The sequence below is a fragment of the Leifsonia sp. NPDC058230 genome, assembly GCF_042882245.1.
Classification (GTDB): domain Bacteria; phylum Actinomycetota; class Actinomycetes; order Actinomycetales; family Microbacteriaceae; genus Leifsonia.
The window spans coordinates 1-57,671 of the sequence record NZ_JBHVWM010000002.1; the positions used below are offsets into that span (position 1 = coordinate 1).

The following is a 57,671-nucleotide window of genomic DNA, read 5'->3' on the forward strand; positions in this document are numbered from 1 at the left end:
GAGGGGGCGCAACACGCCGTCGCGTGCACGGGCGAGACGGCGTGTTGCGACCCCTCACCGCGTCAACGCCGATCCTGGGGCCGCGGATGCGGCGCTCTACCAACAAATGGTCGCAACACGCCGTCACGCGTACGGGCGAGACGGCGTGTTGCGACCCCTCAAGGCCTGATACGGCGCCCGCCGCCGGGCGCGTGCCACTAGCGCCCGAGGCGTGTGGTGCGCTCGGCGAGCCCAGCGCGCGAGGCCTGGGCGTACGCGCCCGGCAGCGCGGCGACGAGGGCGTCCACGTCGGACTCCGTCGTCGTGCGGCCGAGGGTCATCCGGAGGGCGCTGCGGGCATCCGGCTCGTCGCGGCCCATGGCCAGCAGCACGTGCGACGGCTCCGGGATGCCCGCCTGGCACGCCGATCCGGTCGAGACCGAGATCCCTGCCAGGTCGAGCAGGAAGAGCAGCGAATCGCCTTGCGCTCCGGGGAAGGTGAAGTGCGCGTTCGAGGCCACGCGCTCGGCCGAGGCTTCGGGCGGGCCGCTGAGCACCGCATCCGGAACCACCTCGTGCACACCCCGGATCAGCCGGTCGCGCAGCCCGGCGAGCCGCGCGCTCTCAGCCGCCAGCTCGTCGGCGGCCGCCCGTGCCGCGACGGCGAACGAGACGGCGGCGGCCACGTCCTGCGTGCCGCTGCGCACCTGCCGCTGCTGTCCGCCGCCGTGCACGAGCGGAACGACGCTCGCCGAACGGCTGAGCACGAGCGCCCCGATCCCGACGGGCCCGCCGATCTTGTGCGCCGAGACGCTGAGCGCCCCTACCCCGACCGCACGCAGCGCAGCGAAGTCGATCGGGACGTGCCCGTACGCCGCCACGGCATCGACATGGACCGGCACGCCGGCAGCCGCCGCGAGAGCGGCGAGTCCGGCGACGGGCTGGATGGTGCCGACCTCGTTGTTCACCCAGAGGTAGGTCATTAGGGCGGTGTGCTGCGGGTCGAGCGCGAGTGCGTCCTGCGCGGCGTCCAGAGGGATACGCCCCTCCCTGTCGAGAGGAAGCCACCCGACCTCCGCGCCCTCGTGCCGTGCGAGCCATTCGAGCGTGTCGACGGTCGCGTGGTGCTCGCCGCCGGGGGCGAGGATGCGCGGCCTCGGCCGTTCGGCGCCGACGCCGTTGCGAGCCCAGTACAGTCCTTTGAGCGCAAGGTTGATCGCCTCGGTGCCGCCCGAGGTGAAGACGACCTCGATGGGGTCGCAGCCGAGCGTGGCGGCGACGGTCTCGCGTGCCTCTTCGAGCATCCGCTTGGCCTGCTGGCCCTGGCTGTGGATCGACGACGGGTTGCCGACGACACCCATGGCTTCCGCGTACGCCGTGATTGCATCGGGCCGCATCGGTGTCGTGGCGGCATGATCCAGGTAGACCGGCACTTCACCCTCCTCGCGACTGAAAGCGCTTGCGCATTCACTACTCTAGAACGCATGACTTCCGGCGATCCTTTACGCAATCTGGGCGTTCGCGTGACCCAGCACGGCGGGGAGCTCCGGGTCTACTCCGCGAACGCGGACGGCGTCGAGCTGTGCATCTTCGACGACAAAGACCCGAACTGGCTGGTCAAGACCGTCCCGATGACCAAGGACGCGAACAACGTCTGGGTGGGCCGCTCGCGCACGCTCGCGGTCGGTACGCGCTACGCGATCCGGGTCTCGGGACCGGCGAGCCCCCGGAACATGTTCAACCCCGAGACGCTGCTGCTCGACCCGTACGCACGCGGACTCGTCCGGGTGGGCGCGAACGAGTGGCGCGGCACCGTCGTCGCGGACGGCTTCGACTGGGGCGACGCACGCAAGCCCAGCATCCCGCTCGACCACACGGTGATCTACGAGGCGCACGTCAAAGGCATCAGCAAGCTGAATCCCGACGTGCCCGAAGATCTGCGCGGAACCTATGCCGGCCTCGCCCACGAGTCGACGATCGGCTATCTGAAAGACCTCGGAGTCACTGCCGTCGAGCTCCTGCCGGTCCACGCCTTCATCTCCGAGCAACGGCTCATCCAGCAGGGCCTCACCAACTACTGGGGCTACAACACACTCAACTTCTTCTCGCCGCACACCCCGTACGCCTCCCGGGCGGCGCAGGCAGCGGGGCCGGATGCGGTGCTCGACGAGTTCAAGGGCATGGTCAAGCTGCTGCATCTGGCCGGCATCGAAGTCATCCTCGACGTGGTCTACAACCACACCGCCGAGGAGGGCATCGGCGGGCCGCGCACGAGCTTTCGTGGCATCGACAACTCCACGTACTATCGGCAAGACGATCACGGCGCGTACATCGACGTCACCGGATGCGGCAACACCCTCGACTTCTCGCAGGACGTTCCCGTGCGCCTGGTGCTCGACTCGCTCCGCTACTGGGCGAACGAGGTACAGATCGACGGGTTCCGGTTCGATCTGGCCGCGACGCTCGGCCGTGACGCGAACGTCGAGTACACACCCGAGCATCCGCTGCTCCAGGCGATCCTCCATGACCCGCAGCTCGCCGACACGAAGATGATCGCCGAGCCGTGGGATGTGGGGATGGGCGGCTGGCAGACCGGGAACTTCCCGGACGGCTTCTCGGAGTGGAACGACCGCTACCGCGATCGTGTGCGCAATTTCTGGCTGGCCGACATCAAGGAGGCGCGCCAGCACGGCCAGGCGCCGATCGGCATCGGCGGCTTCGCGACCCGGCTCGCCGGCTCCTCGAACACGTTCTCGCCCGAGCGCGGCCCGCTCGCCTCGATCGACTTCGTCACCGCGCACGACGGGTTCACGATGGCCGACCTCACGGCGTACGACGTGAAGCACAACCTCGGAAACGGCGAGAACAACCGCGACGGCACCGACAACAACCGCTCCTTCAATCACGGTGTCGAGGGCGCGACGACCGACGAGGCGATCCTGCTGCAGCGCCACAAGGCCATCCGCAACCTGATGGGCACGCTCCTGCTCTCCGCCGGCGTCCCGATGATCACAGCGGGCGACGAGTACGGGCGCAGCCAGCGAGGCAACAACAACGCGTACTGTCAGGACAGCGAGCTCACCTGGCTCAGCTGGCTGCGCACCCGCGAACAGCGCGAGCTCATGGCGACCACCAAGCGCCTCCTCGAGTTGCGCCGCATGAATCCGGCGTTGCGCCCGAGCAAGTACGCGGTGTTCGGCGAGACGACGAAGAACGCCAGCCATATGGACTGGTACGACGCCACCGGCGCGCTGATGGACGACGAGGACTGGAACTCCCCAGAGAACCGCACCCTGCAGTACCTCGCCGCGAGCACGCCCGACCGCGAGGAGTTCAACCGCATCCTGCTGATCGTCCACGGCGTCGAGGACGACGTCGAGGTCTCCCTGCCGGCCGCTCCGGGGGTCACCTCGTACAACCTGCTCTGGGACAGCTCCACCGAGGTTCCGATCGACGAGGACAGCACAGACCTCGCCCCGGGCAGCAAGCGTCTCGTCGGCGGAACGTCCATGCAGCTCTTTCGCGCCAACGGCCCTCGTGTCGTCCGCACGCCGGTCGCCGCGGCACCAGACGTCGGCTAGCGACGATGGCGAAACAGAGGCCCGCCGCAGGAACGCCGGCCACGGTCGCCCTGACGGGCGCGGGCATCCCGTTCGCCGTGCACGCCTACCATCACGATCCCGCGGCGATGTCGTTCGGGCTGGAGGCCGCCGAAGCGCTCGGCGTCGAGCCGGACCGCGTCTTCAAGACCCTGCTCGCCGACACGGATGCGGGCATCGTCGTCGGCGTCGTTCCGGTCACCGGGATGCTCGACCTCAAAGCGCTCGCCGCGGCTGTCGGAGCGAAACGCGCGACCATGGCCGACCCCGCGGTTGCGGAACGTCGCACCGGATACGTGGTCGGGGGCATCAGTCCCATCGGACAGAAGACCGCGCACCCGACGGTCGTGGACGAGACGGCGCAGCTGTTCGACACCGTCTACGTCTCGGGCGGAAAGCGCGGACTGGACATCGAGCTCTCCCCCGCCGACCTGGTGCGCGCGACCGAAGGCTCCTTCGCGCCGATCGCCAAGGCCTGAACGACGCGACGAGCTACGACGCGACCGCGACCAGCCCGAGCTCGGCGGCACCGAGGAGCAGATCGTTCAACGGCACCACGCGAACCGTGTAGCCGAAGGCACCCGCCCACGCGAGCTGGACGGTGCCGCGGTACTCCCGCGCCACCGACGGGTCTTCTGTGCCGGGAGCGCTGCGGTCCACCTCGAGCGGCACGTAACGCACCTCGGTGAGCTGGTCGCCGTCGTGGCTGCGCCCGTAGACGACCTGCACCTCGACCTCGTCGGGAGAGAGTCCGTTGAGGTGCACGAGCGCGCGAACGTGCAGCTCGTCGCCGACCTGGGGCACCGCATCCACACCGCCCGACTCCACGTGCCCGACGCTCACGCCGGGCCAGGCGGCCCGCACACGCTGCTTCCAGGCTGCAAGGCTGCGCGCCGCCGTGTAGCCGTCGGCCGAGAGCCGTCGCTCGTAGCCCGTAGCGGGGATGTAGAGCCTCTCGACGTACTCACGCACCATACGGCCCGCACTGAGCTCCGGTGAGAGCGTCGACAGGGTGTGCCGGATCTGCCTGACCCAGTGCTCGGGGACGCCGTCGCTGTTGCGGTCGTAGAAGCGCGGAGCGATCTGGTTCTCGATGAGGTCGTAGAGCGCCTCCGCCTCGAGCGCGTCGCGTTCGGCGCCGTCGCCGGCGGCATCGGCCGACGGGATCGCCCAGCCGTTCTCGCCGTCGTAGTACTCGTTCCACCAGCCGTCGAGGATCGACAGGTTCAGCGCGCCGTTGAGGGCTGCCTTCATGCCCGAGGTGCCGCAGGCCTCCAGCGGGCGCAACGGGTTGTTGAGCCAGATGTCGGTGCCCGGGTACAGGAGCTGCGCCATCCCGATGTCGTAGTCGGGGAGGAAGACGAGCCTGGTGCGGATGTCGGGCTCGGAGGCGAACTGCACCAGCTTCTGAATCAGCCGCTTGCCTTCGTCGTCGGCCGGATGCGACTTGCCCGCGATCACGATCTGCACCGGTCGCTCGGCGTTCAGCAGGATGCCTCGCAGTCGCTCGGGGTTATGCAGCATCAGCGTCAGCCGCTTGTAGGTCGGAACGCGTCGTGCGAATCCGATCGTGAGCACCGAGGGGTCGAGCAGGTCGCTCATCCACGACGGGGCGATGCCGCCCGGGTTCTGGCTCTCCCAGGCCGCCTGCAGGCGACGGCGCGCGTCCTCGACGAGCTGGTCGCGCATCCGGGCACGCAGTGACCAGAGGTCGAGATCGCTGACAGCGCCGCTGTTCGCCCAGTCGGCCGTGGTGGTGTCGTCGGTGCCCAGCCGGTCCTGCGCCAGGGCGAGCAGCATCGGATCGGTCCACGTCGGAGCGTGCACGCCGTTCGTGACGGAGTCGATCGGCACCTCTTCGGCGTCGAACCCCGGGAAGAGCCCGTTGAACATGTGCCGGCTGACCTCGCCGTGCAGCTGAGAGACGCCATTGGCGTGCTGGCCGAGGCGCAGGCCCATCACCGCCATGTTGAACACGTCGGGCGATCCGCCCGGGTAGTCCTCGGCGCCGAGCGCGAGCACATCCGGAACCGCGACACCCGGAAGCAGGTCGGTGGAGAAGTACTGCTCCACGAGCGGACGGTCGAACCGGTCGATGCCGGCAGGGACGGGCGTGTGGGTCGTGAAGACCGTTCCGGCCCGCACCACCTGCAGCGCCTCGTCGAAGGAGAGCCCCTCGCCGATCAGGTCGGAGATCCGCTCGAGGCCGAGGAAGCCCGCGTGTCCCTCATTGGTGTGGAACACTTCGGGCTCGGGCGTGCCGCTGAGCTCCGTGTACGCCTTGATCGCGCGCACGCCGCCGATGCCGAGCAGCAGTTCCTGCAGCAGGCGGTGCTCACCACCGCCGCCGTAGAGGCGGTCGGTCACCGATCGCAGGCGCTCTTCGTTCTCGGGGATGTCCGTGTCGAGCAGGAGAAGCGTCACCCGGCCCACCGCTGCCTGCCAGACCCGCGCGTGCAGGACGCCGTCGGGGAGTGCGAGGGTGATCTGAACGGCCGAGCCGTCCGGATTGCGGAGCACCGACAACGGCAGCCCGTCGGGGTCGAGCACCGGATAGCTCTCCAGCTGCCAGCCGTCCGGAGTGATCGCCTGCGAGAAGTACCCCGCCCGGTAGAAGAGGCCGACTCCGATCAGCGGCACCCCGAGATCGCTCGCGGCCTTCAAATGGTCGCCGGCGAGGATCCCGAGACCGCCCGAGTACTGAGGGAGCGCTGCGGCGATGCCGAATTCCGGCGAGAAGTAGCCGATCGAGCGGGGCGCCGAGTCGTCGAGCGACTGATACCAGCGCGGTTCGGTGAGGTAGGCGTGCAGGTTGTCGCGGAGCTGGTTCGCCCACTCGACATAGCCGGAATCGGCGGCGAGTTCGGCCAATCGCGCCGGGTCGACGGCGCCGAGGAGCGCGATCGGATCGTGCCCCACCCGCTGCCACAGCTCGGGCGCGATGCGCGCGAAGAGCTGCCTGGTGGGCTCGTGCCACGACCAGCGCAGATTGCCTGCTAGCTCTTCCAGAGCCCCGAGGTTCTCGGGGAGTACAGCACGGACGGTGAATCTACGGATGGCCTTCACGGGGTTCAGCCTAAGGGAGCCGAACGGCTCGTATATCCCCCAATCCCTTAACAACCGGTGGGAGTGTACGGTCGGGATGTGGCAAAGAGCGCAACGAGCATCCAAGCACCCGTCGAGCAGCCGGCGGCAGAGCCCGACTACGCACCGCTGCTGGGCCGCATCCCCATCCTGGAGCTGTCCCCCCAAGTCGACGAGGGACTCTGGCCGGCCACCGCGTTCAGCGGCGAGGTCATCCCGTTTCAGGCCACCGCCTTCCGCGAAGGTCACGATCTGATCGGCGTCGACCTCCTCCTCCTCGACCCGGCCGGCGTGCAGACCGAGCACCGGATGCGCCCCATCGCCCCGGGGACCGACCGCTGGGAGGCGCTGGTCCAGTTGCAGGCCGAAGGGCTCTGGCGCTACCGCATCCAGGCCTACGCCGACGAGTTCGCCACCTGGAAGCACAACGCCGAGGTCAAGATCCCCGCGGGCATCGATGTCGAGCTCATGTTCACCATCGGGCACGACATCCTCGCGCGCGCGGCGGCCGACAAACGCCGCAGCACCGCCGAGCGACGTCACCTCAGCGAGTCCGTGAAGGCCGTCTCCGACACGGCCCGAACCGCCGACGACCGTCTCGCCGCCGCACTCGACAGTCGCATCGTCAGCATCCTCGACGCACGGCCGGTGGTGAGCCTGCCGACGCTGTCCCCCACCCGCAGCGTGATGGTCGAGCGCACCCGCGCCGGTGTCGGCAGCTGGTATGAATTCTTCCCGAGGTCGGAGGGTGCGAAGAAGCTGCCCGACGGCTCATGGAAGTCGGGAACCTTCCGCACTGCCGCGAAAAGGCTCCCCGAGGTGGCCGCGATGGGCTTCGACGTGGTCTACCTGCCGCCGATCCACCCGATCGGCCGCAGCTTCCGCAAGGGCCCGAACAACACCCTCGACGCCGGTCCGAACGACCCGGGCTCGCCGTGGGCGATCGGAGGGCCGGAGGGCGGCCACGACGCCATCCACCCCGACCTCGGCACCGAGAAGGACTTCGCGTACTTTCTCGGCAAGGCCAAGCAGTCCGGACTCGAGGTGGCCCTCGACCTCGCCCTGCAGGCATCGCCCGACCATCCGTGGGTGGCCCAGCATCCGGAGTGGTTCACCACACTCCCGGACGGATCGATCGCGTACGCGGAGAACCCGCCGAAGAAGTACCAGGACATCTACCCGATCAACTTCGACAACGACCCGATCGGCCTGCGCGACGAGGTCCTCCGAATCGTGCGCCACTGGATGTCACTCGGCGTGCGGATCTTCCGCGTCGACAATCCGCACACCAAGCCGCTCGACTTCTGGGAGTGGCTCATCCACACCGTGAACACCACCGACCCGGATGTCGTCTTCCTCGCCGAAGCGTTCACCCGTCCGGCCATCCTGAAGACCCTGGCCAAGGCGGGATTCCAGCAGTCGTACACCTACTTCACCTGGCGGAACACGAAGGAGGAGCTCGAAGAGTTCCTCGACGGGCTCGCACACGAGACGGCCGACTTCCTGCGACCGAACCTCTTCGTGAATACCCCGGACATCCTGACCGAGTATCTGCAGTTCGGCGGACCGGCCGCGTTCAAGGTGCGGGCCGCGATCGCTGCGACGGCCGCACCTAGCTGGGGTGTGTACTCGGGCTTCGAACTGTTCGAGAACGTCGCGCGCGCCGGGGCCGAGGAGAACATCGACAACGAGAAGTACGAGTACCGCCCACGCGACTACGCGAAGGCCCAGACACTCGGCCGCTCCCTCGCGCCCTACCTCACCATGCTCAACCGCGCGCGCAGTGAGCACTCCGCGTTGAGGCAGTTGCGCAACCTGCACGTCCACGCCAGCGACGACGATTCGATCCTCGTCTACTCCAAATACCTCGCCGGCGCGTTCACCCGCAGCGGCAAGCCGGATGCGATCATCGTCGTGGCGAACGTCGATCCGCATTCCGTGCGCGAGACGATCGTGCATCTGGAGGTCGCGCAGTTCGGCATCCAGCCCGGCGCAGAGTTCGAAGTGAAAGACATCGTGACCGGCGCCCGCTGGACCTGGGGAGCCGACAACTACGTGCGGCTCGACGCGTTCACCGAGCCCGTGCACATCCTGAGCGTGAAGGTGGGTTCCTGATGGCTCCGATCCCCGAAGGCGCTGCCGCCATCTCGGTGCCCGCGCTCGACGACGGTCTGCTGTTCGCCGTCGCCACCGGCAGCTATCACGACCCGCACGCCGTGCTCGGACAGCACCACGTCGGGACGGCAGGCGTCGCCGACCCGGTGACCGTCATCCGCACCCTGCGACCGCTGGCCAGCGAGGTCTCGGCCGTGCTGCCGACCGGCGCGCACGTCGAGCTCGCGCACCTCGCCCACGGGATCTGGCAGGGCATCGACATCGTCGGAGCCGACTCGTACCGGATCGAGGCGCGCTACCCCGACGGCAGTGTCTGGACGTCGGACGACCCGTACCGCTTCGCACCCAGCATCGGCGAACTCGATCTGCACCTCATCGGCGAGGGGCGCCACGAACAGCTCTGGTCGGCGCTCGGAGCGCACGTGCGGGAGCTCGACGGAGTGCGCGGGACGGCGTTCACCGTCTGGGCGCCGCACGCCCGTGCGGCCCGCGTGGTCGGCGACTTCAACGACTGGGACGGCACACGCCACGCCATGCGCAACATGGGGCCGACAGGGGTGTGGGAGCTCTTCGTCCCTGACATCGAGGCCGGCGCCATCTACAAGTTCGACCTCCTCGGGCAGAACGGCGCCTGGGTGCGCAAGGCCGACCCGATGGCACGCGCCGCCGAGGTGTCACCGGCCACCGCATCCGTCGTGGCAGAGAGCACCCACGGCTGGAACGACGGCGAGTGGATGAGCGACCGCGGCCGCACCGACCCGCACGCCGGTCCCATGAGCGTCTACGAACTGCACCTCGGCAGCTGGCGACCGGGTCTCGGCTACCGCGAGGCCGCCGACCAGCTCATCGACTACATCGGCGCGCTCGGATATACGCATGTGGAGTTCCTCCCGCTCGCTGAGCACCCGTTCGGCGGGTCGTGGGGCTACCAGGTCACCGGGTACTACGCGCCGACGAGCCGCTTCGGCTCCCCCGACGACCTGCGCTACCTCATCGACCGACTGCACCAGGCCCGCATCGGCGTGATCCTGGACTGGGTGCCCGGCCACTTCCCCAAAGACGAGTGGGCGCTCGCGAACTTCGACGGACAGCCGCTCTACGAGCACGGCGATCCCCGCCGCGGTGAGCAGAAGGACTGGGGAACCCTGGTCTTCGATTTCGGCAACTCGCAGGTCCGCAACTTCCTGGTCGCGAATGCGCTCTACTGGCTCGAAGAGTTCCACATCGACGGTTTGCGGGTCGACGCGGTCGCCTCGATGCTCTATCTCGACTACTCGCGCGAAGACGGCGAGTGGCTGCCGAACATCCACGGCGGCCGCGAGAACCTCGAAGCGATCAGCTTTCTGCAGGAGGTCACTGCCACCGCGTACAAGCGCAACCCCGGAACGGTCATGATCGCCGAGGAATCGACGAGCTGGCCGGGCGTCACCGCCCCCACCTCGAGCGGAGGCCTCGGCTTCGGGCTCAAGTGGAACATGGGATGGATGCATGACTCCCTGCAGTACATGCACGAAGACCCGATGTACCGCAGCTACCACCACAGCGAGATCACCTTCTCGTTCGTCTACGCGTTCAGCGAGAACTTCATGCTGCCGATCAGCCACGACGAGGTCGTGCACGGCAAGGGTTCGCTGCTCAGCAAGATGCCTGGCGACCACTGGCAGCAGCTCGCGAACGTGCGGGCCTACCTGGCGTTCATGTGGTCCCACCCCGGCAAGCAGTTGCTGTTCATGGGCCAGGAGTTCGGGCAGCCGTCCGAGTGGAGCGAGGAGCGCGGCCTCGACTGGTGGATCCTCGACCAGCCGACGCATCGCGGCCTCTGGGACCTCGTCGCCCAGCTCAACTCGCTGTACCGAGCGAATCCCGCGCTCTGGGCGCTCGACAACGACCCTGCCGGGTTCGAGTGGCTCGACGGTTCCGACGCCGCCGGGAACGTCGTCGCCTTCCTCCGCTGGGACCGCGAGGGCAACCCCATCGCCGTGCTGCTGAACTTCTCGGGAAACCCGCACGCCGACTATCGCATCGGCCTGCCGTTCGCGGGCGAATGGGAGGAGCTCCTGAACACGGACGCAACCCTCTTCGGCGGTTCGGGCGTCGGCAATCTCGGGACGGTCACCGCGCACGACGAGCCGTGGGCGGCCCAGCCCGCCTCCGCGATCCTGACGCTCCCGCCGCTCGGCGGGCTCTGGCTCAGACCTCGATCGACCTGAGCCAGTCCGCGTAGCGGAGTCCGTCGATCGCTTGCTCCGGCGCGAGGTTCTGCCCTGCACGCCAGGTGGAGCCGAGCGCGCCGCTGATGCGGGTGGCGACGATCGCTCCGCGCGCGCCGGTCGCTGTCTTCCACTGCTCGGCGAGCTCGCGCGATGACTCGACTCTCGGCCCGCCGAACGTGCGGGTGGAGTTGGGCGCGCCCTGTCCTTCGGCGGCGTCGACGAGGATGCGCGCGACGTCGCTCACGGCGATCGGCTGGAACCGGACCTTCGCGGGGGCGGGAACGAATCCGACGCGGGCGCCGCGCTGGAAGATCGACGTCACGAAGTCGTGGAACTGAGTCGTGCGCACGATTCGCGTCTCGAGGGCCGAATCCTGATAGCTGCGCTCCTGGGCCGCCTTCGCCCGGTAGTACGTGTATGCCGAGCGGTCGACGTTCACGATCGAGAGCAGCACCGCACGGTGCACACCGAAGCGTGCCGCGGTGTGCAGCAGGTTCTGCGAGCCGGCCGCGAAGACGTGACTCGCCGCCCGGCCGCTCGCGTTCGACGCATCGACGAGCACATCCACACTGTCGAGCACCTCTTCGAGACCGTCTCCCGTGACGATGTCCGCAGTGCGGTAGTCGGCGCCCGGAACGAAGGCGTCGGCGTCGTCATCGGGCACCCGCCGGCTCGCCACGACGACATCGTGTCCACGGTGCACAGCTTCGGCCGTGATGGCGCGGCCGGCCAGGCCGGTGCCACCGACCACGAGGACACGCGGCATTCAAGCCTCCTGGCAGGTCTGGTCGAGTGCTGGAGCCGCCGACGAGCCGTGAGACCGGCTCAGTACAACAGCGACGTCAGCCTAGCCCTGGCCTTGGCGACGCGCGCATCATCCACACCGACAATCTCGAAATAGTCGAGCAGGCGCGTGCGCACCGCGTTCTTGCCTTCCGCGTCGAGGTTCGGGAACAGGCTCAGCAGCCGGTCGAAGGCGTCCTCGACATGGCCGCCGGAGAGATCGAGGTCGGCGACGAGCAGCTGCGCGTCGACGTCTTCCGGTGCCTGTGCGGCCGCCGAACGGACCTCGTCCATCGACGCTCCGTCGAGACGGTCGAGCAGGCTGACCTGTGCCAGACCGGCGACGGCCATGGCGTCTCGCGGATCCTGAGCGATCGCCGTCTTGTACTCGGCGATCGCCGCTTTGTAGTCTCCACGGTCGATCGCTTCGTACGCCTCGGCGTGGTGCGGAGGCAGCGGTTCGGGTGCCGGCTCGGCCTCGTCGGCCGCGTCGGGCGCGCCCTCGGTGGCGGCGACGGATGCGCGACCCGTCACGCCGTTCTCCGCGGCGAGCTGCAGCAGCTGCTCGAACACCTCGCGCACCTGCTGCTCCGGGATGGCACCGGCGAACAGCTGAACGGGACGTCCGCCGATCACCGCAGCGACGGCTGGGATCGACTGCGCCTGGAACGCCTGGGTGAGCTGAGGATTCGCATCCACATCCACCTTGACGAGCACGACCCTGCCTTCGTAGTCCTTGACGACCCGGTCGAGGATGGGCGAGAGCTGCTTGCACGGCTCGCACCAGTCAGCCCACAGGTCGACCACCACGGGAACCGTCATCGACAGGTCGAGGAAGTCGTTGAAGTTGGCGTCAGTGCCCTCGAAGTAGAGACTCGGCAGCTCGACGACGCCGGCGTTTCCGTTCCCGGGGCCGCCGGCAGCGCCGGCGGGTGGGGTCTGACCCGCCGTCATCGCCCGGTTCACAAGGGAACTGAGGTCGACGGCGCCACGCAGGCTCGTGGGGTTGGGCGGGAGATCGCTCATTGCACTTCCTTTGCGCCGATGAGTCCCTGGGCGAAGCCCAGGAGCATGATCTTCTGGTCGGAACCGGCCGGCGGTACGAAGAACGCGAGCTGATATCCGTAGGTGATCTGGATGCCGGTCTTGCTGGCGTTCGCGCCCAGCAGCGCCTCAGCGGCGCCACCGGCCGTCAAAGTGATCTCGGCACCGGCCTCGACCACCTTCGTGGTCTCGAACTCGTTCAAGTTCGTCCAGACGATGGCACCGGAGTCGTTCGTCGCCATGGCGATCGTCCTGTCCTTCGGCACCTCGTTCGTGTACGCGAGGGATGCCGTGGCCGACAGGTTCGCCTTGGTCTTGGCCTTGTACTCGGCTCCGACGGCCGGCCGCAGGGTGTCGCCCTTCGCTTCGAACATCGATGCGTACTTGCTCGCATCCCCGTTCAACAGGACGTCACCGTAGGCCGCGGCGACATCTTCGGGAGCCATCTTGAGCAGCTTGGAATCCGGCGGCACCACCGAGGCGCCGATGCTCGCCGGCGCCAGGCCGGGCACCTTGACATCAGGCTCGAGGGAGACGGCGTACTGAACCGTGTAGTTGTCGCGCGGCGTCTCCTGCACGAGGGCGAGGGCCGTCGGCGCTTGGCCCTTGTCGGTGGATTCGAGCACCGTCGTCACAACGCGCGGCCACGTGTCAGTGGCCTGAGGCAGCGTGATCTCGAGCGGTCCGGAGTTGATGGTCGGCAGTGCGGGCTCGTCGGCCTTGCGCGAACGGATGATGTAGTTGGCCTGCCGCAGCTCGAGCGCCGGACCGGCGAGCCGCGTGGCGGCGAGCGTCGCGTCGGCCTTGGCGTCTGCGCTCGACGCCACGGCGGAGACACGCTTCATGATGCGCTCCAGCTGCGGAACGGTGACCGCGGGCGGCATGACGTCCTTCGCCTTCGGAAGGTCGGTCGCGATCGGCGTGGCCGCTGCCGCGGACTCCTTCGGCTGACCGAGGAGATCGGATGTGCATCCGGTGAGTGCGAGCGCGCCGATGAGAACCGGCACGGCGACCATGGCGCGCCGGCTCGACCGGCGTCCCTTCGGCGTGGCCTCGACGGCCTTGGACGGCTTGTACTTGGGTGCTTTCGGGAGTTTGGGCATCTTGGGTCCGCCCTTCCGGCGGGGTCCGCGCGATTTGCGCAGGGTGTAGAGCCCCCAGAGATACAGCCCGAGGCCGACGAGGAGCAGGCCGAGTCCGCCGATGATGAGCGGAGCGGACCACGGCGTGCTCGTGTCGAGCGGCCAGACGAGGCGGATCTGGTTGGGGGCGGGCTTCGTGCCGTCGGACGCGACGATGACACTGACGCTGTCGGGCACGTTCATCCGGGTGAGCTTGGCGTCGTCACCGTCGAACTCCTCCAGCCAGAGGTCCGATCCGGTGGGATTCGGTCCGGCGGCATCGGGGTTGGGGGGCGCGGTGGTCGACGGGTCGGTCGTCGCCGGCGTCGAGGCGGTGGGAGCCGGAGTGGACGTGGAATCGCCGTCCCCTCCATCGGACTCGCTGTCGGAGGGTTTGACGGTGGTGGCTTTGAGGACGTCGTCCGCAGTGTCGTAGGTCAGCCGCGAGTATGTCTGGTCGCCGAGCCACGCCTTCACATCGGCTGTTCGGCCATAGGCGACCACCTGGGTCTTGGACGTCGATCCGGAGATCGCGAGCGTCTGCTGCCCGGGATGCGCGTTCAGCACAGCACCGTCGATGACGATGTACCTGGGGTCGCCTTTGACGGTCGCCGAGACGGCCACCTGCGACGGGGGTGCGAACACCGTCCGCTGGGCGATTCCCACAGCGATCATGACGGCCGCCACGACGAACGCGACGATAGCGAGTACAAAACGCAAACAAGCTCCTTCTGTGTTGCCCCCGGACGACGGGCGGGCACAGTCAGTAAACGATACTTGCTGTGCCTGGGAGGCTCCTAACTGTTGCCTGCACGCATCCGTCGCCGACCGTGCGCCTCTCAGCCGCGAAATGTAAGATCGACGGGTGCCGTAGCCCTGCTGCGCGCCTTCGGACTTCAGGAGAAACAACAGTGGCAACAGACGAATCGAACTTCACCCAGGTCTTCCGCGGGTATGACAAGGATGAAGTCGACAAAGCCATTCAGGAGCTTCGGCGCGAGCTCATCAAGTCAAACACGCAGTCGGCCGACTCCGTCAAGGAGAACAAGCGGCTCCAGGCACGTGTCGACGAACTCAACGCCGAGATCGAAGAGGTCGGCAGTCCGACGTTCTCGGGCCTCGGCACCAAGCTGGAGAACACCCTCCGTGTCGCCGAGGAACAGTCCACCCGGCTCATCGCGCAAGCGGACATCGACGCAGAGAAGCTCCGCAACGGTGTCGCCGCCGAAGTCGACAAGATCAAGACGACCGCTGCACAGCAGGCCGAACGCGTCCTCGCCGACGCCCGGGCCCGTGCCACGACGGCCATCGAGGATGCACAGATCGAGTCGGCCGAGATGCTCGCAAAGGCGAACGCGGACCGGGAGACTCTCGTCACCGACGCGCTCCGTGAGGCGGCGGCCATTCGCGGTGCGGTCGCCACCGAGGCTGCCGAACTGCGGGCGACGAGCAAGCGCGAATCGGCCGCCGTGCGTGCCGAAGCCGATCGCGAGGCCGCCGAGCTGAAGGTGGTCGCCAGTCGCGAAGCCGAGGCTGCACGCGCAGAGGCGGCCCAGCTCGGCCACGAGATCGACACCCGTCGCGCCGAGTTGACAGCCGAGTTCGCCGCGGATCGCGCCGCCTTCGAGCACGAGTCCGAGCAGACCCGGCTCGACCTCGCCCGCCGGCTCGCCGAGAGCAGGAACACCCTCGAGGCCGAGCAGACTGAGACCCGCAACGCGCTCGCCGCCGAGGCCGCGCAGGCTCGTGCCGACCTCGCCGACGAAGTGGAGCGACAGCGCTCATCCCTCGCCACCGAAGCGGCGCAGACGCGGGCCGACCTCGAGAACGAGTCGACCTCCACGCGTCTCGCCCTGAAGACCGAGGTCGAGCAGACCCAGAAGGCCCTCGCCCTCGAGGTCGAGCAGGCACGCCGGGAGCTCGACGCGGATGTCGAGCAGACGAAGTCCGCCCTCGCCGACGAGGTCACCCGCACCAAGAGCGAATTGGGCGACGAAGTGACGCGCACGAAGAGCGCCCTCGCCGAAGAGGTCACCCGCACCAAGAGCGCCCTCGCCGAAGAGGTCACCCGCACCAAGAGCGCCCTCGCCGAAGAAGTCACCCGCACGAAGAGCGAACTCGCGGCCACAGTCGAACGCACAGAGAGCGAGCTCGCCGACAAGGTGCTGCAGACGACGACCGCTCTCGAGGCCGACGTCGCGCAGACGACGGCGAGACTCGAGTCCGACCGCGCCACCACAGCCGCCTCCTTGGCTGCCGACCGTGAACAGACAGCAAGCAGTCTCGCCGCGGAGGTCGAGCAGACGCGAGCCGCGCTTGCTGCCGACGCCGACCGGCAGCGCCGCGAACTCGACGCTGAGGCGGCCCAGGTGCGTGCCGAGCTCGCCGCCGAGGTCGACAGCGCTCGCAGCTCTCTCGCGGACGAGTTGGCACGCGAACGCAGCGCAGCCGCGGCGGAGATCGAGAATGCCAGATCGGAACTCGAGGCCGAGACGACGGCGACCAAGGCGGCTCTCGCGGCCGAGGTGGAACAGACCAGGTCCGCTCTCGCCGCCGACGTCGAGCAAACCAGGTCCGCTCTCGCCGCCGAGGTCGAACAGGCCCGATCCGCCCTTGCGGCCGACGTCGAACAGACCACGTCCGCTCTCGCCGCCGAGGTCGAACAGACCAAATCCGCCCTCGCCGCCGAGGTCGAACAGACCAAATCCGCTCTCGCCGCCGAGGTCGAACAGACGAAGTCGTCGCTCGCCGAGGAGACCGAGCGCATCCAGGGCACCCTCGCCGAAGACGTGCGGCGCACGGCCGTCGATCTGGCCGACCAGCGAGAATCGACAGCGAACGCGCTCGCGAACGACCGCGAGCAGCAGCGCATCGCTCTCGAGTCCGAAGCAGAGGCCATTCGCGTTGCACTCGCCAACGAGACCGAGCAGGCGCGTGTCGTCTTCGAGCGCGACACGGCCGAAGCACGCGCGACGCTGGCCCGCGAGGTCGCAGAGGCCCGCACCGCACTGGAGACCGAACTCGCCGAACTCCGGAGCGGCTTCGAGCAGGAGAGCGTACAGGCACGTTCTGCCCTGGATACGGAGCTCACCGCCCTCCGCCGCCAGGCCCTCGAAGAGGTCGAGGCCAAGACCCGCGAGGTCGAGCAGGCCCGGATGGACCTCGATGTCGAGCTCAAGGCTCGCCGTGACGAGGCCGAGAAGGACTATCTCGGTCGGCACCAGGAGGCTGTCGCACAGACGCAGAAGTACCTCGACGAAGCCAACCAGCAGCTTGCCGAGGCGATCAAGCGCACCACCCAGGCGAGAACCGAGGCCGACGCGTTCGAGGCCGAGGCCCGCTCCTCGGTCAAGAAGGCGCGCAAGGAGGCCGAATCCACTGCAGCCGACATCGTGACGTCCGCCGAGGATCGCGCCGCCGCTCTCATCGCGGAGGCCGAAGAGCGTACGCAACGCCTGGTGGCTGACGCAGAAGAGCGACTGGCGCAGATTAGGATTGAGCGCGAGGCTGTCGCCGGATACATCGAAAACCTTCGGGGTGTGCTGCAGCAGGCGGAGCGGGTCTCCGCCGACAGCAACGGATAATCGTTTCACAAGTAGGGGGCCGCATGAAGATCCTGAACCCGTTCCGCGTCGGCCTCATCGGTACCCTCGGCGTCGGGCTCGGGATCCTGATCCTCACATCGATCGTCAATCTCGCGACCATCATCACCTACATCGGTGCTGCGCTGTTCCTCGCCCTCGGCATCGAGCCGCTGATCTCGTTCCTCGAGCGACACAAGTTCCCCCGCTGGGCGGCGCTCGTGCTCGCCCTGGTCGTCATCCTCGGTGTGTTCGCCGGCCTGATCTGGGCCATCGTCCCCGTGGCGGTCGACCAGCTGACTCAGCTGATCAACGGGATCATCAGCTGGGTCCAGAACGGTGGAGCCGAGAAGTGGTTCACCGATCTCCAGCGCCAGATGCCCGGAATCATCAACGACACGAACATCAACGCGCTGACCGACTGGCTGCAGAAGAACCTGCCGAACATCACCGGACAGATCGTTCAGACCGGTGTCGGGATCGTCAGCGGCGTGTTCGGCGGGATCATCGTCGTCATTCTGACCATCTACTTCACCGCCTCGCTGCCGAGCTTGAAGCGCGCGACGTACCAGCTGGTGCCCGCTTCCAAGCGAGCGCGGTTCTCCGACCTGGGCGACCAGATCACCGACTCCGTCGGCAAGTACGTCATGGGTCAGGTCTCCCTCGCTCTCGTCAACGGCGTCCTCAGCCTGATCTTCCTCAGCATCATCGGCGCCAAGTTCCCGATCCTGCTCGCGTCGGTGGCCTTCTTCTTCTCGTTGATCCCCCTGGTCGGCACCATCACCGGCTCGGTGATCATCGTGGCGGTCTGTCTGCTCTCGGGACCGCCGACCGCCATCGCAGCGGCGATCTACTACATCATCTACATGCAGGTCGAGGCATACGTGCTCAGCCCGCGCATCATGAACCGAGCCGTGTCGGTGCCGGGCGCGCTGGTGGTAGTCGCCGCTCTTGCCGGCGGCACTCTTCTCGGGATCCTCGGAGCGCTCATCGCCATCCCGTTCGCGGCGTCTCTCCTGCTCGTCATCAAGCAGGTCGTCATTCCGCGCCAGAACGAGCTCTAGAGCGCCTCAGCAGCCGTCAGACGGCCGGCCACGTCGTCGGCAGCGGCAGAGCCGACGGATTCACGCGCGAGACGATCTCGTCGAGCACGCGCCGCGTCTGGGTCTCCCCCACCCACAGGTGCTTCCCTCCGGCGACGTCGACCAACTCGATCTGGGGCAGCGGCGCGAAGGCCACGGCCGCCGCATCCGGCTTCAGATAATCGTCGTGCTCGGGAATGAGGGCGACGATCGGCCGGGTGTCCCCCGCCCACGCCGAAAGGTGCTCGGGCTTCGCCCTGTGCAGAGGCGGCGACAAGAGGATGACGCCGTCCACCGGGCACTGCCGACCGTACATGAGCGCGAGTTCGGTACCGAACGACCAGCCTACGAGCCACGGATGCGGCAGCCCGCGTTCTGCGACGAAGGCCATCGCGGCCTCGACGTCGTAGCGTTCGTCCACTCCCTGAGAGAACTGGCCCTCGCTCGTGCCCCGTGGCGACTTGGTGCCCCGTGTGTTGAAGCGGAGCACCGCGATGTCGGCCAGGGCGGGCAGGCGCCCTGCCGCCTTGCGCAGGATGTGCGAGTCCATGAACCCACCGCCGGTCGGCAGAGGATGCAGAGTGACCAGTGTCGCGACCGGAGGTCTCTCGAGCGGGCTGGCGAGCTCTCCCACCAGGGTGAGGCCGTCGCGGGTGTGGAGCTCGACGTCCTCCCGCTTGGCCGGCAGCTCCACGCCACCGCGGATCTCGATGGGCTCGGTCGTCTCGCTCGTCACGACAGTCATTCTCCTCAGCTGATCTTCCAGCAGTGTTCGTGCCAGTGTCTCCGCGCCGCGATGTCGGCGGCATCCCCCATCACGCCGTCGGCGCGCCAGGCTACGAGGTGGGCGACGCCGGCCGCGATCTCCTGACCGCATCCGGGACACACGTAGCTCTTCTGCGCCTGTGCGGCCGATACGGGCTGGACGTTCCACAGAACACCTCGCCGCACCTCGGTGCGCCGCCAGCCGGTCATGAGACGCGACAGATCGAGCGCTTCCTCCTCGTCGCGTGCGTCGCGGCCCTGGCGACCCCTGGGACGATTGCTGCGCGGCATGGTTCAAGTCTAGATCGGTGCTAGACGTCACCCTCACGCTGCGCCATACGCGACTCGTCGAAGTCGAGCATCGACTGCGCCTTGGTCAGGATGCGCGACGAGTAGTTGCCGCGGCTGCGTGCCTCGAGCAGCGCCTCCCGTTCCGCATCGAGCACGAGCGAGCGCAGCGCACGGTACTGCAGGTGCGGGCCGACGGTCTCCTCCTCGGATTCGTCGAACTCGGCGCGCTCCCACTCGGCTTCCACACGCAGCAGGGTGTCCTTGCGCACCCGCTCCACGACGGCCTCGTCCACGTCCTGGCCATCGGCGAGCGGGATCTCCGGCTTCTCGAGTGCGGCAAGTCCCGCCTCGCTCAGCTCCTCCAGCAGGGTCGCGAGCTCGCGCCGATCGGCCACGGCATCCGAGCCGGACACCTTCAGCCACCGGATGAGCAGGGGCAGAGTGCCGCCCTGTCCCAGCAGTGTGACCACCGCGACGACGAACGCGATGAAGATCAGCTGGTAGGAGTACGGCGTCTCGCGGGGAATCGTCTGAGCCGCGGCCAGCGTGACGACCCCGCGCATCCCCGCCCAGGTGAGAACCGCGCCGCCTCGCCAGCCGATCGACGAGTCCTGCATGTCGGTGATGTCCGCCGAGCGCCGCTCGAGGTACCGCGTGACCCGGCTGAATCGGCGCTGGCCCTGCTCGGTCTCGGGCACCGGTCTCTCCTTCAACCGGTCGATGCCGTCGTCGAAGCGGCCCCGCAGTCCGGCAGCCCTGCGCTGGACGGAACGCAGCCGGAGCACGATCGGCACGATGAACAGACCGCGGATGAGCAGCAGGAGAAGGCACAACAGCAGGCCGAGCAGGATGCACCCCCACACGTCGTACCCGGCCGGATGGGACTCCACCCCCGCGATGATCGACTTCAGTTGGATGCCCATCAGCAGGAAGACGCCGTTCTCCAGCACGAACTGGGCCGTGCGCCAGTTCAACCGCTCAGCGATCCTCGCCTGGGCGCTGAACTTCCGCGCCGCATTGTGGCCGGTGTAGAGCCCGGCGACGACGACGGAGAGCACTCCGGATGCCTCCAAGCTCTCCGCAGGAATGTAGGCGATGAAGGGCACGGCGAACGACATCGCGGTCTCGAGAACAGGATCGTTGAGGCGGGAACGCACGAAGACCGTGACGACGCCGACGACGAGGCCGACAACGATGGCGATCACCACCGACAGGGCGAAGTGACCGACGACCTCCCCGATGTTCACCGTCGCGACCGTCGCGGCCGTCGCAGCCAGCGCCGACTTGAGCAGCACGAGGGCCGACGCGTCGTTCACGAGGCTCTCCCCCTCGAGGACGGTCACGAGCCGGCTGGGAAGGCCGAGACGCTTGGCCACCGCGGTGGCGGCGACCGCATCCGTCGGGCTCACCACCGCGCCCAGAGCGATGCCTGCCGCGAGATCGAGATCGGGGAACACCATGTACAGCACGAAGCCGATGATCAGCGCCGTCACGATCACGAGCACGACGGAGAGGGCAGAGATCACACCAAGATTCCGCCTGAAATCCATCAGGGGAACCTGGATCGCCGCGGCGTACAGCAGGGGCGGCAGCACGGCCGAGAGGATGACCCACGACGGCACCACGAAGTCCGAGGGCACGAGGGGCAGATACGAGATCGCGACGCCGAGCACCAGGAGGACGAGCGGTGCGGCGATTCCCAGCTGTTTCGAGAACGCTGAGACCACCACGAGCACGACGATCCCGATGACACCGATCAGCGCGAATTCCATCTTCAAACGCTATCGTGGCGCCACCACCGTGCCGGGCGACCGGGCCGACGAATCAGATGATCAGGTGATCAGCGGATCAGTACCAGCCGGAGGCCTGCGACTTCGCCCACGCGCCGCAGGGCGTCTGGTAGCGGCCCGTGATGTAACCGAGGCCCCAGGCGATCTGCGTGGCCGCGTTGGTCTGCCAGTCCGGACCGGCCGAAGCCATCTTGCTTCCGGGAAGCGCCTGCGGGATGCCGTACGCCCCACTGCCCGCGTTGTAGGCGTACACGTTCCAGTGGGATTCCTTGTTCCAGAGGGCGACCAGGCAGTTGTACTGGTCGTCGCCCCAGCCTCGAGCCTTGACGGCCGCGTAGCCCGCGGCCTGAGCCGAACCGGGATCAGGAGTGCCTGCCGCCGGTGCGCCGCCCGAAGCCTTCTTCGCAGCAGCCTTGGGTGCCGGCGGCACGATCACCGGCTTCGGCTTCTCTTTGACGCTCACGGCCTCGCGCGTGATGTCCATGGTGTACGAGCCCGGCGCGGTCAGCGACTGCACGGGGGCATCGCCGAAGCGGGAGGTGGTCTGCACCGTGTCCGCGTATGCCGGAGTCGCGGCCGAACCCGAATACGGATCGACGACATTGACGAGGGTGAAGCCGACCGCTGCGGTGAACGCGAAGCCCAGAAGCGTCGCCCTCGAGCGAACATGGGGTCGCCTGACGCCGACGCCGACCGGGTTGGTCGGAGACAGCGGGACAATCTCTGCTACGCGTCTACCCACGATCACAGAACCATAACGAACAATTCGCGAACTGCCAACACGGGCCCTCCACATTCAGCGAACAGCCAGCATCACATCCGTCACGCTGTCGAGCAGCAGATCGACCTGAAGCTCCTTGTATCCGCCGCGCTGCGGGCGGAACGTCGCCGTGCGAACCTCGTCGACACTCATCGGCTTCGCATCCTGGAAATAGCGCACCAGACGCGCTGCGAACCTGTCCACGTCGGCGCGATTGTAGCCGTAGGTGAAGACGCTCACCCGGTCGAAACGGTGGCCGAGCGGGCGGGCCAGGCGGTTCAGAATGACCTGCGCGGTCGTGCGAGCCTCCTCGAACCAGACCGTATCGCCCTTCTGCGCTCGCACGATCTCGCGCTCCCGCGCTGAGAAGGCGTCTTCGAGTCGCTCGAGCGCTGCATCCACATGGGTCGTCGAGTAGCCGCCCTTGTGCATCGCGAAGGCGGTGTGTCGGATGTCCGCGGCTGTGAGAGTGCCCGCAGCGGAAGGCTCGCCGTCATAGGCGCGGCGCGCGGTCTGCAGGAACTCGTCGACCTGCTCGGTGTCGTAGCCGAGCTTCGACTTTCGAGTAAGGGGGAAGGTGCTCACTCCCCCATTCTGTCATCCGAAGATGAGGAACAGCGCGTAAGCGGCCGCCGCCGACGGCAGGATCGAGTCGAGCCGGTCGAGGAAGCCCCCGTGCCCTGGCAGCCAGGAGCTCATGTCCTTGATACCGAGATCCCGCTTGATGAGGGATTCGGCCAGGTCACCCACGGTCGCCGTGAGCAGCACCACGAGCCCGAAGACGATGCCGAACCACCACTGCTCCCCGAGCATGAAGATCGCGAGGAGAACACCTGCCACCATGCTGACGAGGGCGGCGCCCGCGAAGCCCTCCCAGGTCTTCTTGGGGCTGATCGTCGGTGCCATCGGGTGCTTGCCGAACGAGAGCCCGCTGACGTACGCGCCCGTGTCCACCGCGACCACCAGGATGATGAACGCCAGCACCCACCACTCGCCACCGTCCTCGGCGAGCAGGAGCACGGCGAAACTCGCGAGCAGCACCACGTAGAGCTGCACGAGTGCCCCGGAGCCCAGGTCGCGAAGGAGCTGCACGCCACCGACCTTCACTGGTCGCACGGCCTCTTCGATCAGGCGCCAGACCCAGACGAGCAGGATGCCCCCGGCCAGCGAGACGAGCTGGCCGCCGGAATGGAAGTAGTACGCGGACGGCACGATCGCTACGGCGGCCACCACGGTGGGGACCCGCGGAACGAGCCGTCCCGCCCCGCGGAAAGCCTGGGTCAGTTCGAGTGCAGCGAAACCCGCCGCAGCGACGCCCACCAGCATGAACAGCTCTTTGACGAAGATGAGGCTGAAGAGCATGAGCAGACCGAAGGCCAGCCCGATCAGGATCGCGAGGATGAGGTTGCGCCCGGTGCGCGCCTCGATGCGCTCGTTGGTCGCATCCAGCTGCGCCTTGCGCGCCTGTACCTGGCGCTCCAGATCAGCCCGTGTGGCCTGCACTTGGGCCTTGAATTCAGCCTTGGAACCTGCCCGGCCCCGTTTCGGCTGTGCCGGGGTCTCCGGGTCGCCGGAACTCCCGTTGGTCATCGGTGTGCCTAGACCTCGAGGAGTTCGGCTTCCTTGCGCTTCAACGCGTCGTCGATGGCATCGACGTGCGAGCGGGTCACGTTCTCCAGCTCCTTCTCGCCGCGTGCGACATCGTCGTCTCCGACCTCGCTCTTGAGGGCGTCGAGGTCGTCCTTGGCCTTGCGGCGGATGTTGCGGATCGCGACCTTCGCGTCTTCGCCTTTGCCGCGCACGAGCTTGACGAATTCTTTGCGACGGTCCTCGGTCAGCTCGGGAAGGGTCACGCGCACGATGTCGCCGTCGTTGCCGACGTTGGCCGACAGGTTCGGCATGTTGACGATGGCCTTCTCGATCTCCTTCAGCGCCGACTTGTCGTACGGCGTGACGAGGAGCACCCGGGCTTCCGGATTCTGCAGTCCGGCGAGCTGCGCGAGAGGCGTGGGAGAGCCGTAGTAGTCCACGAGGACCTTCAGGAAAAGCGCCGGGTTGGCGCGGCCCGCGCTCACGGTGCTGAAGTCGTCCTTCGCCGCCTCCACGGTCTTGCTCATGCGCTCGGTGGCGTCGGAAATAACATCCGCGATCACGGTCTCTCCTTCAGTCGGTGAATCGGTGTCTAGTCTAGAGCCCGCGGCCTCCGCCGCCCTCTCGGCTAGCCGAGCAGGGTGCCGATCTCGGCACCGAGGATGGCCGCCGTGACATTACCGGCGGGCTCGATGCCGAAGATGCGCATCGGCATCCCGTTGTCCATGCAGAGGCTCAGCGCTGTGGAATCGACGGCCCGCAGGTTCTGCTGTAGGGCCTGCTGGTGGCTGATCTGATCGATCTTGCGCGCATCCGGGTTGGTGCGGGGGTCGTCGTCGTACATGCCGTCGACGCCGTTCTTGGCGACGAGCACCACATCCGCCTCGATCTCGAGCGCACGCTGGGCGGCGACGGTGTCGGTCGAGAAGTACGGGAGGCCTGCTCCGGCGCCGAAGATCACGACGCGCCCCTTCTCCAGGTGACGTTCGGCCCGACGCGGGATGTACGGCTCCGCCACCTGGGTCATGGCGATCGCCGACTGCACGCGCGTCTCGGCGCCGGCCTGCTCGAGGAAGTCCTGAAGGGCGAGCGCGTTCATCACCGTGCCGAGCATGCCCATGTAGTCTGCACGACCGCGGTCCATACCTCGCTGCGACAGCTCGGCGCCACGGAAGAAGTTGCCCCCGCCGACCACGATGGCGACCTCGACGTCCTGGGCGGCCTCGGCGATCTCGCGGGCGATGGAACTGACGACGTCGGGGTTCACGCCCAGCTGACCGCCACCGAAAGCCTCTCCGGAGAGTTTGAGAAGGACCCTGCGCCTCTTAGTAGATTCCGACATGCGTCACTGAGCCCTTCCGTTGGTGATCTCGTTCAAAGTTACTGGGTGCGTGCCCGACCGGCGAACCCGAAGTTCAGGGGCGCACAGAAAAGGAGTCCGGATCGTGGAAAACGATCCGGACTCCTTCATGAGGCTGTTAGGCGCCGACCTTGAAACGGGCGAAGCCCGAGATGGTGATGCCCGCATCCTTGACGACCTGGCTGATGCTCAGCTTGTTGTCTTTGGCGTAGTCCTGCTCGAGAAGAGCGACCTGCTTGAAGTAGGCACCGAGGCGACCCTCGATGATCTTCGGCAGGGCGGCCTCGGGCTTGCCCTCGTTGCGGGAGATCTCCTCGACGATGCGCCGTTCGTTCTCGACGGCGTCAGCCGGAACGTCCTCACGCGTGAGGTACTCCGGGTTGGCGAACGAGATGTGCTGCGCAATGCTGCGCGCGGTCTCCGCGTCGTCGCCGGCGTAGCCGAGAACGACACCGACCTGCGGGGGCAGGTCCTTGGAGGTCTTGTGCAGGTAGATCGCGAAGTGCTCGCCGGAGACGACGGCGATGCGGCGCAGCTCCACCTTCTCGCCGAGGATGGCGGCCTCGTCACCGATGAGCTCGGCGACGGTCTTGCTGCCGGCGGGAGCCGCGAGGCCCTCCTCGACCGTGGTGGCGCCCGCAGCGGTCACCGCGTCGAGCACCTTCTCGGAGAGGGCGATGAACTTGTCACCCTTGGCGACGAAGTCGGTCTCGCACGCGAGTTCGATCATCGTTGCAGTGGTGCTGTTCTCCTTGGCGGCGACGAGACCTTCGCTCGTGGAGCGGTCGGCGCGCTTGGCGTTGCCCTTCGCACCCTTCAGGCGCAGGATCTCGGTGGCCTTCTCGATGTCGCCATCGGCCTCCTCGAGCGCCTTCTTGGTGTCGACCATGCCCGTGCCGAGCTGCTCGCGCAGGGCCTTGATGTCAGCGATGCTGATGTTTGCCATGTTCGTCTAAGAACCTTCTGTCGAAATGTACGTTGTGTGAGCCGGGACTACTTGGCTTCGGTCTCAGCCTCGACGACAGCCTCGGTGGCGTCGTCGGTCGCGACCGCGGCAGCCTCGTCGGCGGCTTCGGTCTCGGCGATGGCTTCGGCGACGGTCTCGCCCTCGGCGACGACCTCGGCGGAATCCGCCTTGGCCTCGGCGAGGTCGGCGTCAGCGGCCTTCTCGGTCTCGGCGCTGGCCTGGAACTCTTCGCCGGAGGCACCCAGGAGCTCCTGCTCCCACTCGGCGAGCGGCTCGGCCGGCTCGGCGCCCTCTTCGGGCTTCTGGTGGCGCTGGATCAGGCCCTCGGCGGCGGCGTCTGCGACGATGCGCGTGAGCAGGCCGACGGAACGGATCGCGTCGTCGTTGCCCGGGATCGGGTACTGCACCTCATCGGGGTCGCAGTTGGTGTCGAGGATACCGATGACCGGGATGCCCAGCTTCTTGGCCTCGTCGATCGCGAGGTGCTCCTTTTTGGTGTCCACGACCCAGAGCGCACTCGGCGTCTTGGCGAGGTTGCGGATTCCGCCGAGCGACTTGTGCAGCTTGTCGAGCTCGCGCTTCTTGATGAGGAGTTCCTTCTTGGTGAAGCCACTCGTGGTGCCTTCGAAGTCGAGCTCCTCGAGCTCCTTCATGCGGGCGAGACGCTTCGACACCGTCTGGAAGTTGGTGAGGAGGCCACCGAGCCAGCGCTGGTTGACGTAGGGCTGGCCGACGCGGGTCGCCTGCTCGGCGATCGCGTTCTGGGCCTGCTTCTTCGTGCCGACGAAGAGGATGGTGCCGCCGTGGGCGACGGTCTCGCGGACGAACTCGTAGGTCTTGTCGATGTACGCGAGCGACTGCTGCAGGTCGATGATGTAGCTGCCCGAGCGCTCGGTGAGGATGAATCGCTTCATCTTCGGGTTCCAGCGACGGGTCTGGTGTCCGAAGTGGACGCCGCTGTCGAGCAGCTGGCGCATGGTTACAACGGCCATTTGCCGTTCTCCTTTTCTCGCATCCGTGAGCCTCGGCGCACGGATGCTGTTGCGGTTGACTGCGACGACCGGACGGCCGCCACTCCTGGTGCCCGGGACGCACATCCGCTCCCCGCTCCGCGACAGGATGACCTGCGAGAATTGTGAAGACCGATGGATGGCGTTAGCCCGAGTGGGCACGCGTAGTCACCCCGACGAGCGGAGTGCTGCAGTCATCCTATCAGGAACGCGGCTATGCCGAGTCTCCGGAGTGCACCCGGGCAGCGCGGGTCCTCCCCGAATTCGCGAACACCGATTCGGCGTTCTCGAGTGCCATTCCCTTGGTCTCCGGGATCTTGAAGAACACGAACAGGAAGGAGAGCAGGGCGAAGGCCGCGTACATCCCGTACGTGAAGGTCAATGAGAAGTCCGCCAGGGGCGGGAAACTGACCGTGACCAGGAAGTTCGCGATCCACTGCGCGGCTGCGGCGACACCGAGCGCCTTCGCACGGATCTTCGTCGGGAAGATCTCCCCCAGCAGCACCCACACGAGCGGGCCCCAGGATGCGCCGAAGCAGACGACGAAGAGGTTCGCAGCGATGAGCGCGATCGGCCCCCACCCGCCGGGCAGGCTCACGACACCGTTCTCCTTCTCCGCGAAGGAGAACGCCAGCGCCATCGTCGCGAGCGAGACCGCCATGCCGATCGAACCCGTCATCAGGATCGGACGACGCCCGACCCGGTCGACCAGGAGGATGGCCACGATCGTCACGAGCACGTTCGTCACCGAGGTGATCACTGTGATGAGGAGCGAGTTGCTCTCCGTGAAGCCGACCGCGCGCCACAGAGTGGTCGAGTAGTAGAAGATCACGTTGATCCCGACGAACTGCTGGAAGATCGACAGGATGATGCCGATCCAGACGATCGGTTTCAAACCGAACCGGTCGCCGCGCAGTGTCGCCTTGAGGCCTTCTTTGTCTTGGGCGATCGAGTCCTCGATGTCCTTGACCTGACGGTCGACATCGCTCTCCGGGACCAGCGTCTCGAAGATCTTGCGCGCTTCGTCGTGCTTGCCGATCGCCAGAAGATATCGCGGCGACTCGGGCAGCGTCAGCGCGATGATCCCGTAGACGATCGACGGGATCACACCGACGAGGAACATCCAGCGCCAGGCCTCGAGACCCAGCCAGAGCTCGTTGGAGGCGGAACCTGCGATACCGGCGAGGAGCGCGTCGGAGAGGAGCGCGACGAAGATACCGATCGTGATCGCGAGCTGCTGCAGCGACGCCAGTCCGCCGCGCGATTGCTTGGGCGCGATCTCGGCGATGTAGGCGGGAGCGACGACCGAGGCGATCCCGATCCCGAGGCCGCCGACGACACGCCAGAGTCCGAGGTCCCAGGCGGAGAACGCGAGCCCAGCACCGATGGAGCTCACGAAGAACATCACGGCACCGAGCAGCATGACTTTCAAACGACCCCAGCGGTCGGCGAGCCGCCCGGCGATGTAGGCGCCGACGGCGCAGCCGAGCAATGCGATCGCGACGATGAAACCGGTGACGAGGGCGTTCAGCGCGAAGTGCGTCTGGATCGAGTCGACGGCGCCGTTCACGACGGAGGAATCGAACCCGAAGAGGAAGCCGCCGACGGCGGCCGCGATGGCCAGCCCGACCACCTTGCGCCGCATCGCCCCGGTGGGTTGTGGAATGTTCTCTTGAGAGGAGGCGGAGGTGTTGCTCTGCTCGTCAGACATGAAGACCCCTTTTGCGCTCGTGTGCCGCTCCGAGTGTGCTCCTGGTGGGTGCCACGGACGACCGGCATTTCCAAGCTACTCCGCACCATCTTCCAGACAAGTCCCCGGATGCTCGCACATCGCAGCATCCGAGATCCCGTCTTGACGCGCCTTCTCCACACACCCTCGAGGAGGTGAGTTCTCCACCGGTTGCGCGACCGAACGCGCACCTGCGAGCGCCGCTCGGCAGGCTGGTGGTCGGATGAAGGGGGTGGTCGGTCGTGAGGACCAGGGCGCTGAAAGCGGTCGTGGCCGCGATGGTGACGGTGGCGGTTGTCACCCTCGGTTCGGGCGGGGTCTCCGCTGAACCGGTCGCCCTGGCGCAGACACCGCGGTGGGCCTGGCCGCTGCATCCGGTGTCGGTCGTTCGCGGGTTCGAGGCTCCCCCGACACCGTATGCGGCCGGTCATCGCGGGCTCGACCTCGCGGCAGGATCCGGTACGCCGGTGTACGCGCCCGCGGATGGGATCGTGTACTTCGTCGGGACCGTGGTGGACCGCCCGGTGGTGACGCTCGATCACGGCGGCGGTGTGCTCTCGAGCTACGAGCCGGTTGCGGGGGCCGGCTCGCGCGCCTCTGCGCTGGAGGTCGGGGCGACCGTTCCTGCCGGTGAGTCCATCGGTGTGGTTGCATCCGGTGGGCATTGCGATGCGCGCTGCCTGCACGTCGGGGTCAGGATCGACGGGGCGTATGTTTCGCCCTTGCTGTTCTTCGACCGGATACCTCGGGCGGTGCTCCTCCCCCTGCAGCGCGCGGTCGCGAGCACAGGGGGTCCGGCTCACGCACGGGGGTGGGCAATCCGGTAGCTCTCTTTCAGCCGCTCGGTCGATACATGCGTGTAGATCTGGGTGGTACCGAGGCTCGCGTGCCCGAGCAGCTCCTGCACGGCCCGCAGGTCGGCGCCGCCGTCGAGCAGGTGGGTCGCGGCCGTGTGGCGGAGAGCGTGCGGGCCGGCGGGTCCGCCACCGGGTATCTCGACGAGGAGTCCCGCCACCAGGTCGTACACGGCGCGGGTCCCGAGCCTTCCGCCGCGTGCACCGAGGAAGAGCGCCGGGCCGGAGCCCGGGACGGCCAGCGCTCGGCGGGCGGTTCCGATGTAGCCGACCAGCGCATTCCGTGCGGGAACACCGAATGGCACGACGCGCTCCTTCGACCCTTTTCCGAGCACCCGCACAGTGAGGCGCTCCAGGTCGACATCGTCCACGTCGAGCCCGGTCAATTCCGACACCCGGATGCCGGACGCGTACAGGAGCTCGATCACGGCCTGATCTCGCACGGCGCCCGGTTCCCCGTCGGCCGCCTGGGCCGCCAGGGCGTCGAGCATCCCCGCCATCTGGGAGCGGTTCACCACCCGGGGCAGCGTCTTGTCGGGTTTCGGGGAGCGCAGCCGCAGGGCAGGATCGACTGCTTCATTTCCGGTCCGGGTGAGCCAGGCGGTGAATCCGCGGGCGGAGGCCGAACGCCTTGCGAGGGTGGCCTTCGAGCGGCCTTCCTGGGCGGCGGTCCAGAGCCAGTCTCGGAGGAGGTCGAGGGTGATGTCGGACGTAGTGTGCTTGTCGCGTCCCCTGGCGAACCCGGCCAACGCCTGCAGGTCGGACCGGTAGGCGCGCACGGTTTGCGCCGAATACCCCCGTTCGACCGCGAGGTGCACGGTGTAGTCCTCGATCGCGCGCTCAAGCTCCACCTGTCTAGGCTCCCCCGTCCGTCGGCGTTTCCGCGGAGCGACGCACCCAACCGTGCGCGGACGCCGTCACCGCTCTCGCTGCGGCGGCGCCTTGATCCAGCCTGCCTCACGTTCGCTGGCCAGCGATTCGACGTCGAGCAGCCCGAGCGTGGAGATCGCGTCGCGCTCGGACATGCCCGCTCGTGTCGCCACCTCCCGCACCGTCCGCGGCGTGCGAGGACTCAGCGCGTCGAGCACCCGGAGGCGCACGCCGTCGACCGACCCGGCCCCGGCGACGTCCCCGAGAGGCTCGGCGATGCCTGTCAATTCAGCCATCTCGGCCGCAGAGGTGACGCAAGCAGCGCCGTATTCCTGAATCAGCCGGTGGCAGCCTGCTGACGCCGGCGAGGTGACCGGGCCGGGAACGGCACCGAGCGGACGGCCGATCGCTGCAGCGTGCCCGGCAGTGTTCAGCGATCCCGACCGGCGGCCGGCTTCGACGACGACCGTCGCGCGGCTCGCCGCTGCGATCAGTCGATTCCGCTGGAGGAAGCGCCATTTCGTCGGCGAGGAACCACACGGGAGTTCACCGACCAGGAGACCGTGTTCTGCGATCCTGGTGAGGAGGGCCGTGTGCCCTGCCGGGTAGAGGCGGTCCACCCCGCCGGCGAGGAACGCAATGGTCGTCTGATCGCTGGCCAGCGCGGCGCGGTGCGCCGCCCCGTCGATTCCGTAGGCGCCGCCGGACACGACGGCGAAGCCACGGTCGGCGAGGCCGGCAGCTGACTCCATCGCAACGTGCTCACCGTATCCGGTGGCCGCCCGAGCGCCGACGAGCGCAATGGATCGATCGCACGCAGTCAGCGACTCGACTCGGCCTCGCACCCACAGACCGATCGGGGCACCTTCGCCGAGGTCTCCGAATCCAGTCGGCCAGAGTTCGTCGTCGGGGATCACGAACACCGCCCCCACGTTGGCGGCCGCTTCGAGGGACCGGACGGATGCTCGCAGTGAGAGGCGCGGCAGCCACCGTTCGAGCGCCTCGTCGAGTCGGGTGACGGGGCCGACCTCCTCTGTCGGCGGTGCGACGTCACGAGGACCCCGAGCACGGGACCGACCCCCGAGCACGGCCGCCGCGCCCTCATCGATCTCAGCGACGGTCCGGAGGATGCGGTCGGTCGCCCACCGCTCCACGATCGCCGTCAGCGCGGTCGATGCCCCGAGAGTGGCGATCACCAGGGCCGCGTCCGTGTCGCCAGGCTCGACGAGTGTGGAGAGGGCCGCGGTCGCGAAGCGATTCGTCAGCCCGGTCGCATCCGAGAGGTCGACCCCCAGGGCGGGCGGAGTGACCGGCGCGAGAATGCGATGGAGCTCGCGATTGTCGAGCTCCAACAGGCGGGTCATGCGATACCCCGGCGCAGGAAGAGTGCCGCCCCGAGATGATGCGACGTCGGGGCGGCTGCGGTATCGAGATCCGCGAGCGTCCAGGCGAGCCTCAGTGTGCGGTCGTAGCCGCGCATCGTCAGTGCGCCGCGTTCGAGCGCGCGGTCGAGAGCGGCCGTCGCCGTCGGGGGAAGCCGACGGCCGCGAGCACGCATCCAGCTTCCTGGCACATCCGCATTGCGCGTCCAGGATGTGCCTGCCAGTCGCTCGGCCGCCACCGCACGGGCATGCACGACCTGATTGCGCAACCCGATGCTGCTCCGTGAAGGAGCGGAGGCCCCTCCCGCTTCGGGAGCACTCTCGGTGCTGTCGGCGCTGTCCGCTGTCGCACGCAGCGCTGCGAGGCCCAGCCGTCGCACGGTCAGACGGATGTCGATCCGGTCGAGCAATGGACCGGACAGCTTCGCCAGGTAGCGTCGGCGCACGATCGGCGTGCAGGTGCATTCCTCGTCCGGTGAGCCGTACAGCCCGCACGGGCACGGATTCGCTGCGAGCACGAGCTGGAACCGCGCCGGGAACACGGCGGTACCGACCATCCGGTGAATCGTGATCGATCCGGATTCGAGTGGCTGGCGCAGCGCATCGAGCACGCCCGCGCGGAACTCGGCTGCCTCGTCGAGTAGGAGGACACCGTGCGAGGCACGAACGATCGCTCCCGGAACGATGCGACTCGTTCCCCCGCTCACCAGCGAAGCGGGCGATGCGGTGTGGTGCGGTGCCTCGAAGGGCGGTCTGCGCACGAGCTCACGACCGATTCCGCCACCGGCGAGCGAACGGATCGAACTCACCTCGAGTGCCTGCTGGTCGGTCAGGTCGGGGAGGATGCTCGGCAGGCGGGCGGCGAGCATCGTCTTGCCTGCTCCGGGCGGCCCGATCATCGAGACATGATGGCCTCCGGCGGCAGCGACGACGAGCGCATCGACGACCTCGTCGTTGCCGATCACCTCGGTCATGTCCAGTTCGGACGCGGGCTCGGATGGGCCCTCCGAGGCGACGACCACGGCCGGCTCCACCGACTCGACGGGCTCGAGATCGCTGCCGTGCCAGATCGCGGCTTCACGAAGCGAGGCAACGCCCGTCACCTCGATCCCATCGACGAGCGCTGCCTCGTCGCGATTCGCCGCCGGCACCATCACCCGCTCGAATCCAGCGGCCCGAGCGGCGACGACTGACGGAAGAATGCCCGGCACCGGGCGCAACCTCCCATCGAGTCCCAGCTCGCCGAGATGCACCACTCGCGCCGTCGACTCCCCCGAGACGTCTCCCGCGGCAGCCAGTGCCGCAATCGCAATGGCGAGATCGAACGCCGAGCCCTGCTTGCGCAGAGCCGCCGGCGACAGGTTGATCGTGAGCTTGCGCTGCGTGAGCGGGCAACCGGCGTTCACAGCCGCAGCGACCACTCGCTTGCGCGATTCTCCGAGAGCAGTGTCTGGCAACCCGATCAGTACGAACATCGGCAGACCCGCGGCGATGTCGGCCTCGACTTCGACGAGTTCGCCCCGGATCCCGTTCAATGCGATCGCGTACGTGCGCCCGAGCGTCATCAGGCGATTCCGCTCACGTGCTCGACCTGCGGTGCTGCGCTCCACGCATCCACGACCGCGACCGCGTCCACGCGGATTCCGCCCGTGCCCGGCTCGTTCTGCCGGCACCACTCCGCGGCGAGCTGTCGCAATCGCCGAGTCTTCTGCGGAGTGATCGCTTCAAACGGATGGCCGTAGGCCACCGATGTGCGCGTCTTCACCTCCGCGAACACGGTCATCTCGCCGTGCGTGAGCACCAGATCGAGTTCACCGATGCGGCAACGCCAATTGCGCTCCACGATCGTGTACCCGTGCTGTTCGAACCACCGTGCCGCTACGTCTTCGCCGCGCCTGCCGAGCTCGTCTTTCGCTGCCATTTTCTGCCTCCCGAACCCAGCTTCGGGGGCGGGAGACGGTGGCGGCCGATGCGCACGACATCGGTGGAGAACTCAACCGGGCGGATGCTTGTGGAGGAGCTACTCGTCGAGTGCGAGTTCCTTCGGAAGCTCGAACTCCTTGCTGGAGAGCTCCTCGATGTTGACGTCCTTGAACGTCAGCACGCGCACAGACTTCACGAAGCGATCGGAACGATAGACATCCCAGACCCAGACGTCGTTCATCGTCAACTCGAAGTAGAAGTCGTGCTCGGTGTCCCGGCGCACGAACTCCACCTCGTTGGCGAGGTAGAACCGCCGCTCGGTCTCGATCACATACTTGAACTGCGAGACGACGTCCCGATACTCGCGGTACAAAGCCAACTCGACCTCGCGGTCGTAGTCGTCGAACTCGTCATCATCCATCGTCCGTCAAGTCTATGCCGGACTGTGCCTTATGTTGGCATGGCGAGCGTCGCTGCCTCTTTGAGCCAGGTCAGGCGGTGCAGCGAGCTCGGCCCGAGCTCGGCGATGGCATCGAAATGCTCCCGGCTCGAGTAACCCTTGTTCGTCACCCAGCCGTATCCGGGGTAGTCGGCATCGTGCGCGATCATCATGCGATCGCGATGCACCTTTGCAATGACGGATGCTGCGGCGACGGATGCGCAATCCCTGTCGGCCTTGATCCGCGTGACCACGCGGGCGGGCCGGTACAGTGCCGGGTTGAGGTAGTCGTAGTTGCCGTCGAGAATGAGCGTGCTCGTCGAAACGTCGACCCCGCCCGCTTCCAGCAGAGCGAGAGCGCGCGCGCCGGCGAGACCCAGGCAGCGCATGATCCCGAGCGAGTCGACCTCGGCCGCAGAGGCCAGACCGACGGCGGAGTGCAGGACCCACTTGCGACAGAGCGGCTCGAGCGCCTCACGCGTCGGCTCGGGGAGCAGCTTGGAGTCACGGAGCCCGGTGGGCATCCGTTTCACCGCGGTGTCGATCATCACCATCCCGACGGCGACCGGACCGGCGAGAGCGCCACGGCCCACCTCGTCGCAGGCGATGATCGAGGTGACGCCGTCGCGGTACAAGGACTTCTCGAACCGGAGCGTCGGGCTGATCGGCGTCATCACTTGCCGTCCTCCACTCCTTGGAAAACCTCGGGATAATTGTCGAGCCACGCCCAGCGGGGGATGGGCCAGCTGATCACGAACGCACGCCCGACGACGTGATCGATCGGCACGAAACCCTTGCCCGGCAGGTTCTGGTTGCGCGACGAGTCTTGCGAGTTGTAACGATTATCGCCCATCACCCAGAGTTCGCCCGCAGGCACGGTCACATCGAAATCCACGGTCGCTGCCTTGGTCTGGCCCGGCGGGACGAGGATGTACGGCTCCTTGAGGGGAGTGCCGTTCACCGAGATCTGCCCGAGCGCATTGCAGCAGGTGACGTGGTCCCCCGGCAGACCGATGACCCGCTTGATGAGGTGGTCGTTGCTGTCGGCGGCCGACAGCCCGATGAAGGTGAGGGCCGAATCGATCGCGGCGGCGATCGGATTTCGGGTGCTCGGAGGCTCCGGCGGCAACCAGCCGCCCGGGTCCCGGAACACGACGACGTCGCCGTGGCTGATCGGGACCAGACCGGGCTCCAGCTCGTTCACGACGATCCGGTCGTTGATCTGAAGCGTGTTCTCCATCGACGCCGAGGGAATGTAGAACGACCGCACCACGAAGGTCTTGATGAGGAAGGAGACGAGGACGGCCACCACGAAGATGATGAGGATGTCCCGCACGAAGAGTTTCGTGCTGCGACGTCTGCCGCGTCTCTCCCTCGCCACGCGGTCGGACCGGGTGGGCGCAGATTCTTCCGTCATTTAACCGCCTGAGCTCCCGGTCCAGTGTAGAGGACCGGGAGCTCAGGAACGGCTCTGTCAGAGCCGCGCGTCGAGGCGTCGCGCCGAAGCGCGAGGCTCTAGGAGCGCTTCTCTTTGATCTTCGCCTTCTTGCCACGCAGCTCGCGAAGGTAGTACAGCTTCGCGCGACGCACGTCGCCGCGGGTGACGACCTCGATGTGGTCGATGACGGGCGAGTGCACCGGGAAGGTACGCTCGACGCCGACCTGGAAGCTGACCTTGCGAACCGTGAAGGTCTCGCGGACGCCTTCGCCCGAGCGGCCGATGACGACGCCCTGGAAGACCTGGATACGAGAGCGGGTTCCCTCGATGATGTTGACGTGAACCTTGACGGTGTCTCCGGCGCGGAAGGCCGGGATGTCCTGCTTCAGTGAAGCAGCATCCACCTGGTCGAGAATATGCATTGCTCGTTCGCTCTCTGTACCCGCCACAGGTCGAGGACGGACTTTGGGGACTTCTGTCGCGCGGCATTCCGCGCCGGCAGAGTCCGGGTTATCGGTTAAGGGGCGTCCGCGCGAATTGCTGGCTCCCCTGTGGCAGAGCCTGGCCGCGGCACAAACAACAATTCTGCCATGAACCAGGGGCGTTTGCCAAAGTGCCGCCTACGGGATCAGTGGTCGTCGCGGCGTTCCTCGATGACGATGTACTCGCCGCCATCGGTGAATCCGGCCGGCGGACGATTGACCTGCTGCTGTTGCGCGGCACGCTCGTAGGCCTCGAACGTCTGCTTGACGCGCATCCGAGCCTCGGTGACGAGCTCCCAGAGCGAGACCCAGAACGCCGCCAGGCCGAGGAGGATGCCGAGGACGGCGAGCCAGCCGGTGGCACCGGGGAGGAAGCATCCGAAGACGACGATCGCCGCGTGCCAGGCCGTGAGCAGGCCGACGTCGTACCAGGACACCGCCTTGGCGTCGCGCACTGTCTTGCGGGCCGAGATGATGCCGCCGACGGCGACCAACGCGAGGAACAGGATCGGGCAGAGCACGAGCAGGCCGACGAACGCCCAGCCGCTCGGGTGGAAGACGGCCCAGCCGATCAGCAACCAGACGGGCAGGACGACGGCGGACGGGAAGAGCCACCAATAGAACGCCTTGCGGATGAACACGCGACCAGCGTATCCGCGCTCGGCTGTGCGGCGGCTGCGGGTTCGCCCTGGGCGTGAAAAACTGTTCTGGACACCAGAGGAGATTGCGTGATCGAACTGAGAACCCCTGCCGAGATCGAGCAGATGCGCCCGGCGGGACGATTCGTGGCGGATGTGCTGCGCCAGACGGCCGCGGCGGCGAAGGTAGGTACGAACCTGCTGGAGCTCGACAGGATCGCTCACGACCTCATCCGTGCGGCCGGCGCCGAATCGAGCTACCTCGACTACCACCCGTCGTTCGGCGCGAGCCCGTTCGGCAAGGTCATCTGCACCTCGGTCAACGATGCGGTGCTGCACGGCCTTCCGCACGACTACCGTCTGCGCGACGGGGACCTGCTCAGCCTGGACTTCGCGGCCGGCGTCGACGGGTGGGTGGCCGACTCCGCTGTCAGCATCGTCGTCGGCGAGGCGCGCGACGAAGACCTGCGGCTCATCGAGACGACGCGCCGTGCGCTCACGGCCGGCATCGAAGCGGCGCAGCCCGGCGGCAAGATCGGCGACATCTCGGCTGCGATCGCCGCGGTCGCACACGCGGAGGGCTACTCGATCAACACGCAGTTCGGCGGCCACGGGGTCGGGCGCACCATGCACGGTGACCCGCACGTTCCGAATGACGGCAGGGCAGGCCGGGGCTACCCCCTCCGCCCCGGTCTCGTGATCGCGATCGAGCCGTGGTTCCTCGCGACGACCGACCAGATCTTCACCGACCCCGACGGCTGGACCCTCCGTAGTGCCGACGGCTCGCGCGGCGCCCACTCCGAGCACACCATCGCGATCACCGAATCCGGCCCGATCGTCTTGACCACCCTCGACTGACCCGCGCCTGCAGCGCGACGCAATCGAGTCCAGCCGAAGGCCCCTTTCGCCGGAGTGTATGGCGGAATTTCGGCTGTACTCGATTGCGTTCGGGCGCAGCAGCGCGGCGCGAGCGCCTTCAGGCAGGGGGCAGGAGGTCCGGGCGCACGCGGGCGGTGCGGTCGAGTTGCTGCTGGCGGCGCCAGGCGGCGATCGCGCCGTGGTTGCCGGAGACCAGGATCGGAGGCACCTCACGCTCGCGCCAGACGGCCGGCTTGGTGTAGCTCGGATATTCGAGCAGGCCGTCCTCATGAGACTCCTGCACCAGACTCTCCGGGTTGCCCACGACGCCGGGGATCAGCCGGCCGATCGCCTCGATCATGGCCATCGTCGCGACCTCTCCCCCGTTGAGCACGTAGTCGCCGATACTCATGAGACGAACGCGGGCGCGGGATGCGGTGTCGTCGAAGACGCGCTGGTCGATGCCCTCGTAGCGCCCGCATCCGAAGACCAGGTGCTGTTCCCCGGAGAGCTCCCTGGCAGTCGCCTGCGTGAAGACCTCGCCCGCGGGCGACGGGAAGATGACGAGCGGGTCGCCCGGACTCTGCTCCAGGATGCCGTCGAGCGACTCCCCCCACGGCTCCGGCTTCATGACCATGCCCGCCCCGCCGCCGTACGGCGTGTCGTCGACAGTGCGGTGCCGGTCGTGGGCGTGGTCGCGAAGATCGTGCACGCCGAGTTCGATGATCCCGGACTGGCGCGCCCGGCCGAGCAGAGAGATGTCGAGCACATCGAAGAACTCGGGGAAGATCGTCACGATGTCGATGCGCATGACTGGAATTCTATGGGCGGCGTTCGTCTCAGACGGTCACGGCGTCGGCCGGCACCACCTCGAGTTCGCGATCGCGCGGCACCAAGGGCGTGGCGATGGCCGGGCACAGCGCGACGGCTGCGAAAGCGAACGGATAGCCGACCAGGGTGATCAGCCCACCTACAGCCGGCCCGACGATCGACGCCGCCAGGAACTGCCCGGTGTTCTGCGCTCCGAGCGCACGGCCCGACCAGAACGGCCCGGCGATCTCGGCGACCGACGTGTACGCGAGTCCGTTGTCGGCGACTGTGACGATGGCGGCGACGATCAGGATCACCGCGGCCCAGACAGCACCGAGCGAAGATGCGGCGGCCATCGACAGCATGACGGCGATCGCGGCGATGGACACCCAGCGCAGCGGGAGCAGGTGGCTGCCGACGCGGTCGCTCAGCACGCCGACGCCGATCCGGCCCAGCGCCCCCGCGAACTGGCTCACGCCGATCACCACACCGGCCGCGAGGGAGGAGAAGTGCAGCTGCGTCACCAGCCAGACCAGCCCGAACGTCGACACGGTGAACTGCGGTATCACGAGCAGCATCGACACACCGTGGATGCGCCACAGCAGCGATGTCTCGCGGTACGGCCGCCACAGTGCCTGGGGGTGCGCATCCGCGCCCTCCGCCTGGCGCGGTGGTCTCGGTGGGTCGACGATCCACACGGCGCAGAGCACTGCCGAGACCGCACAAAGGACCGTAGGCACGACAAGAGCGGCCGCAATCCCGCCCGAGGCGGCGAGCTGAGGCACGGTCAGTGCGGCGATGGCCACGCCCAGCGGCTGGCACATCTGGCGGATGCCCATCGCCAGCCCTCGGCGTTCCTTCGGGAACCAGCCGATCACGACCCGGCCGCTTGCAGCGTTGGGACTGGCCGACGCCATGCCGCCGATCAGGAACAGCGCACCCAGGCTGACGTAGTCGCTCGCGAACATGGCGGCGAAACCCGCCGCAGCGGTGATGGCGAGACCGGATGCGATGACCCACCGCTCCCCGATCCGGTCGCTGAGAGCCCCCCAAGCGATGAGGGTGATGACGAGCCCGAGGGTCGGTGCGGACGCGAGCAGGCCCGCCTGAGCAAGCGAGAGACCCCGCTCGGTGTGGAGCAGCGGGATGAGGAACGCGGGAGTACTCACGAAGACCGTCGCGCTCGCCTGGGCGACCACGCCGAAGCTCAGCATCAACCAGGGCCGGGGCGTTCGCGTTAGAGTAGCTCTCACGCGGTATACCTTAGCGGTATACCCGTTTGGTATACCAATTCGAAGGACCACCGTGGCCGAACAATCGCATGTCTACGATCGCCTGCGCGGTCAGATCCTCGACCTCGACAGGACGCCGGGCGCGCGGCTCACCGAGCGCGGCCTCGAGACCGAGCTCGGAGCATCCCGAACCCCGCTGCGCGCGGCGCTCATGCGCCTGGAGGCCGACGGCCTGGTCGAGCGCGACGGCCGTGCCTGGCAGGTCTCCCCCATCGACCTCGGCGAGATCTCGCGGCTCAGCGAGTTGCGGGATGCGGTCGAGACAGCCGGCGCACGTCTCAGCTGCGCGCGGGCGAGCGACGAGGACGTGGCAGCACTGCGAGGCCGGCTCGGCGCGTTCCAGGTGGATGCCCCGCGCGAGCAGAGCGTCAGCGCGGGAACGCATTTCCACGTCGAGCTGGCGAGCCTGTCGGGAAACCACTTCTTCGCTGACGCCGTCGACTCGGCCATGACACGCCTGGCGCGGACGCGTTGGCTCGAAGTACGCACGGAGCAGGCGAAGCGCACGGCGTGGGAGGAGCACCGCGAGATCGTGGAGCTCATCGCCAGGCGGGATGCGGACGCCGCAGCCGACTGCATCCACCGGCACATCGTGGCCACCCACGAGCGGCTTCTCGCCGCCCTGGATGCGGACACGCGATCGCTCCGCGCGAGAGGCCTCGCGATCGTCAGCTGACCACCGCGAAAGCGAAGAGCCCCGACCGGATGGGCGGGGCTCTTCGTCTGTCGTCTATCGCGCGGGCGTCTCGTCGCCGTCCGCCGACCCGGACTGCGGCTCGGGCTCGGGCTCGGGTTCGGTCTGCGGCTCACCGTCGCTCTCCGCGACGGGCTCGTCGTCATCGTCGTCGGGCAGCTCCTCGAACAGTCCGATCGGGGGCGTCAGTGTCAGTGTTCCGGCGGCCAGATCGACCTCCGGCACGATCGCCTTGACGAACGGCACGAGAACCTCGCCGTCTGCGGTCTTGATCGCCAGCAGGTCCTGTGCGGGCAGGTGATCGACGCGGGCGACCAGGCCCACCTTGACCCCGTCGCGCACGGCGTCCAAGCCGACCAGCTGGTGGTCGTACCAGGCGTCCTCCTCTTCGGGGAGCTGTTTCGGATCCTGACTGACCCAGAGGATCGCCTTGATCAGGGTCTCCGCCTCCGAGCGGTCGTCGACGCCCTTGAAGAAGCCGACCGCGTGCGCGTTGTACCAGCGCAGCTCGGTCAGCTCGAGCGTCTTGCCGTGCCACTTCGAAGCGGTCGGCACCTGCAAGGTGAAGACCGCACCCGGAACGAATCGCTTCTCCGGCTCGTCGGTGTAGAGCTCCACCTTGATGGCGCCCTTGAGACCGTGCGCCTTGACCAGCCGGCCGACGCGGAGCTGGGTCTGATCGGACCGTGGACCGTCAGCCGGGGGAAGCTTGTGGTCGGCCACCTCAGTCGTCGGTGTCGACGACGTCGACGCGAACGCGACGCCCGTCGGCCAGCGCGGCGACGAGCGTGCGCAGCGCCTTGGCGGTGCGACCGGCTCGGCCGATGACCCGGCCGAGGTCCTCGGGGTTCACACGAACCTCGAGGACCTCGCCGCGGGGCGAACTCTTTGCAACGACGTGCACGTCGTCGGGATGATCCACGATCCCCTTGACGAGGTGCGCCAGTGCGGGTGCGAGCAAGGCTATGCCTTCTCGCCGTCGGAAGCGGCTTCGGTGATCTCTTCGGCGGCGTCGACGACCTCGGCCTCAGCAGCTTCTTCGGCCTCGACCTCTGCCTCGACGACGGCCTCTGCCTCAGCAGCGACCTCGGCCGGCTTCTCGGCCTTGGGCTTCAAAACCGGCTTCTTCTTCTCGTCGACCTGGAACTCAGCCTTGGCTTCCTTGGTCTTGACGGTGCTGACGGCGTTCTTGTCGCCCTTGAACTTGCCCCAGTCGCCCGTGAGCTTGAGCAGCGCGAGAACCTGCTCGCTCGGCTGGGCGCCGACGCCGAGCCAGTACTGAGCACGCTCCGAGTCGACCTGGATGACCGAGGGCTCCTCGGTCGGGTGGTAGAGGCCGATCTCTTCGATGACGCGACCGTCGCGCTTGGTGCGCGAGTCGGCGACGACGATGCGGTAGTACGGAGCGCGGATCTTGCCGAGGCGCTTCAGACGGATTTTGACAGCCACAATTCTCCTGTGTTGTATGAGGTGTTTGACGAACTGACTGCCGTGAGCGTGGGGGCACACTCGGCAGGAGGTCTAAGGGTTTCCGTGCGAACCTGATTAGAGGGTCGGGCAAGCATGGAACTCAACTAGCTATTCTGTCAGATATCGCCGCCCTTGAATAATCGGATGAACGGGGACGACCAGCATGCAGATCGAATTCGCGGAATCCGAGCGCTCGACCGTCGGTGTCGAGTGGGAACTCGCACTCGTCGACGGATCGACCGGCGACCTCGTGAACATCGCCGCCGACGTCCTGCGCGAGCTCGGCACTCCCGACGGCCGCGAACATCCTCAGATCACCCACGAATTGCTGCAGAACACCATCGAGCTCGTCAGCCGGGTGCATCACACGGTCCCGGCGGCCATCACCGATCTGCGCGAGCTCATCGGCCTGGTGCGCGCGGTGACCGATCCGCTCGGCGTCGAGCTCATGTGCGCGGGCACGCATCCATTCGCTCAGTGGTACGACCAGCGAATCACGCCGAACGAGCGATACGACCGGCTGCTCGACCGCACGCAGTGGTGGGGACGGCAGATGATGATCTGGGGCATCCACGTCCACGTCGGGATCGACGACCGGGACAAGGCTCTTCCGATCGTCAACGGCCTGCTCACCTACTACCCGCACCTGCAGGCGCTGAGCGCCTCCAGTCCCTACTGGGGTGGCGCGAGGACGGGATACGCGTCGAACCGGGCCCTGATGTTCCAGCAGCTCCCGACCGCAGGTCTCCCCTGGCAGTTCGGCAGCTGGGCGAACTACGAGGAGTACGTGCAGGATCTGGTGACCACCGGCGTCGTCACCGACCACTCCGAGGTGCGCTGGGACATCCGCCCGTCCCCGAAGTGGGGAACCGTCGAGATGCGGGCGTGCGACGGTCTGTCGACGGCGGACGAGGTCGGCGCCGTCGCCGCGATCATCCACTGCCTGACCGACCGGATGTCCGGGCAGCTCGACGACGGAGTGGAGCCGGTCACCCTGCAGCCCTGGTTCGTGCGGGAGAACAAGTGGCGCGCCGCCCGCTACGGGCTCGATGCCGAGATCATCGTCGCGCCGGACGGCAAGGAGCGCCTCGTCTCGGATGCACTGTGCGACCTCGTCGTCGACCTCTCGCCGGTGGCCGAACGACTCGGCTGCCTGGCCGAGCTCGAGACCGTCGACGCCATCCTGAAAGCGGGGGCGAGCTACCAGCGGCAGCTCGTTGTCGCCGAAGCGAACGGGGGAAGCCTGCAGGCGGTCGTCAGCTCGCTCACCCACGAACTGCGCGACGGACTGCCTCGGTGAGCTGGGCGGCGCGGAGCGTCCCTCCGCCGTCCGCCTCGCGGACCCCCGAGACACACCTGTCTGTCCACAGCGTTCACGCAGTTTCACGGGTCTACTCTCAGCTCGTGCGCACGACGACCCGAAGTCTCCGCCTGGCGGCCCTCATCGCGGCGGCCGTGGCGGCAGCGCTCCTCACCGGATGCTCGTCGGCCCCCGTCCAGCGGCCCGTGGCCGGCGTGGATACGCCGGTCGCCGCCCCGGCACCGGAACATCAAATCCTGGCCGTCGCCATCGGCGATTCCATCGCCTTCGGCAAGGGGGTGCTGCCCGACGAGGCCTGGCCCGCGCGCGTCGCCGCCGACCACCACTGGAAGCTGACCGACCTGGCAGTCTCCGGCTCCGGGTTCGTCAAACCGGGCTGGAACGGAACGACGTATCAGCAACAGGTCGACCGTGCTCTGACGCTGAAGCCCGACTGCATCCTCATCGCCGCCACGCGCAACGACCGCGATCAGAACCCGGCGCTGGTGAAGCAGAAGAGCAGTGAGATGCTCGACACTCTCCGCGAGGCCTTCCCGAAAGCGCGGATCATCGGCATCACCGCTGTCTGGGGCTCGGATGAGCCGCCGGCGACGATGGAGCGCGTCAACGAGATCGTGCGCGCGTCCGTGACCGCCGTCGACGGCACGTTCCTCGACATCGGCTTTCCGCTCGTCGGTCACACCGCCTGGCTACAGGCGGATCAGATCCACCCCAACGCATCCGGGCAGGAAGTGGTCGCCAAGACCATCGAGGAGAAGCTGGCGCCGCTGAACCTCGCGCTCTAGCGGCCGAGGAACTTCTGGAGCGATGCCAGCTCTTCTGCCGAAGGACCGCCGGGCTTACCGCCCTGGGCTCCCAGACCGAAGCCCGAACCCGCTGCGGCGCCCGTCGGCTTGACGCCCGATGCCAGAGCCGCGTTCTCGGCGGCGCGCTTGGCCGGGTTGCCAGACTTGGAGCCCTTCTTCTTGGGCTGCTGCTTGCCGCGGCCGCCACTGAATCCGGCACCCGGGATCGGACCCATGCCGGGAACGTTCGGAACGCCGCCCTTGGCGACGGTCTTCATCATCTTGGCGGCCTGCTCGAAGCGGTTCACGAGCTGGTTCACCTCGGTGACCGTGGTTCCGGAGCCCCTCGCGATGCGCAGACGGCGCGAACCGTTGAGCAGCTTGGGCGTGGTGCGCTCGGTCTTCGTCATCGACTGGATGATCGCCTCGGTGCGCACGATCTCCTTCTCGTCGAAGTTGTCGAGCTGCTGCTTCATCGCGCCCGCACCCGGGAGCATCCCCATCATCTTCTTGATGGAGCCCATGTTGCGCAGCTGCTGCATCTGCTTGAGGAAGTCGTCGAGAGTGAACGTGTCGGTCGCGAACTTCTCGGCGACCTTGCGCGCCTCGTCTTCGTCGAAGGCCTCCTGCGCCTGCTCGATCAGGGTGAGGATGTCACCCAGGTCGAGGATGCGGCTGGCCATGCGATCGGGGTGGAACGGCTCGAAATCGTCGAGACCCTCACCCGTCGACGCGAAGATGATCGGACGACCAGTGACTGAGGCGACCGACAGGGCGGCACCGCCACGTGCGTCGCCGTCGAGCTTCGAGAGCACGACGCCCGTGAAATCGACGCCGTCTTGGAAGGCCTTGGCCGTGGCGACCGCGTCTTGACCGATCATGGCGTCGATGACGAAGAGCACCTCGTCGGGGTCGACGGCCTTGCGGATGTCGCCGGCCTGCTTCATGAGCTCCGCGTCGACGCCGAGACGGCCGGCCGTGTCGACGATGACCGTGTCGTACTGCTTGGTCTCGGCGAACTTCAGGGCGTCTTTGGCGACCTTGACCGGATTGCCGACGCCGTTTCCGGGCTCGGGGGCGAAGACCGGCACGCCGGCCTGCTCGCCGACGATCTGCAGCTGCGTGACCGCGTTGGGTCGCTGGAGGTCGGCCGCGACGAGAACAGGGGTGTGCCCGTCTTTGACCAGCCACTTGGCCAGCTTGCCGGCGAGCGTCGTCTTGCCTGCACCCTGGAGGCCGGCGAGCATGATCACCGTCGGCGGCTTCTTGGCGAACTGCAGACGACGCTGCTGGCCGCCCAGAATGGCCACGAGCTCCTCGTTGACGATCTGCACGACCTGCTGAGCGGGGTTGAGCGCCTTGTTGACCTCGTCGCTCAGGGCGCGTTCGCGCACCTTGCCGGTGAAGTCCTTGACCACGTCGAGCGCGACGTCGGCGTCGAGGAGGGCGCGCCGGATCTCGCGCACCGTGCCGTCGACATCGGCCGCCGAGAGCTTGCCCTTGGTGCGGAGGTTCTTGAAGGTATCTGCCAGACGGTCAGACAGCGTTCCGAAAGTAGCCATGATCGACCCAGTTTAACGGGCGGATGCTGTGAGCTCGCGCGATTTCGCGCCCGGCGTCACGAGTCGTGCGTGTCGATGTTGACGACGTCGCCCCGGATGTCGAAGCTCACCGTGAGCAGAGCATCCGTCTCGTCGGGGCTGATCGAGTAGTCGAAGGTGGCGAACACCTCGTCTTCGTTCGAGTTGTCGGGCTGGATGACCACCCGCAGCAGCTGCAGCGAACGGAGCACGTCGATGGCGATGTCGCCCGAGCTGTACACCAGCAGGTCGACCAGGCTGTCGCCGAGTTTCTCCACGTTCTCGTCGATGTAGGTCGTGGTCGCCGACGCCTGCGAGCTCAACTCCGCGATCAGAGCATCCCGTGCCCGTGAATCGAATCCCTCCAGCGCCTGGATGAGCGCCGCTGCCGCATCCAGCGCGTATTCGGTCACCGCCGACTCGCTGTCGGCCTGCAGCTCGACCTCGACCACCTGCTCCGAGAGGTCGGCGGAATCTGCCCAGGCGAGGCCACCGCTCGCGGTCTCGTCGATGATGCCGAAATAATCGTGTTCGATCGCCATGCGGTTCCCCTATCCGACCAGCTGCTGCGCGAAGACGTGCGGCGTGAATCCGGTGAGGTCGTTGATGCCCTCGCCCTGGCCGACGAGCTTGATCGGAATCCCCGTCTTCTCCTGCACGGCGAGCACGAACCCGCCTTTGGCCGACCCGTCGAGTTTGGTGAGCACCAGCCCGGTCACGCCCGCGTGCTCGATGAAGGCCTCCGCCTGTGCGAGCCCGTTCTGACCCGTGGTCGCGTCGAGCACCAGCAGAACCTCGGAGATGGGAGCCTGCTTCTCGACGACGCGCCTGATCTTGGACAGCTCGTCCATCAGGCCGCCCTTGGTCTGCAGTCGGCCGGCGGTGTCGATGATGACGATCTCGGTGCCGTTCTGCTTGGCCAGCTCGACCGTCTGGAACGCGACCGAGGCGGGATCCTGCCCCGGCTGCTGCGGACGCACGATCTGCGCCCCGGCACGCTCGGCCCAGGTCGCCAGCTGCTCGACGGCGGCGGCGCGGAACGTGTCGGCGGCCCCGACGACCACCGTGCGGTCGTAGGTGCGGAGGAACTTGGCGAACTTGCCGATCGTGGTCGTCTTGCCGACGCCGTTGACACCGACGACGAGCACGATGGCAGGGCGCTCGCTGAGCTTCAGCGTGGGATCGAGCTTGGAGAGGCGCTCCTCGAGACTCTCGCGGAGCATCCGCTGCAGGTCGGCCGGATCGGTCGTGCGGTAGCGCTCGACTTTCGCACGCAGGTCGTCGACGATCGCCTCCGTCACGTCCGGTCCGAAGTCGGCGGTGATGAGCGCAGTCTCGAGATCGTCCCAGGTCGTATCGTCGATGGTCTTCTTGGCGAACATCCCCCGGAGGGCGTTCGACAGTGACCACGGGGTGCGTTCTGCCATAAGCACGAGCCTAGTTGTTACGGTGAAGCATGTTCGCTCTCATCCGCCTCTCCGCCGAGCTGTCCGAACAGTTGATCGCGGTCGAGTTGGGGGGTGAGGATGCGGTGCACCAGGCCCGCACGCGGGTGCGCCGCCTGCGCAGCGTGCTGAGTGTCTACCGGCGGGCGTTCAACAAGGCCGCAGCGAACGACCTGCGCCACCGGCTCCGCTCACTCGGCCATGCCCTCGGCGACGCTCGCGACCTCGAGGTGCGTGCCAGGTCCCTCGAGGATCTGCTCGCGGCCGAGACCGCGCCGGACGTCGTGGATGCGGTGCTCGGCTTCGCGGAAGAGGCGCACCGGGGCTACGAAGCGGCGGAACGCTCGCTGCTGGCGCATCTCCGCGCTCGGCCCCACCGCATCCTGCTGGCGGACCTGCAGGAGTTCGCCGCGGTGCCGCCGCTTCGGAAACGGGCGACGAAGCATCCGGACGACCTGATCGAGACGGCCCTGGACAACGCTCTCGACCGCGTCCGCCACGGCGGTTCGGACACGCTGGAGGAACGACACCAGCTGCGCAAGGCCGCGCGCAGGCTCCGCTACGCCGCGGAGGCCGTCTCCGACACGCGCGACGTGTCGGAGGTCGCGGCGGCGGCCGAAGACGTGCAGGATGCGTTCGGGGACAATCGCGACCTCATCCTGCTGGCCCGCCATTTGCGCGAGCGCGCCTCGGCGACCGAGCTCAGCGCATCCGCGACCGCCGGAATCGCCCGCCTCGCCCTCGTCACCGAAACGGCCGCGGCCGAGCGCCTCAGCGACGCCGACCCCGCCCTGCGCGCCCTGCGCGAGGTCTAGGAGGCCTGCTCCTGGGCGATCCGCTGGCCGACGACGGCGGAGACGCCGTCCTGCCGCATCGAGACGCCGTAGAGCGCGTCCGCGATCTCCATCGTGCGCTTCTGGTGCGTGATCACGATGAGCTGACTCGATTCGCGCAGGTCTTCGAAGATCGTGAGAAGGCGACCGAGGTTCGCGTCGTCGAGGGCCGCCTCGACCTCGTCCATGATGTAGAACGGACTGGGGCGAGCCTTGAAGATCGCGATCAGCAGCGCGACCGCGGCCAGCGACCGTTCGCCGCCGGAGAGCAGTGAGAGTCGCTCGATCTTCTTGCCTGCCGGCTTCACCGAGACCTCGATGCCCGTCGTGAGCATGTCGTCGGGGTCGGTGAGCGAGATGCTGCCGGTTCCCCCCGGGAACAGGATCGGGAACACGTACCCGAACGCGGCCTTCGTGTCCTCGAACGCCGACTCGAAGATGGTCTGCATCTTCTCGTCGATCTCCTCGATGATCGTCAGGAGGTCCTTGCGCGTGTTGCTGAGGTCGGTGAGCTGTTCGGTGAGGAATTTGTGGCGCTGCTCGAGCGCGGCGAACTCCTCGAGCGCCAACGGGTTCACCCGGCCGAGCTGGGCGAGCTTGCGCTCGGCGGTCGCCAGGCGCTTCTGCTGGCGCTCGCGGTCGAACGGCGTGGTCTCGACCTGGGCCGCCTCGGGGCCTTCGCCGGCTCCTCCGGTCTCCGGATGCGCGGCCTCCTCGTCGACGTCGTCCGGCTCGGCGCGCAGAGCGACATCCACGGGAACAGGGACCTCGGGGCCGTACTCGGCGACGAGGACGTCCTCGACGAGTCCGAGCTCGCTTCCTGCCCGTTCCAGCAGGGTCGAGAGATGCAGCTTCTTCTCGTAGATCTGCAGCTCGAGACCGTGGACGCTCTCGGTGATGGTCTGCAGACGTTCGCGGAGGGCGTTCTCCTCGCGGCGCAGCGTGGAGAGCTCCTCGTTCTGGCTGGCTCGCCGCGCCTCGGCGGCAGCGAGTTCGACCCGTGCCTGCGCCACGGACCGGTCTGCCGAGTCGAGCACGGCAGGCAACGCTTCGATCACCCGGGTGGCGGCGTCGACCTGGCGGCGGCGGATGACCGCCCGGCGAGCGGCCTCCTCGGCGGCAGCGCGCTCCGAGTCCAGCTGACGGGCCAGCGCCTCTCCCCTGGCCTGCTCGGCCCGTACGCGCTCCTTGGCCGTCTCCACGGTGAGTCTGGCTTCGACCTCGGCCTCGCGCGCAGCATCCAGTTCGGCGGACAGCGTGTCGCGCGCGCTCACGTCGAGCATCGGCCGCGGCCGCGAGCGAGCGGTCTCCAGTTCCGATTTCGCCTTATCGGAGGCCGCTTCGGCCTCGGCCACCCGATCGCCCGCCAGGGCGAGAGCCGAGCTCAGCCGCTCGTACTCGGCCTGGGAGGCCTCGAGCTGCACCTTCAGCCGGTTCAACTGCTCGGTCTGCGCCGCGAGCTTGGCGTCGAGCTCGCGAAGCGCGCCCAGCGCGGACTGGGACTGCTCCTTGGCCACCTGCAGCACCCCTCGCTGCTCGGCGAGTGCGAACCTGGCCCGGTCGATCAGCGAGGTGACCTCGCCGAGGCGGTCCTCCGCAGCATCCCGATCGGCGATCAGCTCGATGCGGCTCTGTTTCGCGCCGGATCCACCACGCAGCACGTAGTCGGTCAGCACGTCACCGCTCTTCGTGATGATCGTCACCGGTCCGCCGAGCGCGCGTTTCGCGTAGGCGGCGTGAGCGGCCCGGGCGGCATCGAGGTCGTCGGCGATCGCCGTGAGAGCGAGGATGCCGAGCACTCCGGCGGGCGCCTCGACCACCGAACGGGCGGCCACGACCCCGGCGACGCCTCCGAGATCGACGACGGCGGCGTCCGCGTCGGCGATGATGACCTCGACCCGGCCCAGATCGTCGGTGGAAGCATGGGCGACCGCCTCGAAGGCGCGGTCGCGGTCTTCGGCGAGCACGGCATCCGCGAGCGAACCAAGGGCGGCAGCGATCGACGCCTCGAAGCCCGGATGCACGCGGATGTGCTCCGCGACCAGCCCGCGGACTCCGGGCAGCCGCGCGGCGACGAGGGCTGCGGAGCCGTCCTTCTGGTCGAGGGCGAGGGACAGCGCGCTCGTGCGCGCGGCGAGGGCGTCGCGTTCGCGCTCCAGGGTGTGCAGTTCCTCGCGGAGACGCTCGATCTCGCCTTCCGCTTCGAACACGTCGGCCTGGGCAAGCTCATACGCCTCATCGAGGTTTCCCTCGCCGATGTCCGCCGTCGCCGCCTCAGCCTCCCTCGCGGCGAAATCGGCACGGGCCTTCTCGCGCCGCTCGGTCGCGGCATCGTGTGCGTTCTGCTGCCGCAGCACCTCCCCGCGGACGGCCGCCAGCCGCTGGGCGGCCGCGTCCGCCTGCCCGCCCAGCTTCGAGATCTCGAGGTCATGGCGGGAGACCAGCGCGCTCTGGGCCGCGATCTCCTCATCGACGGAGTCGAGCCGGGACCTCGCCGACCGGGTCGCCGCCTGGGCGTCGGTCCAGGCCTTCTCGGCGCCGGTCACGACCGTACGCAGACGATCGACCTCGTCGCGCGCATCCTGAACCATCTGCGGGCTCACGCTCGGACCGGAGTCGGGCGCATCCGCCTGACTGCCGAGGAGAGCGAGCCGCTGGTTGGCCATCGTGTAGAGGTTGCGGAGCCGCTCCTGCACCGACTCGAGCCCGAAGGCGGTGCGGCGCGCCACATCCACCTCGTCACCCACCTGAGCCTGCTCGAGCCTGCCCACACGGAGCTGCTTCTGCTCGAGCTGCTCCTGCAGGACGATGCGTTCGCTGTGGCGCTCCGACTCGGTTCGGCCGTGATCGTCGAGAGCCGTGCGGAGGGTGACGACCTCGTCCGCGAGAAGGCGCGCCCTCGCGTCGCGGACGACGGCGGCGATCGACTGCGCCTCCCTGGCGATCTCGGCCTGGTGCCCCAACGGCTTCAGCTGGCGGCGGATCTCGCCCGCCAGGTCGCTCAAGCGGGTCAGGTTGGTCTGCATCGCCTCCAGCTTGCGGAGGGTCTTCTCCTTGCGGCGACGGTGCTTCAGGATGCCCGCAGCCTCTTCGATGAAGCCGCGCCGTTCTTCCGGGCTGGCGCGCAGCACCGCATCCAGTTGCCCCTGGCCGACGATGACGTGCATCTCGCGGCCGAGTCCGGAGTCGCTGAGCAGCTCCTGCACGTCGAGCAGCCGGCACGCGGAACCGTTGATCGCGTACTCGCTCCCGCCGTTTCGGAAGAGCGTGCGCGAGATCGTCACCTCGGAGTACTCGATCGGCAGAGCGCCGTCGGAGTTGTCGATCGTCAGCGTCACCTCGGCACGGCCGAGCGGGCCGCGGGTGGAGGTTCCGGCGAAGATGACGTCTTCCATCTTTCCGCCGCGGAGGGTCTTCGCGCCCTGCTCGCCCATGACCCAGGCGAGCGCATCCACCACGTTCGACTTGCCGGAGCCGTTCGGCCCGACGACACAGGTCACGCCCTGTTCGAACGCGAATGTGGTCGGTTGTGCGAAGGACTTGAAGCCCTTGAGCGTCAGGCTCTTCAGATACACCTGACCGCCCTTTCCTGGAAGTTGTCGCCGATACCTGGGGCAAATTTACCGGAACACCGCCCCAGGTACCGGACCGACACTGTGCCAGGGCTACCCGACGCCGAGGTACGCCTCTTTGATCGCGGGGTTGGCGAGGAGCTCCTTGCCCGTGCCCGACTGGGTGATCGAGCCCGTTTCGAGCACGAAGCCCCGGTCGGCGCGCGCGAGCGCCTGGTTGGCGTTCTGCTCGACGAGGAGGATGGTCGTGCCCTGATTGTTGATCTCGCTGATGATCGAGAAGATCTGCTTGATGAACTGCGGGGCGAGACCCATGGAGGGCTCGTCGAGGAGGAGCAGGCGCGGCGCCGACATGAGCGCGCGTCCGATCGCGAGCATCTGCTGCTCACCACCGGACATCGTTCCACCCACCTGGGTCTTCCGTTCGGCCAGCCTCGGGAACAGCGAGAACACCCGCTCGAAGTCGGCGTCCATCCCGCTGCGGTCCTTACGGCCGAACGCACCCATGTCGAGGTTCTCGTAGACCGTCATGCCGGGGAAGATCCCCCGGCCCTCCGGCGCCTGCGAGATGCCGCGGACGACACGGATGTGCGCCTTCATCTTCGTGATGTCCTGACCGTCGAAGAAGATCGATCCCTTCGACGGGTTCAGCAGCCCGGAGATCGTCTTCATCGTGGTCGACTTGCCGGCCCCGTTCGCCCCGATCAGGCTGACGATCTCGCCCTCCTCGACGGAGAAGGTCATGTCGTGGATGGCCTCGATGCGCCCGTAGGAGACGCTCACGTTCTTCAGCTCAAGCAACGTCATCTTCAGGCTCCCCCAGGTAGGCGGCGATCACGCGCTGGTCGTTGCGAATCACGGCCGGAACGTCGTCGGCGAGTTTGCGGCCGAATTCCAGTACGACGATACGGTCGGTGACACCCATCACCAGCCGCATGTCGTGCTCGATCAGCAGCACGGTGTACCCGTCGGCCCGGATGGTGCGGATGAGGTCCATCAGGTCCTCTTTCTCCGCCGGGTTGAAGCCGGCGGCCGGCTCGTCCAGGCAGAGCACCTTGGGATCGGTCGCCAGCGCTCGCGCGATCTCCAGCCTCCGCTGGTAACCGTACGGCAGCTGCCGGGATGCGGTGGTCGCCAGGTCGGCGATGCCGACGAACTCGAGCAGCGCCATTCCGCGCTCGATGGCGGACTTCTCCTCGCGGGTGTGGCGCGGGGTGCGCACCAGGGCGCCGGGGACGCTGGTCTTGTGCCGCGCATCCAGCCCCACCACGACGTTCTCGAGGGCGCTCATCTCGCCGAACAGGCGGATGTTCTGGAACGTGCGCGCCAGCCCGAGACGCGTGATCTGGTGCTGCTTCTGACCCTTGATCGACTTGCCCTCCAGCAGCACGTCGCCGCTGGTCGGCCGGTAGACCCCGGTCATCGCGTTGAAGCACGTGGTCTTGCCGGCGCCGTTCGGGCCGATCAGGCCGAGGATCTCCCCGCGCTTGATGTCGAAGCTCACGTCGTCGAGGGCCAGCAGGCCGCCGAACTTGACCGTGAGGTTCTTCACCTCGACGATGCTGTCGCCGACCTCGACCGCGATCTCGCGATCGGGCGCCGCGGCCGCGGCGACCTCGAGGTCGACGTCGAGCTCCGCGAGGGCGTCCGGGTCTGCGCCCGGCGCGAGGCCTTCGGGAACGTTGTCCTTCGGGTCGGTCATGACGGGTCTCCCTTCGGCGTCGGGGTCGGGTTCGGGGCCGGTGTCGCGCCGGTGCTCGCCGATGGTGGCGGCGACTTCGGTTTGTCGACCAAATACTTGTACCAGGTCCGCCCGTAGGCGAGCAGGCGCTGCTTGGCCGGGACGAGACCCTTCGCCCGGAAGATCATCAGCACCACCAGGGCGACCCCGAAGATCAGGTACTTGTAGTCGGCGATGGCCGTGAAGCGGAGCGGGATGTACGCCACGATCGCGCCACCCAGCAGAGCGCCGACCTTGTTGCCTGTGCCGCCGAGCACGACCGCCGCGAGGAACAGGATCGAGGTCTGCACGTCGAACTTCTGGTTGTTCACGAAGCCGACCTGCCCGGCGAACAGTGCGCCGGAGAGCCCGCCGACGGCAGCGCCGATCGCGAACGCCCACACCTTGTACTTGAAGGTGGGAACGCCCATGATCTCGGCCGCGTCCTCGTCCTCCCGGATCGCGATCCAGGCACGACCGACGCGGCTCCGCTCCAGGTTTCCGACCAGCAGCAGGATGACGATGATGACCGCCAGGGTCAGCCAATACCAGGGCACGCCGTTCGAGTTCGAGAAGATCGGAATGCCGTTCGCATCCTCGCCGGGCGGGTGCCCCACGTTCTGGAAGCCGACCTGCCCCTTCAGCGCCGGGATGATGGTGGCCAGGATGCGCACGATCTCACCGAAGCCGAGCGTCACGATGGCCAGGTAGTCACCGCGCAGGCGCAGCGTCGGCACGCCGAGCACGACTCCGAAGATCATCGCGACGGCCATCGCGGCCGGGATGGTCCACAGGTACGGGATCTTCACGAACGGCGAGTCCGGGCTGGTCAGCATGGCCGCCGTGTACGAGCCGACGGCGAAGAAGGCCACGTAGCCGAGGTCGAGGAGTCCGGCGTAGCCGACCACGACGTTCAGGCCGACCGCGATCAGCGCGTAGACCGCCATGCTGAAGCAGGCCAGCGGCCAGTCGTTGCCGGGTTCAGTGGTCAGCGGGAAGAAGTTCAGGTAGGGCAGCGCGACAGCGGCCGCCACCACGATGAGCATCCACAGCCACTGAATCTGGCGGGGAAGGCCGTTCCAGCGGTCACGGAAGGCCAGGAACGGGCCGCCCCGCTTGCGCCGTGCCTCCGCCGCATCCGCCGCCTGTTCGCTTCTCGCGTCGGGCAGGACCTTGGGTCCTTCTGTCGTGCTCATGCTCTGCTCCTCCCCAGTGAGGTACCGAGGATGCCCGTGGGCTTGACCAGCAGAACGAGCACCAGCACCACGAAGGCGATGACGTCCGTCCACTGCGAGTCACCCAAGAGGATCTGTCCGTAGTTTCCGATCAATCCGAGCAGAAGTCCACCCAAAAGTGCTCCTCGGACGTTGCCGATGCCGCCGAGCACCGCGGCGGCGAACGCCTTGATGCCGAGCACGAATCCGCCGGTGTAGATGACACCGGAAGGCACGAGCATCACGTAGAACAACGCCGCGGCGCCGGCCAGGAGGCCGCCGAGCACGAACGTGATCACGATGATCCGCTCCTTGTTGACGCCCATCAGGGTCGCCGTGTCCGGGTCCTGCGCCACCGCGCGGATGCCGCGGCCGGTGCGGGTGCGCCGGATGAACATGTCCGTGAGGACCATGAGGACGACCGCGGCGACCACGATGATGATCGACGTGGTGTTGATGATCGTGCCGAACACGTCGAACACCGGGATCGCGCGGTACATCGTGACAGCGGGCTCAGCGTTCGCGCCCCGGATCACGAAGATCAGCGACTGGATCGCGAACGACGCACCGATGGCCGTGATGAGGAACGCCAGGCGAGGTGCGTTGCGTCTTCGCAACGGCCTGTATGCGATCCGTTCCAGGAGGAAGGCTGTGACGGCGGAGGCGAGCATGCCGACGATGAGCGCGAGCAGTATGTCGCCGATGATCGCCGCCAGCGAGAGGTTCGGAGCCGACGGCCCGAAACCGAGCGAGGTGAGCGTGATGACGACGCCGTACGCGCCGACGATGAACACCTCGGAGTGCGCGAAGTTGATGAGGTTGAGCACACCGTAGACGAGCGTATAGCCGACGGCGATCAGGCCGTAGATGGCGCCGAACGTGAGGCCGTCGAACGTGGCGCTCCAGAAGTTCTGTATGAGGGAAGGGACATCGAAGTTGATCCACGAGTTTTCGAGGACCGGGTGGAGGACGAGCAGTTCGAGCATTCAAGCATCCAGATCGATGGGGAAGGGATCAGGTCGATCCGATCGGGAGCGGACAGGTAGAACGCAGGGATGCCGCGGGTCGCGCGGTGGCGACCCGCGGCATCCTCGAGGTGTCGCGCTATCCGATGGTTCCGATCGGGACGATCTTTCCGCCCTCGACCTTGTAGCCGTAGACGGTCGGCGCCTGGAGCTCGCCTTCGGAGTCCCACTTGTAGTGCTTGCTCAGTCCGTCCTTGTCGTATGACTTGACGAACTCCTTCAGGTCGGCCCGGGTCGTCTTGCCCTGGTCGATGCCCGAGAGCAGCACGGTCGCGGCGTCGTAACCCTCGATGGAGTACGTGCCGGGCTCGGCGCTCGCGAGCGTCTTGTATGCCTTCTCGAAGTCCGGGATCAGTTCGCCCGGGATGCAGGGGCAGGTGAAGTACGCGTTGCTGGATGCGTCGCCGGCCAGCTTGATGAACTGGTCGTCCTTCACGCCATCCGGTCCCACGAACGTTCCCGTGTAGCCCTTCGCCACCAGCTGCTGGTCGAACGGAGCACCCTCGGCGTAGTAGCCCGAGTAGTAGACCGCATCCGGCTTCGCGTTGATGATCTTGGAGATCACGGCCGAGAAGTCCTTCTGACCGGTGGTCACCTTGTCGGTTCCGACGAGCGCGTCGCCGAGAGCCTTCGAGGTGGTCGTGGCGAGGCCGATTCCGTAGTCGGAGTCGTCCTGCACCAGGTAGACCTTCTTGGCCTCCAGCTTGTCGGTGAGGAACTTCGCCGCCGCCGGGCCCTGAACGGCGTCATTGCCGAGGCCGCGGAAGAAGGTCGTCCAGCCGTTCTTCGTCAGGTCGGGGTTGGTCGCCGACGGCGTGATGTGCACCAGACCCTGCTGCTCGAAGATGTTGCCGGTCGCCTTCGACTCGCCCGAGAACGGGAGGCCGATGACGCCGATGATGTCGGCCTCGTTCACGGCCTGCGTGACCGGGCCCGTCGCCTTGTTCGGGTCACCCTCGGTGTCGAACTTCTTGAACGCCACCTGGCACCCGGCGTTGGCCTGGTTGTGCTGGTCGATCGCGAGCTGGACACCGTTGTAGATGTTGATACCCAGCTGGGCGTTGGCGCCGGTCTCCGCTCCGACGTAGCCGATGGTCAGGCCGGCCGGACAGGTCGCCTTTCCGTCGCCGGCGGGGAGCACCGCATCCGCCGGGGTCTCGATCGACGTGATCGCGGGAATGTCGATTTTCGACCCCGAACTCGTCGAATCCCCCGTGGACGCCTGATTGGCGCACCCAGCCAGGAAAAGAGCGACCGACGCTGCAACGGCGGCTCCTACGATGACTTTCTTTCGTAACATCTGATTCTGCCTCTCGACGTGAATCCGTTATGAAACGGCGTGGTCGCCGCTTCGCACCACGAATATGTGTGCCGAGACTACAGCCAATGCAACTATTCGCAACGCACTTTTCGACGCAGATTTACACGATTGCAACCAAAACGACCCGCCCTGTTCACAGCTGGGGCTCCTCGATAGGCTGGTGGCTCCGGGAGCACGAGGAGGTGCCGGAGGATGCGCGAGACCCCCGCGCCGACCATCGCAGAGCTGACCATCCCCACCAGCGTGGGCGTCCCGGAGTCGGCTGCGTTCGAAGCAATGGTCGCCGTGATGAACGGCGTCCAGGTCTCCCTGTGGAACAACGACGACTTCGTGTACTCGGCCGAGGCGGAGCTCGCCTCACTGCGCGCCCAGGAGTTCCACGAGAAGATCGTGTTCATCGCGGTGGTCGACGGCGTGATCGTCGGGCGTGTCATCGCCGATTTCCCGCTCGAACAGGATGCGGTGACGGCCACGCTGCTCGTCGATGTCGTGCCCGCCCTCCGTGGCCGCGGCATCGGCTCGGCGCTTCTCGCGAAGGGTGAGGACATCGTCGCCGACGGCGGACGCACCATCATCGCGGCGTACACCGAGCATCCGGTCGCCACGCTGCACGACGGCCCGGTGGTGCGGGCGGAGGTGGGGCCGAGCGGGCTGCCCGCGGATGCCCCGGACGTCCGCTTCGCGCAGCACCACGGCTACCGACTCGGGCAGGTCGAGCGGTTCAGCTGCCTCGACCTTCCGATGCCCGACGAGCGCAAGAATGCCCTGCTCGCGGATGCCGTGGCACACTCGCGCGACTACCGCACGGTCAGCTGGTGGCGCGCGGCGCCCGACGAGCTCGT

51 protein-coding genes and 1 pseudogene (1 of these 52 running past the window's edge) are annotated in these 57,671 nt (G+C 67.5%); 13 read left to right on the forward strand and 39 right to left on the reverse strand.

All coding sequences use genetic code 11. The features are described from left to right. Positions 1–197: 197 nt before the first annotated feature. Positions 198–1,412: a cysteine desulfurase family protein gene (locus ACFVV0_RS05600; RefSeq protein WP_387059516.1), complete on the reverse strand. Its 1,215-nt coding sequence runs from the start codon at positions 1,410–1,412 to the stop codon at positions 198–200. Between the two features lie 51 nt (positions 1,413–1,463). Between ACFVV0_RS05600 and glgX the strand changes: the two genes are divergently transcribed. After that, positions 1,464–3,560: a glycogen debranching protein GlgX gene (glgX, locus tag ACFVV0_RS05605; RefSeq protein ID WP_387059519.1), complete on the forward strand. Its 2,097-nt coding sequence runs from the start codon at positions 1,464–1,466 to the stop codon at positions 3,558–3,560. Positions 3,561–3,565: 5 nt separating this feature from the next. After that, on the forward strand, positions 3,566–4,057 hold the full coding sequence (gene ybaK, locus ACFVV0_RS05610; RefSeq protein ID WP_387059522.1) for a Cys-tRNA(Pro) deacylase: 492 nt from the start codon (positions 3,566–3,568) through the stop codon (positions 4,055–4,057). Positions 4,058–4,070: 13 nt separating this feature from the next. Here ybaK and glgP read toward each other — a convergent pair whose 3' ends face one another. After that, complete coding sequence (gene glgP / locus ACFVV0_RS05615) at positions 4,071–6,644, reverse strand: alpha-glucan family phosphorylase (RefSeq protein ID WP_387059525.1); 2,574 nt, start codon at positions 6,642–6,644, stop codon at positions 4,071–4,073. A 147-nt stretch (positions 6,645–6,791) separates the two neighbouring features. Between glgP and ACFVV0_RS05620 the strand changes: the two genes are divergently transcribed. Then, on the forward strand, positions 6,792–8,777 hold the full coding sequence (locus ACFVV0_RS05620; RefSeq protein WP_387061709.1) for a maltotransferase domain-containing protein: 1,986 nt from the start codon (positions 6,792–6,794) through the stop codon (positions 8,775–8,777). After that, positions 8,777–10,987, forward strand: coding sequence for a 1,4-alpha-glucan branching protein GlgB (gene glgB, locus ACFVV0_RS05625; RefSeq protein ID WP_387059528.1), 2,211 nt, complete (start codon positions 8,777–8,779; stop codon positions 10,985–10,987). The genes ACFVV0_RS05620 and glgB overlap by 1 nt, the downstream gene beginning before the upstream one ends. Here glgB and ACFVV0_RS05630 read toward each other — a convergent pair. Genes ACFVV0_RS05630 through ACFVV0_RS05640 form a run of 3 tightly spaced genes read right to left on the reverse strand, consistent with a single transcriptional unit; the run spans position 10,968 to position 14,658 of the window. Next, positions 10,968–11,756, reverse strand: coding sequence for an SDR family oxidoreductase (locus ACFVV0_RS05630; RefSeq protein WP_387059531.1), 789 nt, complete (start codon positions 11,754–11,756; stop codon positions 10,968–10,970). The genes glgB and ACFVV0_RS05630 overlap by 20 nt on opposite strands. A gap of 59 nt (positions 11,757–11,815) precedes the next feature. Beyond that, positions 11,816–12,799 carry a tetratricopeptide repeat protein gene (locus ACFVV0_RS05635; RefSeq protein ID WP_387059534.1) on the reverse strand — a complete coding sequence of 328 codons (984 nt, stop codon included), beginning with the start codon at positions 12,797–12,799 and terminating at the stop codon, positions 11,816–11,818. Further along, a complete protein-coding gene (locus ACFVV0_RS05640; protein ID WP_387059537.1) occupies positions 12,796–14,658 on the reverse strand; it encodes a hypothetical protein in 1,863 nt (620 codons plus the stop codon). Before ACFVV0_RS05640 ends, ACFVV0_RS05635 begins: the two co-directional genes overlap by 4 nt. 191 nt (positions 14,659–14,849) lie before the next feature. Between ACFVV0_RS05640 and ACFVV0_RS05645 the strand changes: the two genes are divergently transcribed. Both ACFVV0_RS05645 and ACFVV0_RS05650 read left to right on the forward strand, forming a co-directional pair. Next, the gene (locus tag ACFVV0_RS05645) at positions 14,850–17,522 is read left to right on the forward strand and encodes a hypothetical protein (protein WP_387059540.1); all 2,673 of its coding nucleotides are present in this window, start codon (positions 14,850–14,852) and stop codon (positions 17,520–17,522) included. A 23-nt stretch (positions 17,523–17,545) separates the two neighbouring features. Then, the gene (locus ACFVV0_RS05650; RefSeq protein WP_387059543.1) at positions 17,546–18,583 is read left to right on the forward strand and encodes an AI-2E family transporter; all 1,038 of its coding nucleotides are present in this window, start codon (positions 17,546–17,548) and stop codon (positions 18,581–18,583) included. A 16-nt stretch (positions 18,584–18,599) separates the two neighbouring features. Here ACFVV0_RS05650 and ACFVV0_RS05655 read toward each other — a convergent pair whose 3' ends face one another. The 11 genes and pseudogenes from ACFVV0_RS05655 to ACFVV0_RS05705 form a co-directional block, all read right to left on the reverse strand. Further along, the gene (locus tag ACFVV0_RS05655) at positions 18,600–19,313 is read right to left on the reverse strand and encodes an alpha/beta hydrolase (RefSeq protein ID WP_387061711.1); all 714 of its coding nucleotides are present in this window, start codon (positions 19,311–19,313) and stop codon (positions 18,600–18,602) included. Between the two features lie 38 nt (positions 19,314–19,351). Further along, positions 19,352–19,657, reverse strand: coding sequence for a hypothetical protein (locus ACFVV0_RS05660; RefSeq protein WP_387059546.1), 306 nt, complete (start codon positions 19,655–19,657; stop codon positions 19,352–19,354). A 20-nt stretch (positions 19,658–19,677) separates the two neighbouring features. Next, positions 19,678–21,429 (reverse strand): cation:proton antiporter, encoded by a 1,752-nt coding sequence (locus ACFVV0_RS05665; protein ID WP_387059549.1) that lies wholly within the window; start codon positions 21,427–21,429, stop codon positions 19,678–19,680. Positions 21,430–21,505: 76 nt separating this feature from the next. Next, positions 21,506–22,189 carry a lytic transglycosylase domain-containing protein gene (locus ACFVV0_RS05670; RefSeq protein ID WP_387059552.1) on the reverse strand — a complete coding sequence of 228 codons (684 nt, stop codon included), beginning with the start codon at positions 22,187–22,189 and terminating at the stop codon, positions 21,506–21,508. A gap of 54 nt (positions 22,190–22,243) precedes the next feature. Next, the gene (locus tag ACFVV0_RS05675; RefSeq protein ID WP_387059555.1) at positions 22,244–22,792 is read right to left on the reverse strand and encodes a DivIVA domain-containing protein; all 549 of its coding nucleotides are present in this window, start codon (positions 22,790–22,792) and stop codon (positions 22,244–22,246) included. Positions 22,793–22,804: 12 nt separating this feature from the next. Next, positions 22,805–23,797 (reverse strand): phosphatidate cytidylyltransferase, encoded by a 993-nt coding sequence (locus ACFVV0_RS05680; protein WP_387059558.1) that lies wholly within the window; start codon positions 23,795–23,797, stop codon positions 22,805–22,807. 8 nt (positions 23,798–23,805) lie between these two features. Further along, a complete protein-coding gene (gene frr / locus ACFVV0_RS05685; protein ID WP_387059561.1) occupies positions 23,806–24,360 on the reverse strand; it encodes a ribosome recycling factor in 555 nt (184 codons plus the stop codon). 65 nt (positions 24,361–24,425) lie between these two features. Next, positions 24,426–25,139 carry a UMP kinase gene (gene pyrH / locus ACFVV0_RS05690; RefSeq protein WP_387059564.1) on the reverse strand — a complete coding sequence of 238 codons (714 nt, stop codon included), beginning with the start codon at positions 25,137–25,139 and terminating at the stop codon, positions 24,426–24,428. A gap of 136 nt (positions 25,140–25,275) precedes the next feature. After that, positions 25,276–26,103, reverse strand: coding sequence for a translation elongation factor Ts (tsf, locus tag ACFVV0_RS05695; protein WP_387059567.1), 828 nt, complete (start codon positions 26,101–26,103; stop codon positions 25,276–25,278). Positions 26,104–26,150: 47 nt separating this feature from the next. Continuing rightward, entirely contained in the window at positions 26,151–27,116 is a 966-nt protein-coding gene (gene rpsB, locus ACFVV0_RS05700; protein ID WP_387059570.1) for a 30S ribosomal protein S2, read from the reverse strand. A gap of 232 nt (positions 27,117–27,348) precedes the next feature. Continuing rightward, positions 27,349–28,863, reverse strand: a pseudogene (locus ACFVV0_RS05705) (sugar porter family MFS transporter); the annotation flags it as partial. Between the two features lie 242 nt (positions 28,864–29,105). Between ACFVV0_RS05705 and ACFVV0_RS05710 the strand changes: the two are divergent. After that, entirely contained in the window at positions 29,106–29,690 is a 585-nt protein-coding gene (locus ACFVV0_RS05710) for a murein hydrolase activator EnvC family protein (protein ID WP_387059573.1), read from the forward strand. On the opposite strand, the gene ACFVV0_RS05715 is transcribed toward ACFVV0_RS05710, so the two are convergent. From ACFVV0_RS05715 to ACFVV0_RS05755, 9 genes are all read right to left on the reverse strand, one after another. Continuing rightward, positions 29,663–30,568, reverse strand: a complete 906-nt coding sequence (locus ACFVV0_RS05715; protein WP_387059576.1) for a tyrosine recombinase XerC — start codon at positions 30,566–30,568, stop codon at positions 29,663–29,665. The two genes, ACFVV0_RS05710 and ACFVV0_RS05715, sit on opposite strands and share 28 nt — an antisense overlap. Before the next feature lie 66 nt (positions 30,569–30,634). Then, complete coding sequence (gene dprA, locus ACFVV0_RS05720) at positions 30,635–31,951, reverse strand: DNA-processing protein DprA (protein ID WP_387059579.1); 1,317 nt, start codon at positions 31,949–31,951, stop codon at positions 30,635–30,637. Then, positions 31,948–33,534 carry a YifB family Mg chelatase-like AAA ATPase gene (locus ACFVV0_RS05725; RefSeq protein ID WP_387059582.1) on the reverse strand — a complete coding sequence of 529 codons (1,587 nt, stop codon included), beginning with the start codon at positions 33,532–33,534 and terminating at the stop codon, positions 31,948–31,950. Before ACFVV0_RS05725 ends, dprA begins: the two co-directional genes overlap by 4 nt. Then, entirely contained in the window at positions 33,534–33,890 is a 357-nt protein-coding gene (locus ACFVV0_RS05730; protein WP_387059585.1) for a YraN family protein, read from the reverse strand. Before ACFVV0_RS05730 ends, ACFVV0_RS05725 begins: the two co-directional genes overlap by 1 nt. A gap of 99 nt (positions 33,891–33,989) precedes the next feature. Beyond that, entirely contained in the window at positions 33,990–34,313 is a 324-nt protein-coding gene (locus tag ACFVV0_RS05735; RefSeq protein WP_387059588.1) for a DUF2469 family protein, read from the reverse strand. Between the two features lie 29 nt (positions 34,314–34,342). Further along, positions 34,343–35,005 carry a ribonuclease HII gene (locus ACFVV0_RS05740; RefSeq protein ID WP_387059591.1) on the reverse strand — a complete coding sequence of 221 codons (663 nt, stop codon included), beginning with the start codon at positions 35,003–35,005 and terminating at the stop codon, positions 34,343–34,345. Further along, positions 35,005–35,748 (reverse strand): signal peptidase I, encoded by a 744-nt coding sequence (lepB, locus tag ACFVV0_RS05745; RefSeq protein WP_387059593.1) that lies wholly within the window; start codon positions 35,746–35,748, stop codon positions 35,005–35,007. Before lepB ends, ACFVV0_RS05740 begins: the two co-directional genes overlap by 1 nt. A 98-nt stretch (positions 35,749–35,846) precedes the next feature. Beyond that, positions 35,847–36,191: a 50S ribosomal protein L19 gene (gene rplS / locus ACFVV0_RS05750; protein ID WP_387059595.1), complete on the reverse strand. Its 345-nt coding sequence runs from the start codon at positions 36,189–36,191 to the stop codon at positions 35,847–35,849. Between the two features lie 206 nt (positions 36,192–36,397). Continuing rightward, entirely contained in the window at positions 36,398–36,892 is a 495-nt protein-coding gene (locus ACFVV0_RS05755; protein WP_387059598.1) for a hypothetical protein, read from the reverse strand. An 87-nt stretch (positions 36,893–36,979) separates the two neighbouring features. Between ACFVV0_RS05755 and map the strand changes: the two genes are divergently transcribed. Continuing rightward, positions 36,980–37,747, forward strand: a complete 768-nt coding sequence (map, locus tag ACFVV0_RS05760; RefSeq protein ID WP_387059601.1) for a type I methionyl aminopeptidase — start codon at positions 36,980–36,982, stop codon at positions 37,745–37,747. Positions 37,748–37,865: 118 nt separating this feature from the next. Here the strand turns inward: map and trmD are convergent, their stop codons facing one another. Together trmD and ACFVV0_RS05770 are read right to left on the reverse strand one after the other, a co-directional pair. Further along, positions 37,866–38,558 (reverse strand): tRNA (guanosine(37)-N1)-methyltransferase TrmD, encoded by a 693-nt coding sequence (gene trmD / locus ACFVV0_RS05765; protein ID WP_387059604.1) that lies wholly within the window; start codon positions 38,556–38,558, stop codon positions 37,866–37,868. Between the two features lie 28 nt (positions 38,559–38,586). Then, on the reverse strand, positions 38,587–39,771 hold the full coding sequence (locus ACFVV0_RS05770; RefSeq protein WP_387061714.1) for an MFS transporter: 1,185 nt from the start codon (positions 39,769–39,771) through the stop codon (positions 38,587–38,589). A 91-nt stretch (positions 39,772–39,862) separates the two neighbouring features. On the opposite strand from ACFVV0_RS05770, the gene ACFVV0_RS05775 reads away from it, so the two are divergent. Next, the gene (locus ACFVV0_RS05775) at positions 39,863–40,525 is read left to right on the forward strand and encodes a GntR family transcriptional regulator (protein ID WP_387059610.1); all 663 of its coding nucleotides are present in this window, start codon (positions 39,863–39,865) and stop codon (positions 40,523–40,525) included. A 54-nt stretch (positions 40,526–40,579) separates the two neighbouring features. Here the strand turns inward: ACFVV0_RS05775 and rimM are convergent, their stop codons facing one another. From rimM to rpsP, 3 genes are read right to left on the reverse strand one after another with little or no spacing between them, the layout of a single operon-like run. Further along, entirely contained in the window at positions 40,580–41,266 is a 687-nt protein-coding gene (gene rimM, locus ACFVV0_RS05780) for a ribosome maturation factor RimM (RefSeq protein WP_387059613.1), read from the reverse strand. Position 41,267: 1 nt separating this feature from the next. Next, a complete protein-coding gene (locus tag ACFVV0_RS05785; protein ID WP_223690251.1) occupies positions 41,268–41,504 on the reverse strand; it encodes an RNA-binding protein in 237 nt (78 codons plus the stop codon). A 2-nt stretch (positions 41,505–41,506) separates the two neighbouring features. After that, positions 41,507–41,992: a 30S ribosomal protein S16 gene (gene rpsP / locus ACFVV0_RS05790; RefSeq protein WP_387059616.1), complete on the reverse strand. Its 486-nt coding sequence runs from the start codon at positions 41,990–41,992 to the stop codon at positions 41,507–41,509. A 184-nt stretch (positions 41,993–42,176) separates the two neighbouring features. On the opposite strand from rpsP, the gene ACFVV0_RS05795 reads away from it, so the two are divergent. Both ACFVV0_RS05795 and ACFVV0_RS05800 read left to right on the forward strand, forming a co-directional pair. Then, positions 42,177–43,313 (forward strand): glutamate--cysteine ligase, encoded by a 1,137-nt coding sequence (locus ACFVV0_RS05795; RefSeq protein ID WP_387059619.1) that lies wholly within the window; start codon positions 42,177–42,179, stop codon positions 43,311–43,313. A 104-nt stretch (positions 43,314–43,417) separates the two neighbouring features. Further along, the gene (locus ACFVV0_RS05800) at positions 43,418–44,119 is read left to right on the forward strand and encodes an SGNH/GDSL hydrolase family protein (RefSeq protein WP_387059622.1); all 702 of its coding nucleotides are present in this window, start codon (positions 43,418–43,420) and stop codon (positions 44,117–44,119) included. On the opposite strand, the gene ffh is transcribed toward ACFVV0_RS05800, so the two are convergent. The 3 genes from ffh to ftsY are packed head-to-tail and all read right to left on the reverse strand — an operon-like array spanning position 44,116 to position 47,126. After that, positions 44,116–45,681, reverse strand: coding sequence for a signal recognition particle protein (gene ffh, locus ACFVV0_RS05805; RefSeq protein WP_387059625.1), 1,566 nt, complete (start codon positions 45,679–45,681; stop codon positions 44,116–44,118). The two genes, ACFVV0_RS05800 and ffh, sit on opposite strands and share 4 nt — an antisense overlap. Positions 45,682–45,737: 56 nt before the next feature. Then, positions 45,738–46,241, reverse strand: coding sequence for a DUF2004 domain-containing protein (locus ACFVV0_RS05810; RefSeq protein WP_387059628.1), 504 nt, complete (start codon positions 46,239–46,241; stop codon positions 45,738–45,740). Between the two features lie 9 nt (positions 46,242–46,250). Next, on the reverse strand, positions 46,251–47,126 hold the full coding sequence (gene ftsY, locus ACFVV0_RS05815; RefSeq protein ID WP_387059631.1) for a signal recognition particle-docking protein FtsY: 876 nt from the start codon (positions 47,124–47,126) through the stop codon (positions 46,251–46,253). 29 nt (positions 47,127–47,155) lie between these two features. On the opposite strand from ftsY, the gene ACFVV0_RS05820 reads away from it, so the two are divergent. Beyond that, entirely contained in the window at positions 47,156–47,959 is an 804-nt protein-coding gene (locus tag ACFVV0_RS05820; protein ID WP_387059634.1) for a CHAD domain-containing protein, read from the forward strand. On the opposite strand, the gene smc is transcribed toward ACFVV0_RS05820, so the two are convergent. The 6 genes from smc to ACFVV0_RS05850 all read right to left on the reverse strand — a co-directional run bounded on the left by smc (position 47,956) and on the right by ACFVV0_RS05850 (position 56,808). Further along, the gene (gene smc, locus ACFVV0_RS05825) at positions 47,956–51,552 is read right to left on the reverse strand and encodes a chromosome segregation protein SMC (protein WP_387059637.1); all 3,597 of its coding nucleotides are present in this window, start codon (positions 51,550–51,552) and stop codon (positions 47,956–47,958) included. The genes ACFVV0_RS05820 and smc overlap by 4 nt on opposite strands. A 90-nt stretch (positions 51,553–51,642) precedes the next feature. Continuing rightward, a complete protein-coding gene (locus tag ACFVV0_RS05830; protein ID WP_387061717.1) occupies positions 51,643–52,350 on the reverse strand; it encodes an ABC transporter ATP-binding protein in 708 nt (235 codons plus the stop codon). Next, positions 52,343–53,251, reverse strand: a complete 909-nt coding sequence (locus tag ACFVV0_RS05835) for an ABC transporter ATP-binding protein (RefSeq protein ID WP_387059640.1) — start codon at positions 53,249–53,251, stop codon at positions 52,343–52,345. Before ACFVV0_RS05835 ends, ACFVV0_RS05830 begins: the two co-directional genes overlap by 8 nt. Beyond that, positions 53,248–54,465 carry a branched-chain amino acid ABC transporter permease gene (locus ACFVV0_RS05840; protein WP_387059643.1) on the reverse strand — a complete coding sequence of 406 codons (1,218 nt, stop codon included), beginning with the start codon at positions 54,463–54,465 and terminating at the stop codon, positions 53,248–53,250. The genes ACFVV0_RS05835 and ACFVV0_RS05840 overlap by 4 nt, the downstream gene beginning before the upstream one ends. Beyond that, entirely contained in the window at positions 54,462–55,469 is a 1,008-nt protein-coding gene (locus tag ACFVV0_RS05845; protein WP_387059646.1) for a branched-chain amino acid ABC transporter permease, read from the reverse strand. Before ACFVV0_RS05845 ends, ACFVV0_RS05840 begins: the two co-directional genes overlap by 4 nt. A 118-nt stretch (positions 55,470–55,587) precedes the next feature. Further along, on the reverse strand, positions 55,588–56,808 hold the full coding sequence (locus tag ACFVV0_RS05850; RefSeq protein WP_387059649.1) for a branched-chain amino acid ABC transporter substrate-binding protein: 1,221 nt from the start codon (positions 56,806–56,808) through the stop codon (positions 55,588–55,590). Between the two features lie 213 nt (positions 56,809–57,021). Between ACFVV0_RS05850 and ACFVV0_RS05855 the strand changes: the two genes are divergently transcribed. Further along, positions 57,022–57,671, forward strand: the 5' portion of a protein-coding gene (locus ACFVV0_RS05855) for a GNAT family N-acetyltransferase (protein ID WP_387059651.1). The gene runs 439 nt beyond the window's last position; 650 of the gene's 1,089 nt are visible here — the first part of the coding sequence; its start codon is at positions 57,022–57,024; the stop codon falls past the right edge of the window.

Bases quoted from the DNA above. Each gene is read 5' to 3' on its own strand.
- glgX (WP_387059519.1), top strand. From the start codon at position 1,464: ATGACTTCCGGCGATCCTTTACGCAATCTGGGCGTTCGCGTGACCCAG.
- ybaK (WP_387059522.1), top strand. From the start codon at position 3,566: ATGGCGAAACAGAGGCCCGCCGCAGGAACGCCGGCCACGGTCGCCCTG.
- glgB (WP_387059528.1), top strand. From the start codon at position 8,777: ATGGCTCCGATCCCCGAAGGCGCTGCCGCCATCTCGGTGCCCGCGCTC.
- ACFVV0_RS05630 (WP_387059531.1), bottom strand. From the start codon at position 11,756: ATGCCGCGTGTCCTCGTGGTCGGTGGCACCGGCCTGGCCGGCCGCGCC.
- ACFVV0_RS05635 (WP_387059534.1), bottom strand. From the start codon at position 12,799: ATGAGCGATCTCCCGCCCAACCCCACGAGCCTGCGTGGCGCCGTCGAC.
- ACFVV0_RS05650 (WP_387059543.1), top strand. From the start codon at position 17,546: ATGAAGATCCTGAACCCGTTCCGCGTCGGCCTCATCGGTACCCTCGGC.
- ACFVV0_RS05660 (WP_387059546.1), bottom strand. From the start codon at position 19,657: ATGCCGCGCAGCAATCGTCCCAGGGGTCGCCAGGGCCGCGACGCACGC.
- ACFVV0_RS05665 (WP_387059549.1), bottom strand. From the start codon at position 21,429: ATGGAATTCGCGCTGATCGGTGTCATCGGGATCGTCGTGCTCGTGGTG.
- ACFVV0_RS05680 (WP_387059558.1), bottom strand. From the start codon at position 23,797: ATGACCAACGGGAGTTCCGGCGACCCGGAGACCCCGGCACAGCCGAAA.
- pyrH (WP_387059564.1), bottom strand. From the start codon at position 25,139: ATGTCGGAATCTACTAAGAGGCGCAGGGTCCTTCTCAAACTCTCCGGA.
- tsf (WP_387059567.1), bottom strand. From the start codon at position 26,103: ATGGCAAACATCAGCATCGCTGACATCAAGGCCCTGCGCGAGCAGCTC.
- rpsB (WP_387059570.1), bottom strand. From the start codon at position 27,116: ATGGCCGTTGTAACCATGCGCCAGCTGCTCGACAGCGGCGTCCACTTC.
- dprA (WP_387059579.1), bottom strand. From the start codon at position 31,951: ATGACCCGCCTGTTGGAGCTCGACAATCGCGAGCTCCATCGCATTCTC.
- ACFVV0_RS05725 (WP_387059582.1), bottom strand. From the start codon at position 33,534: ATGACGCTCGGGCGCACGTACGCGATCGCATTGAACGGGATCCGGGGC.
- ACFVV0_RS05730 (WP_387059585.1), bottom strand. From the start codon at position 33,890: ATGGCAGCGAAAGACGAGCTCGGCAGGCGCGGCGAAGACGTAGCGGCA.
- ACFVV0_RS05735 (WP_387059588.1), bottom strand. From the start codon at position 34,313: ATGGATGATGACGAGTTCGACGACTACGACCGCGAGGTCGAGTTGGCT.
- ACFVV0_RS05740 (WP_387059591.1), bottom strand. From the start codon at position 35,005: ATGACGCCGATCAGCCCGACGCTCCGGTTCGAGAAGTCCTTGTACCGC.
- lepB (WP_387059593.1), bottom strand. From the start codon at position 35,748: ATGACGGAAGAATCTGCGCCCACCCGGTCCGACCGCGTGGCGAGGGAG.
- rplS (WP_387059595.1), bottom strand. From the start codon at position 36,191: ATGCATATTCTCGACCAGGTGGATGCTGCTTCACTGAAGCAGGACATC.
- trmD (WP_387059604.1), bottom strand. From the start codon at position 38,558: ATGCGCATCGACATCGTGACGATCTTCCCCGAGTTCTTCGATGTGCTC.
- ACFVV0_RS05770 (WP_387061714.1), bottom strand. From the start codon at position 39,771: ATGCTGAGCTTCGGCGTGGTCGCCCAGGCGAGCGCGACGGTCTTCGTG.
- ACFVV0_RS05795 (WP_387059619.1), top strand. From the start codon at position 42,177: ATGCAGATCGAATTCGCGGAATCCGAGCGCTCGACCGTCGGTGTCGAG.
- ffh (WP_387059625.1), bottom strand. From the start codon at position 45,681: ATGGCTACTTTCGGAACGCTGTCTGACCGTCTGGCAGATACCTTCAAG.
- ACFVV0_RS05810 (WP_387059628.1), bottom strand. From the start codon at position 46,241: ATGGCGATCGAACACGATTATTTCGGCATCATCGACGAGACCGCGAGC.
- ftsY (WP_387059631.1), bottom strand. From the start codon at position 47,126: ATGGCAGAACGCACCCCGTGGTCACTGTCGAACGCCCTCCGGGGGATG.
- ACFVV0_RS05820 (WP_387059634.1), top strand. From the start codon at position 47,156: ATGTTCGCTCTCATCCGCCTCTCCGCCGAGCTGTCCGAACAGTTGATC.
- ACFVV0_RS05835 (WP_387059640.1), bottom strand. From the start codon at position 53,251: ATGACCGACCCGAAGGACAACGTTCCCGAAGGCCTCGCGCCGGGCGCA.
- ACFVV0_RS05840 (WP_387059643.1), bottom strand. From the start codon at position 54,465: ATGAGCACGACAGAAGGACCCAAGGTCCTGCCCGACGCGAGAAGCGAA.
- ACFVV0_RS05845 (WP_387059646.1), bottom strand. From the start codon at position 55,469: ATGCTCGAACTGCTCGTCCTCCACCCGGTCCTCGAAAACTCGTGGATC.
- ACFVV0_RS05850 (WP_387059649.1), bottom strand. From the start codon at position 56,808: ATGTTACGAAAGAAAGTCATCGTAGGAGCCGCCGTTGCAGCGTCGGTC.